Raw genomic sequence first — 56922 nt, forward strand, 5'->3', positions numbered from 1 at the left:
CGGCCAACGGCTGCGCCACCATCGCGGCGGCAGCTCCGAGAAGGGTGAACAGGCTCAGGACACCGGCCTTGCGGTCGTCACCCGCGAGGTCCTGGACCTGGAGCGCGAGCAGCACACCCGGCACGGCGCCGTACACGATCGAGATGCCGAACTGGGAGGTGCTGATGGACACCATCAGGCGAAAGGGCGCGGTAGCCGTACGCGAACTGGCCGCGGACGCATTGCGCACCTGCTGCGGGAGGGGAGGGGGCAAGGCAGGCAAGGCGTCTCCAACGAGGTCGGGGGATACGGCGCCGGGAGGCGTGTTGTCGAGGTGCGGGGCGGCATCCGGCCGCGTTCCGAAGGGGTTGACCGCCGTCTGATCGACGGGGAAGTCAGTGGTGAGCCGGTCCATGGGCAGGGTGAGAGGAAGGCGCATCTGCGGGCAGCCGTGGAACGCAGCCGACGGTGAGCAGCTCCTGGGTCACGTGCGGCGCGACGGTGATACGGCGAGAGCGCATCGCCGTATCACCGTCGCGCCGTACGTTGCCGCCGCCGCTGCACGACCACGCACTCACGTCGGTACGCACCCACGCCATCCCCAGATCCCGTACATATGCGCCAGAACCCGCACATACACGTCAGATGCCATACATACGCATCAGTTCCCGTACATACGCATCCGAGCAGGTATTTCGACTACAGCGTATCCATAATGAGTCAGGCAGGTAAATGGGCGCGTAAGCACCGCTTCTGCCAAGCCGGCGGCACCCCACAGGCGGGGGCGGTCGTGATCGCCGACGAGCCGGCACGCCACGCCGCCACCTCACCGGGCACAACGCGAAGGGCCCCACCGCGAACGGTAGGGCCCTTCAACGTTCTCCGACCGACTAGCCGCTGGCGCCGCCTGTGCCGCTAGGCCACCTGCACCGCCTGTGCCGCTAGGCCACCTGCACCGCCTGTGCCGCTAGGCCACCTGCACCGCTAGGCCGCCCGCGCTGCTACTCCCAGCCGAGGACCTTGAAGTCCTTGCTGACGAAGACGTGGTGCGGCCAGTTGACGCCGACGTTGTGGACCTCGTACTCGCCGCCGCTCAGTTCCACCACGCGGTTCATGACGCCTCCGGGGACGACGGCCTGCGCGGCCTTGACCGCCTTGTCGGCGGTGGTCCCGGCGAGGATGGTTCCCTCTCCCTCGGTGTAGGCCGGGATCTCGCCGACCGACTTGTCAGGTGACGGCGCCCCCTGTTCGAAGGCGATCACCCCGGCCGCCGTGGCGGCCGCGACGCCGCCGTCCCCCTTGGGCTGCACGATGACCTGCGTGGCGGTGATGGTCGAGCTGTCGACCGTCCCCAGGACGAGGACGCTCTCACCCTCCTTGACCGCCTTCGCGGTGGTGCGGTCGGTGCCCTTCGTGTACGTCGTGGTGGACGCCACGTCGGCGGTCACCACCACGCCGGTCGCCGTCGTGAAGGTGAAGCCCGTAGTGGTCTTGGTGTCGACGATGCCGGTCGAGCCTCCCTCGGAGGGATCAGCCACGGGCCCGCCCTCCGCGGGCACGGTGGGCGTCGCCGCGACGTCGAGGGGCGACACGGAAGCCGCCGAGGCGGACGTGCCGCCGGCGAGTCCAGCCACCGCACAGGTCAGTCCGGCGGCCAGGATCAGTCCACCGGTCTTCTTCGACAGCAGCCGCCGCGCGTGCGGTCGGCGGGCTTTGACGGCCAGGGTCGCCGGGGCGGGCTCGGCGGACGACTGGCTGGTGGGGTCGAAGTCGTTCATGACGACGCTCCTCTTTCGCTTGTGGGGGGTAACTGCGTTGAGACTGCACCCCGTTCATACGAGAAGGCTGTGGGCGCCCTTAAGAACTCCTTGCAATGATCAGCGGCGCCCGTCACCCACTCGTTGCCCAGATTTAATGCGTGACGTCTTGGCACCCCAGGATCTACGCGCGTAACTTGAGCCGACTCCCCACACCAGCCACTCCATGTGCCGCCCGCCGGTGGCGCGTTGCCGTTCGTGATGTACGAGGAGACAGTCGGCGTGTCCAGAACTCCGCACAGCAGACCCCGTTGGCGCCATCTCGCCTACCCGCTCCTCTCGACGGGAGTGACCGGGGCGTTCGTTCTGACCGCGGTGCCCGCGGCCTCCGCGGTGCCCTCCACCGGCGCGTTGATCGCCGAGGTGTACGGCGGCGGGGGCAACTCGGGTGCGACGCTCACCCGGGACTTCGTCGAACTCGGCAACGCCGGTTCGGCGTCGCAGGACCTGTCGGGCTACAGCGTCCAGTACCTGTCCGGTACGCCCTCCGCGACCTCCCAGTGGGGAGTGACCGCGCTCAGCGGCTCCGTCGCACCCGGCAAGCGCTTCCTGATAGCCGAGTCGGCTGGCACCGGCGGGACGACCGCGCTGCCCACCCCCGACACGACCGGCACGATCGCGATGAGCGCGACCAGCGGCACGATCGCCCTGGTCTCCGGCACCACGGCGCTCACCTGCAGGACCGCCGCGGACTGCGCGGCCGACAGCCGGATCGTCGACCTGGTGGGCTACGGCACCGCGGTCGTACGGGAGGGCAGCGGCCCGGCGGCCGGCGCCTCCAACACCGCCTCCGTCGCACGTGCCGCGGCCCTGGCGGACACCGACGACAACGCCGCCGACCTCACCGCGGGCGCGCCCACTCCGTTCAACTCGGCCGGTGAGACGGCCGGTTCGGGTGGCGACGATGGTGGTGGCGGTGACGACGGTGGCGGTGACGACGGCTCGACCGAGCCCGGCACCGTCCGCGTCCACGACATCCAGGGGACGACCCGGCTGTCCCCGCTGGCCGGGCAGACCGTCACCCGGGTACCGGGCATCGTCACCGGGGTACGTACGACGGGCTCGAAGGGCTACTGGCTCCAGGACCCAGCGGCCGACACCGACGCCCGCACCAGCGAGGGCGTCTTCGTATACACCGGCTCGGCCACCCCGGCCGTGCAGGTCGGCGACAGCGTGCTGGCGAGCGGCAAGGTCAGTGAGTACTACCCGAGCAGCACCAGCCAGTCGGTGACCGAGATCACCACTCCCACCACCAAGGTGCTCGCCGGCGGCAACGCGCTGCCGCCGGCCGTCACCCTGGACGCCTCCACCGTCCCCGACGCCTACACGCCCACCGCCGCGGGCGGCAGCATCGACTCCCTCCCCCTCGAACCGGCCACGTACGCACTGGACTTCTACGAGTCCCTGGAAGGTGAGCGCGTCGCGGCCACCGACACCCGCGTGGTCGGTGCGACGACCGCGTACGACGAGGTGTGGGTGACGGTGAAGCCGGGCGAGAGCCCGACCGCGCACGGCGGCACGCTGTACTCCTCCTACGACCAGCCCAACACCGGCCGTATCAAGGTGATGTCGATCGACGACACCGCGACGTTCCCCGTGGCGAACGTCGGTGATGTGCTCTCGGGCACCACGGCCGGTCCGCTCGACTACTCCACGTACGGCGGCTACAACCTCCAGGCCACCCAGCTCGGCACTCTCACCGCGAAGGGTCTGAAGCCCGAGACCACGCGGAAGCAGAAGAGCAAGGAGCTGGCGGTCGCCACGTACAACGTGGAGAACCTGGACGCGGTCGACGAGCAGGCGAAGTTCGACCAGCTGGCCGGCGGTGTCGCGGTCAGTCTCAACTCCCCCGACATCGTCGCCCTGGAGGAGATCCAGGACGACAACGGAGCCACGAACGACGGCACCGTCACCAGCGAGGCGACGCTGACCCGGTTCACCGACGCGATCGTCGCGGCGGGCGGCCCCCGGTACTCCTGGCGCTATGTCGCGCCGGAGAACAACCAGGACGGCGGCGAGCCCGGCGGCAACATCCGGCAGGTCTTCCTCTTCAACGCCGAGCGGGTCTCCTTCACCGACCGCCCGGGCGGCGACGCCACCACCGCGACCAGCGTGGTGAGGACCCGCAAGGGCGCGCAGCTCACCTACTCGCCGGGGCGGATCGACCCCGCGAGCGATGCGTGGGACGCGAGCCGCAAGCCGCTGGTGGGCGAGTTCACCTTCCGGGGCGAGCAGGTCTTCGTGATCGCCAACCACTTCCTCTCCAAGGGCGGCGACGAGCCGCTGCACGGCAGCGACCAGCCGCCCGCCCGCAGCTCGGAGACACAGCGCAACGCCCAGGCGGCCGAGGTCAACACCTTCGTCAAGAGCCTGCTCGCCGCCGACAAGAACGCCAAGGTGGTGGTGCTGGGTGACCTGAACGACTTCGAGTTCTCGCAGACCGTCACCACGCTCACCGCCGGCCGGGTGCTCACCCCGCTGATCAAGACGCTCCCCAAGTCGCAGCGCTACACCTACGTGTACGACGGCAACTCGCAGACCCTGGACCACATCCTGACCAGCCCGGCCGTCACCGCGTTCGACTACGACGTCGTGCACATCAACGCCGAGTTCGCCGACCAGGCGAGCGATCACGACCCGCAGATCGTCCGTATCGACATCGGCAAGTGCGGATAGCGTTAACCGTTCACATATGGGCGCCTGGAGTGCCCAGCCATCTCTCGCCGTGCCATCCCCTCGTCCGTCCGGGACCGGCACGGCGAGAGCCGTTTCACAGGTCGCGCTAAGATTCCAGCCTTTGGGGTGAGCTGGAAACCAACGGGGGATTTGCACGAAATGCGCGTCACGTTTCTGATCCACAACGGCTACGGCGTCGGCGGCACCATTCGCACCACGTGCAACCTCTCGGGCGCGCTCGCCGAGTTGGGGCACGACGTGGAGGTGGTGTCAGTATTCCGGCACCTCCCAGCTCCCCGCTTCTCCTACGACAAACGCGTGCGCCTCCGCCACCTCGTCGACTCCGACAAGAAGAGCTCCGGCTACGAGGGCGACGATCCCGAATTCGCGCTTCCTTCCGCCGATTTCCCGCGCGGCGATCACCGGTACCGCGAGTACAGCGCCCTGACGGACCGGCGAATCGCCGAGTTCCTGGCCGGCCTGGACACCGACGTCATCGTCGGCACCCGCCCCGGGCTCAACGTCCAGATCGCCCGCCAGGCCCCGGCCACCGTCATCAGAGTCGGGCAGGAACACCTGTCCCTCGAAGCCCACTCGCAGCGGCTCGATCTCACTCTGCGCCGCGTCTACCGCAGGCTCGACGCGCTCACCACCACCACCCGCGCCGACGCGGAGGCGTACCGCCGTCGGATGTGGCTGCCGGGCGTGCGGGTGTCCGCCCTCCCCAACAGCGTCCCCGATCCGGGCATCGCCCCCTCCGACTGCTCCGCCCAGCAGATCATCGCGGTCGGCCGGACCGCCCCGGTGAAGCGCTATCCGGACCTGATCAGGGCCTTCGCCCAGGTCGCGGAACAGCGCCCGGACTGGGAACTGCGGATCTGCGGCGTCGGACCCCAGTCCCGTGAACTCAAGTCACTGGTGGGCGAGTTGGAGCTCGCCGACAAGATCAGCTTCCTGGGCAACGTCACCCCCGTCGAACCGGTGATGGCCAAGGCGTCGATCCTGGTGATGTCCTCGCGGATGGAGTCCTTCGGGATGTCCCTCGTCGAGGCCATGCGGGTCGGGCTGCCCGTGGTGAGCACCGACTGCCCGCACGGCCCCCGCGAGATCATCACCCACGGTGTGGACGGCCTGCTGGTACCGCCGGGTGACATCGACGCCCTGGCCGGAGCGCTCCTGGAGCTGATCGACGACGAGCCCCGGCGCCGGCGCATGGGCCAGGCCGGGCTGCTGAAGGGCGCCCGCTACGACCCCGAGCCGATCGCCGAACAGTGCGTGGCCCTCTTCCAGGAACTCCTGGACGCACGCAGCACCGGCGTCGGCGTCGGCACCGGCACCGGCACCGGCACCGGCACCGGTATCAACATCGGCACCACCGCACCTCCGCAACCCCCCACCGTCTTCCTGCGCGCGACCGCACACACCGCCGCCGCACTCATGGGCGTGACCGCCACGAAGGCACGCCGGATACCGGGCGCCCTGAAGCGACGGCTGCGTGCCCGTCTGGGAAAGCCGCCCAAGGGCCAGTAGGCCGTGCCGGCCCTTCCGGGAACCTCGGTGTGACTCGGAGGATCACTCTCACCGGCGTGCGATAGGTTCCCCGCCATGACCGACCCCCGACCGCTCGTCTGGCCGCCCGCCCCGATCAGGACCGAGCGGCTCGTGCTCCGGGAGTCCGAGGCCCGGGACCGCGCGGCGGTCATCGAGCTGCTCACCTCACCGGAGGTGAACGTCTACCTCGGTGGCCCTCGGCCGCGTGCCGAGCTCGAACGCACGGTGCCCGAAATACCCGGTCGGCGTCCCGGCTTCTTCGTGGTCGAGCTCGACGGAGCGGCGATCGGCACGATCCAGCTCGACCCGCACGCCCCCGAGCCTCCGGGCCATCACCGTCTGAAGGCCGGGGAGACCGAGCTCGGCTACCTGTTCCTGCCACAGCAATGGGGACGCGGGTACGCCACCGAGGCGTGCACAGCGGCACTCGACTGGTTCGCCGACGCACTTCCCGGTGAGCCCGTGGTGCTCTACACCCAGACCGCCAACGTCCCCTCGATACACCTCGCGGCGAAGCTCGGGTTCACCGAACTGGAGCGATTCGAGGCGTACGACGCCGAGCAGTGGTTCGGCGTACGGCCGTCGGCCACGCAGCCCGGTTGAGCCAAGTCGCATCAGGACCGGCGCCAGGACAGGTCCCAGGACCTTTCCGGCGGCAGGTCCTAGCCGATCGTCACCGTCTTCTGCACCGTGACCTGGTCGATGTCCGATGTCCGCACGGTGGCCTTCATCGTCCAGGTGCCTGCCAGTGGGAGGGTCAGGCCGTCGGTGGCCCAATAGCCGCCCTTGTCCGTGAGTTCGGCGTCGATCGGTCCGACGTCCTGCTTCGGCAGGGTGAAGGTGAGGCGGAGTTCGGGGACGGTCGCGAGCCCGCCGTCGGGACCGAAGACCACGGCCTGGACGGAGTTCTCGCCCACCCGGCCGGGCGCCAGATCGATCTGGACCTTGCCGCGCCCGCCGGGGGTACCGACGTCGAAGGGGATCAGCGTCGTCGAGCCGGTGGGCTGGTCGGCGGCCACGGTCGCGGCCGCCGTCTCGGTGGCCGCCCGCCCCGGCTGGGTACCGGTCAGCACGGTGGTGATCACCAGCACGACGATCCCGACGGCGACCTCGGCGAACACGGAACGCCGCAGCGCCCGCCGGTACACATCGGACTCACCCCCGGCCCGACCGATTCGTACGTCGCCGGAGGCCACCCCCGCCCCACCAGCCTGTACGTCGCCTGAGGCCACCCCCGTTCCATCGGCCTGTACGTCGCTGGAGGTCACGTCAGCCCGTACGCCCGCCGAGCCGCCCGGAGCCCCGACCACCTCCGGCACCCGTGCCCTCTCGGTCACCGGCACGGACACGGACACGGACACCGGCTCCGGAACCGCCAGCCGCCCCGTCCAGCGCCGCGAATAACCCGCCCCCGCCAGCAGAAGCAGCACCGCACACAGCTTGACGAGGAGGATGCGGCCGTACGACGTCGAGGTCAGGGCGTCCCAGGAGCCGAGGCCGCGCCAGGACTGGTAGACGCCGGTGGCGGTGAGGACGGCGACCGAGGTGAGGGCGAGCCGGGAGAAGCGGCTGACGACAGCCGCGGGGACGGGTTCGGCCGGGCGGTGGAGCGCGACGAGCAGGGCGGTCAGGCCGCCGAGCCAGACCGCCATGGCGAGCAGGTGCAGTACGGAGGAGACCATCGCCACCGGGACCTGGATCCCGGCGGACGCGTGCTCGGCGGCGGCCCAGGTGACCGCCAGCCCGAGGGCGAGCAGGCCGCCCAGTGCCCACACAACGCGCCCCCGCTCCCGTACTCGTACGGGGTAGAAGGCCACCGCCCCCAGCAGTACAAGCCGTGCCACCAGTGCCACCCCGGGCCTGCTCGTCAGCGTGTCGCGCAGTACCGCCGGATCGAAGGCCGCCCCGAGTCCGCTGCCCCGCTCGTACGGGCCGCGCAGGAGCACCAGGGCGAGGGTGGAGACGAACAGGGTCCACCAGCCGGCCACCAGCAGCCGGCGCACGCTGCCCGGGAACCCGCAGGCCAGCACGAAGACGGCGGCGCCGATGAGCACGGCGAGGCCGCCGTAGGCGACGTAGCGGGTGATGTCGTAGAGGTTGCTCGCGACGGTGTCCTCGGCGGAGGCGGTGGGCAGGACGGCGGCGGTCGCGGAGGGTTTGCCGATGGAGAAGGTGAAGGCGCCCGAGACCGGGTGGCTGTCCGCCGAGACGACCCGCCAGGCCACGGTGAAGGTGCCGGTGCCCATGTCGTCCGGGAGGGTCACCAGGGCGGTGTCGGAGCGGTCGCCCGCGTGTGCGGGCTTGCCCGTGTCGACGCGGGCGTTGTCCGGAGTGATGACGCGGAAGGAGTCGTCGAGCAGGCCGACGGACTCGGTGAACGTCAGCGTGATCTGGGTGGGGGCCTCCTTCAGCACGCTGCCGTCCTGCGGATCGGTGCCCTTCAGCGCGGCGTGCGCGGACGCGCCGCCCACACCGCCGAAGAGCACCAGGACCAGCACGGTGCCCAGCAGCGCCAGTCCCCGGACGATGTGCCGTCGCGCTCGCTGTCCGCTCACGTACCGTCTCCGTATCCGCATGTCCTAGCCGCGACCCGCATTCCCCCGGTCCCGGATATGTACGGACGACAGCGGCATCCTGCTCACCCCCGCGGCGCGGAACCCTCCGTGAGGGCCTCCTCCGCGAAGGCCCTCTCCCGTGTGAGGAAGGCGAGCCGGGCCGGCTTCTCCGGCAGGTGGACATCGGGCAGGTCGATCTCCGGCAGCACGATCTCCGGACCCGGGACGAAGCCCTTCCTGGTCAGCATGGAGATCGCCTTCGTGTTGCGCGCGTCGGGCTCGACCACGACCCGCTGCCGGTCGAGGCCGACCAGCGCATACGTGATGAACGCGGCCAGCAGCCGGGCCGACCAGCCGTGCCGCCCGCCGCCGGGTCCCGCGGGCCCGATCAGCAGGTGGATCCCGATGTCCCCGTCCTGGACGTCGTAGCACTCGCTGACCCGGTCCGCGGCGGGCTCGTACGTCTGGAAGAGCGCGGCCGGTTCGCCGTCCTTGACCGCGAGGAAGGCGTGGTGGGTGTCGAGCGAGTCCAAGTGCAGGTAGATCTCCAGCACCTGCTCCTTGCTGAGCCCGTTCATGCCCCAGAACCCGGCTCGCTCCTCGCTCACCCAGCCGTGGACGACGTCCAGGTCGGCGTGCGGGTCGAGGGGCAGGACACGGACGGTCCCGAAGCCGTCGACGAGCTCTTCGTGGACGGCTTCGCGGCCCCCGGCGTACGGCTCAGTCCGCATGGTTCTCCTTGGTCAGTGTGTTCCAGTCGGTGGTCACCGGGGCCAGATCTCCCCTGAGCCACAAGGGGAGTTGGTCACGGTGGTGGGCGGCCCCCGGGACACCGTCGGCGCCGAACGGCACCACCCAGAGGCTCTGGTCCCGGTCGGCGAGATCCCATACGTAACGGGCGGCCGGACCGCGCACGCTCAGATCGGTCAGCCCCGGGACCGTCGAGGTGCAGAGCACACAGTCGTGGTCGCCGGAGAGCCCCGGTTCGTCGTACGACGTCTCCGCGACCGCCCGCCAGGGAGCGAGGCGGTGGGTCTCGCCCCAGGTGCGCGGGGTCCAGGTGGCGGCCACCTCCTCGACCGCCGCACGCACCACCGCGGCGCGATCGATGCCGTACAACTCCTCGGCCCTCAGCAGGCTTTCGAGGGCGAAGGCGACGCGTGGGGTGAGGGCGAGCCAGGGAAGGAAGATCTCCGGGTACGGGGGCGGGTCGGCCAGCACGGCAAGAGCGGGGTGCGCCGCGAGCCGTCGTACGACCGCACTGCGGACCGCCGCGAACGCCGCGGCGCCGACACTCCCGGCGTCCATGTGCCGGTCCCAGCGCAGGAGTTGGTCCCGCAGGGCGAGGGCCGGCGGGCTCAGCCCCTCGCGGAGAGCGGCGAGATGGTCGAGCAGGGCCCCGGACGAGGCGAGATGCGTGTCCATGTGAACGGCGGCCATGTCTCCGGCAGCCCATTTCGCCCGGGATCCGAGGAGTTGAGCGATACGCGCGGCGCGATGCGGAGCGGCGAACTCGACACCGAAGGGAGTGGCCGGCCCGCGCTGATTGGCCATGACGGCGATCTCGCCGGCACCGGCGTGGGGCATCTCGTCGTGCCAGCCCCGCCACTCACGCCCCGGCTCCCACGCGTCCACGATCCTCGTCCGGTTGTCCGCGCTCCGAACCGGAACCCGTCCCGCGACCCGGTGCAGCAGCCCGCCCTCGGTGTCGGCGGCCTGCACGACGTTCACGGGCTCGGCCCAGAGGTCGAACGCCCGGTCCACATCGGCGACTTGACGGGCCCGCAGCAGCGGAAGCAGCGCACTGAAGCCAAGGTCCTCGGTGACGCGGGGCGGATAGCGGAGGCTGATGGACTCCTCCGCACCGGTCCCCCCGGTGATCACGGGCCCCCGCTCCGTCTCGATCACCTCGACCTCGACGGCCGGCCCCCCGGCCACCTCCACGCTCTCCACATGCCGCGGCGCGGGCCGCCACTCGCCATCCGGGCCAAGGGCCTCGACGTCCGCCGACCCCGCAGGCCCGACCCTCCGCAGCCGCTCCCGGTAGAGGTCCTGGTAGTCGGCCATCGCGTTGGTGATCGCCCAGGCGACGTGGCCCGTGTGAGCGAAGTGGGCGATGCCCGGCACGCCGGGGACGGCGAGGCCGACGACGTCGAACTCGGGGCAGGCCAGCTGGATCTGCTGGTAGACGCCGGGATCCTCGATGAAGCGATGCGGGTCGCCGCCGATGACCGCGTGCCCGGTGACGGTCCGCGCGCCGCTCACCAGCCACCCGTTACTGCCGGAGGTACCGGGCCCGTCGATGGCGAAGAGCTCCACGGCCTCCGCGCCGAGCTGCCGCACGACCTCCTCGCGCCACAGTTTGGCGGGGAATCCGGCGAAGAGGATGTGCGTGCCGAGCCAGACCCCGAGCGGCGCCCATGGCTCCCAGCGCCCGGGCACGAGCCCGGTCTCCGCGAACTCACCAGCCCGCCGGCCACCCTCAACGAGCCCCTCATTGACCCCTTCCACATACGAGATCACCCACGCGGCGGTCTCGGGATCCCGTCTCTCCAGGGCGGCGAAACAGCGCCTGGCGGTGTCGTCGAGCCGCGCCTGCCGAGCGAACCGGTCCCACCCGAGAGCCTCGGCGCCGAGGAACCCGGCGGAGGTGCCCTGGAAGCGGTGCCGCTCGACCTCCAGCTGCCAGGCGCGGTCCACGGCGGTGACCCGGCCCTGTGCACGGGCGAGTTCCAGAGCGCTGTCGGCGCGCAGGTGAGGGATTCCCCAGGCGTCACGGTAGATCTCGACAGTCACGGTTCATCCCTACTCTTCTCAGGTTAGGCTAACCTAACCGGCTTCGGGGAGAGATCGTACGTGAGGGGTGGAGAAGGCATGGATCAGGGGCACGGCCCGGCACCTCCCCGCCGGGCGGGTGCAGGCGCCGGGCGGGTGCAGGTGGCGGGCGGGTACAGGCGCCGGGCTACTGGCGCACGCCGGGCTACTGACGCGCGGCCTGACGCCGTACCCGCCATCATCGGTCCATGGACGTCACCCTCCACCTGGCCCAGCAGCCCGAAGCCGACGAACTCCTCGGCCGCAGTCCCCTGGCAGCCCTCGTCGGCATGCTTCTTGACCAGCAGGTTCCGATGGAATGGGCGTTCGCGGGCCCGTACACGATCGCCCAGCGCATGAACGCCCAGGACCTCGACGCGCACGAGATCGCCGCGTACGACCCGGAGGCCTTCGCCGCCCTCCTCTCCACGAAGCCTGCCGTACACCGCTACCCCGGCTCCATGGCCAAGCGCATCCAGCAGCTCTGCCAGTACCTCGTCGAGCACTACGCCGCGGACGCGAGCGCCATCTGGAAAGACGCCACCACTGGCGACGAACTCCTCCGGCGCCTCAAGGAGCTCCCCGGCTTCGGCCCCCAGAAGGCCCAGATCTTCCTGGCCCTCCTGGGCAAACAACTGGGCGTACGCCCCAAGGGCTGGCGCGAGTCCGCGGGCCCCTACGGCGCTCCCGATTCCTTCCGCTCAGTAGCCGACATCACAGGCCCCGACTCCCTGACAAAGGTCCGAGCCCACAAACAGGAAATGAAGGCAGCAGCAAAATCCGCAAAGGCAGCCGGCCAATAGCCCGAACGCCCCACGGCCCGCAGCCCGAAGACCGCCGAAGCCCCGAAGGCCGCCGAGCCGGGGTTGGAAGGTGTTAGTGCCGCCACCCGCAGCCGAATGGCGGCGGAAGGGGGCGTGCCGGTACGTCCAGATGCCCGTCGCGTACGCCCGCGTCACCGGACCCCCGCACCCTTGCCCGACGCCTGATCCGGCGGCGACGGGCGGGACGTACCGGCACGCCCCCGACCCACCCACTCACTCACCAGCACGGGCCGCCACGCACCCGCACCCGCACGGGCACCGGCACCGGCACCAGCCGGCAGGCACACGCACACGCACACGCACACCACGTCCTCCACTCGGTCCACCCCGGTGGCAAGGCCCCCCGAACCGTCCCCAGCATGAGACATGACCGAGGAAAGAGACGCACCCCCCGCCCCGCTGGACGGCGGCCCCCTGAACCTCCTCACCCGCAGCGCCTGGCAAGCGGTCCTGGCCGCCGGAATCGCCGCGCTCGCACTGGGCGTCATGGTGCTGGTCTGGCCGGGCGCATCTCTCCTCGCCGCAGGCGTCCTCTTCGGCCTCTACCTGCTCGTCAGCGGCGTACTGCAACTGGCCGCCGCCTTCGGCACACACGCGGCGACATCCCTGCGGGTGATGGCCTTCATCAGCGGCGCCCTTTCCATCCTGCTGGGCCTGTTCTGCTTCCGCGGCGCGATGCAGTCGATCCTGCTGCTGGCCCTGTGGATCGGCATCGGCTGGCTGTTCCGCGGCATCACCCAGACCCTCGCCGCCGCCTCCGACCCGGACGTACCGGCCCGCGGCTGGCAGGTCTTCCTGGGGATCGTCAGCCTCCTCGCCGGAATCGTCCTGATCGTGTCGCCCTTCGAGTCGGTCGCCGTCCTCACCCTCGTGGGCGGCTGCTGGCTCCTCGCGGTGGGCATCACGGAGATCTTCACGGCGTTCCGGATCCGCACGCTGGCCCGCCATGTCCCACGCGCCCTCTGACAAGGCAGCGCTTCGTCGTCAGTGCCGCACCCGCCCGGTACGCCAAGAGGGCGGATCTCGCACCGACCCGATGAACGACCGGCCCCCGACGGGGACATGACGTGACATGAACCCAAGGGTGCTCGTCCTGCTGGTGGTCGCGATACTCGCGACGACCCCGCACCCCGCCGCGCTCGCGGCGCCCCTCGGCGCGATCACCAGCGAGGCCCCCGCGGCCCCCGCCGCGCCCGCCGCCGAACCCGACGTACACGACACGGCCCTGCGCCCACCCGCCCGCCAGGGCCACCGCCCCGTCACCCCCCTGCGCCCCGCACCCCACCCCAGGGCGGCGCACCCGGAGCCGACCCTCCACCGCCGCCCCCACCCCGTACCCGCGCCACCACCCCTCTCCCCCACCCTGCGCGCACTGCGCTGCGTGGTCCTGCGCTGCTGAGAGTCCCGGCCTCCGAACCCGTGACCCACTCACTCACTCATCAGCGAACGCAAGGACAACCCCCATGCCCAAGGACCCCTACGCGGTCCTGCGCGCCCTGCTGCGCGCGGACGCCGTACGCAACGCACCGAAGCCCCAGCCCCGCCCGCTCCCGGACGGACAGCAGTACAAGACACCCCCGAAGAAGACCGAAGCCGGCTAGCACCGAGGTGGCCGCCCCCTCCCCGAAGGGGGCGGCCACCCCAGGCCCGTCCGTCGGGACACCCCCGTCCGTCGTGACGCCAGTCCGTCGTGACGCCCGTCCGTCGTGACGCCCGTCCGTCGTGACGCCCCCGCCAGCAGCCCTACCGCTTCCGCCGGGCCGTCCCGAACAGCGACCGGGTGATCTCCCGCCCGATCTGCGTCCCCACCGACCGCGCAAGCGACTTGAACATCCCACTGCCGACAACCTGCTCGACCACAGAGGCATCCTCCCTGGACGCCCGGGGCGCCTTGGCCCGTCCCTTCCCGGGGGCCGTCGCCGCTTCGGACGCCGCCGCCTCGCGCGCCGCCCCCGCGGCCTCCGCACGCGCAGCCTCCGCACGCGCAGCCTCCGCACGCGCAGCCTCCGCACGCGCTGCCTCCGCCGCCGTGAGCTTCTCGTACGCGGACTCACGGTCCACCGCCTGCGCGTAGCGCCCGTACAACGGCGACCCCTTCACCGCCGCGTCGAGGGCGCCCGCGTCGACCGGCCCCATCAGGGACTCCGGCGCCCGCAGCCGCGTCACAGCGACCGGTGTAGGTGCGCCCTTCTCGCTGAGGACGGTGATCACGGCCTCGCCGGTGCCGAGGCCGGTGAGGACCTCCTCCAGGTCGTACGGCGAGTTCGGGAAGGTCTTCACCGTGGCCTTCAGCGCCTTCTGGTCGTCGGGCGTGAAGGCGCGCAGGGCGTGCTGGACGCGGTTGCCGAGCTGGCCGAGGACATCGGCAGGTACGTCCTTCGGTGTCTGCGTCACGAAGAAGACGCCGACCCCTTTCGAGCGAATGAGACGGACGGTCTGTGTGATGGAGTCCAGGAAGGCCTTCGACGCGTCGTTGAAGAGCAGATGGGCCTCGTCGAAGAAGAAGACGAGCTTCGGCTTGTCGGCGTCGCCGACCTCCGGAAGGTCGTGAAAAAGATCGGCGAGCAGCCACATCAGAAAGGTCGAGAAGAGCTGCGGCTTGTCCTGGACCGCAGGCAGCTCCAGCACGGACACGACACCCCGCCCGTCCCCCGCCACCCGCAACAGCTCGCTCGTGTCGAACTCCGGCTCCCCGAAGAAGGGACTCATGCCCTGTGCCTCGAAGGCGGTGAGGGAGCGCAGGATCACGCCCGCCGTCGCGGTCGAGAGCCCGCCGATCCCCTTCAGCTCCGCCTTGCCCTCGTCCGAGGTCAGGAAGGTGGCGACCGCGCGCAGGTCCTTCAGATCGACCAGTTCCAGGCCCTTCTGGTCGGCGTAGTGGAAGATCAGGCCGAGCGACTGCTCCTGGGTCCGGTTGAGCTGGAGCACCTTGGAGAGCAGTACCGGTCCGAAGCTCGTGATCGTGGCCCGTACGGGAATGCCGTTCCCCATGCCGCCGAGGGCGTAGAACTCGGCGGGGAAACCGGTCGCGGTCCACTCCTGCCGCACATCGGCGGCGCGCCCCTGGACCTTGTCGTTCGAAGCGCCCGGCGCCGAGATCCCCGAGACGTCGCCCTTGATGTCGGCGAGGAAGACGGGCACACCCTGCGCCGACAGCTGCTCGGCGACCAGCTGGAGGGTCTTGGTCTTGCCGGTGCCGGTGGCGCCGGCGACCAGCCCGTGCCGGTTCAGCATCGGCAGCGGGATGCGGATCTGCACGTCGGGCAGGCACCGCGCGTCCCAGAGCAGCGCGCCCAGATCGAGGGCGGGCCCCGAGAAGGCGTACCCGGCGGCGATCTCCACGGCTTCCTTGGGGAGAGCGGCGGCGCTGCCGATCACCTCGGGAGCGCCTCCGGCCGTCGCCGGATCACCACCACTCACCTCCTGAGCACCACCACCCGTCGCGGGAGCGCTCCCCGTCGTCTGAGCGGCAGCCGCCGCGGATGCGGTCCCAGCAGTGGCCGGAGGTACGGTCTCGCTGTCACTCATATCAGGCCCTTGCTTCCGCTTTGCCCTGATTTACGGCGTCTTTTCCAGAGTCGCACTCGGTCGCCGAGGCTGCGCCCGGAACGTCTTGACCGGTAGGCTTTCCGTGTGATCTTCAAGCGCATCGGAAACGGCCGGCCGTACCCCGACCACGGCCGGGAAAGCACCCGGCAGTGGGCGGATGTCGCGCCGCGCCCGGTCCGCCTCGATCAGCTGGTGACGACCAAGGGCCAGCTCGACCTGGAAACGCTGCTCGCCGAGGACTCCACGTTCTACGGCGACCTCTTCGCGCACGTCGTGAAGTGGCAGGGCGATCTGTACCTGGAGGACGGCCTGCACCGCGCCGTCCGAGCGGCGCTCCAGCAGCGCCAGGTACTGCACGCACGCGTGCTGGAACTGGACTGACCGACGCGTGTTGACCCTTTTGGGTTGGACTGCGCGCGGGAGAATGATCATCTAGTAGTTATCGTCGCCGCGGAGCACTACGCTGCGCCCATGAGCATGCTCACTCCCCCTGGCATGGGCGGCCAGTACCGGATCACGGGGGACAAGTACCCGCGGATGCGCCGACCCCGCGGGCGGCGCAGGCTCGCGTTCCTGGTCGTCGTCTCCGTCGCCGCGATAGGGCTGATCGGCTGGGGAACCCTCCAGCTCATCGACGTCTTCACGGGCGGCGGTGACAAGGCCGCGGCGGCCGGCCCCAAGGCGGACTGCGCGTCGAAGGCGAGCCCCTCGGCCAGCGCCTCCGCGACCTCCGCCACCTCCGCCGCCGCCAAGGCACTGCCCAAGCCGGGCCAGATCACCGTGAACGTCTTCAACGCGACGCCCCGCAGCGGGCTCGCCAAGGAGACCGCGGACGAGCTGAAGAAACGTGGCTTCCGGATCGGCGACGTGGGCAACGCGGCGGACGCCTACGACAAGAAGGTCCAGGGCGCGGGGATACTGCTCGGCGCGAAGGGTGCGGCCCAGGCCGCTCTGCCCGTGCTGAACACCCAGCTCTCCGGCGCCCAGTTGAAGACCGACGGCCGCGCGAAGGCCGATCAGGTCGACCTGATCATCGGCACCGCCTTCAAGAACCTGACAGCGAAGGAGGACGCCGACAAGGCGCTGGCCGTCCTGGCCCAGCCCCGGCCGACGCCCTCCGCCACGAAGAACAGCTGCTGAAGGACGTACGGACAGTAGGTACGTACAGGCAGTAGGTACGTACGTGCCTACTCGGCAGCCCCGTACATCCGGTCGCCCGCGTCCCCGAGTCCCGGCACGATGTAGCCGTGCTCGTTGAGCCGCTCGTCGACCGACGCCGTCACGACGGTCACCGGCGTGCCCGCCAGCTCGCGCTCCATGAGCTCGACGCCCTCGGGGGCGGCCAGGAGCACCACGGCGGTGACGTCGTCGGCGCCGCGCTTGATCAGCTCGTGGATCGCCGCGACGAGGGTGCCGCCGGTGGCCAGCATCGGGTCGAGGACGTACACCTGGCGCCCGGAGAGATCGTCCGGCATGCGGGTCGCGTACGTGGACGCCTGGAGCGTCTCCTCGTCGCGCACCATGCCCAGGAAGCCCACCTCGGCGGTCGGCAGCAGCCGCACCATGCCGTCGAGCATGCCGAGGCCCGCCCGCAGGATCGGCACGACGAGAGGGCGCGGGTAGGAGAGCTTGACGCCGGTGGTCGGGGAGACCGGGGTCACGATGTCGACCTGCTCCGTGCGCACGTCCCGCGTGGCCTCGTAGGCGAGCAGGGTGACCAGCTCGTCGGCGAGCCGCCGGAAGGTCGCGGAGTCGGTGCGAAGGTCGCGCAGAGCGGTGAGCTTATGGGCGACCAAGGGATGGTCGACGACGTGGAGACGCATGTCCACAACAGTAGCCGGGCCCCGGGCGCCCGCCACTGCCCCACCGGATACGGTCCCGCTCCTCCCTTGACCCGTCCGCTGGCATCAAACCGCCCATCAGGGGGAAAGTGGCAGGGACGGACCTGGGGTGGTGAGCCTGTGCGAGACCGGGACGAGGAGTTCCCCGAGCGGCTGGAGACGGATGCCGAGCGCCGACGGCGCCGCGCCCAGTTCCTCCGCGACCTGGCCGAGGCACGCGAGCTGCGCGACCGCGTCCAGCCCCGCCGCGCCAAGACCGCACGCATGCGCCACGCCATGCGTATGCGCACGTTCCGCTGGTGATCACGCGGTCGTGCCGGTAGCCACGCGCCGCGTGCACAGCGTCCGCCGACAGTCCCGCGAGGTGCTTGCGCGCCCTTCACCGGCAGCCGCACCATGTGCTTGAGCGCCCTTCACCGGCAACCACGCCGTGCGGGTGCGCGACATCCGCCGGCGACCCGTCCGCGCGCCGCCCACGCCGTGAGGGCGGGGAGGTGCGTACGTGGTGCCGACGGCCGCGTACGATCCGCTGTTAGCGATCAAAAGAGGCAGACACAGCAGGCCGAAGACGTCCCCTGAGGGCTCTGTTTCTGCCACGATTCCGAGTGGGTGGGGCTCGGAGAAACGCGCCCCGCCCACAGCCTCCGCCGGGGGGATCCCCAACCGGCACGCCTATGACAGTGGGAGAGTCACGGTGTACTTCGCCGCACTGCTCGCGCGCACCGAAGACGGGTGGGAAGCGAGCGACACAGAGCTGGACGATGTGGAGACCCTGTCGGATCTGACCGATCTGGCCCGTGAGGCCTCGGAGGAGGCCGACACGGTACTCGTTCTCATCGAGCAGGAGGACGCCTGGTTCGGCGTTCTCCGCCTGGATGGCGAGGAGGACCCTCGTATCTACGTCTCGGACGCCGCCGCGGCTGCCCGCAGCTCGTACGGCGAGATCCTGCTCACGGACGAACTGCTCGGAAGGGAGCCCGGCGACGACGATGTCGCCGACCTCGACTCCCTGGACCTGGACGGCACGGAGGACGGTGAGCCCGACAACGAAGTCGACTCCGACCAGGAGGACGAGGAAACCGGCGCTTCCGGCGAGGCCGTGTCGCACAGCCCCGTCGGGGACCGCGACATCCTCGCGGATCTCGGCGTCAGCGAGAAGGAACTGCTCGCCCTGGACGAAGGCGACGCGCTCAGCACGATCGCCGACTCGCTGGGAGCGGCGGAGGTCCTGGAGACCGTCCGTTAGGTTCCTCGGCCGGACAGGTCCTAGGTTCCCCTGGTGAGCACTGCCAAGGAGACCCCGCAACTCGATCCGGTACGCGACCGCTGGCGGGCCGCGATGCGGCTCGCCCTGGACGAGGCCCAGCTTGCCGTCCGGGGCGGGGATGTTCCCGTCGGCGCCGTCGTACTGTCCACGGACGGTACGACGGTGCTCGCGACCGGGCACAACGAGCGCGAGGCGACCGGCGATCCGACGGCGCACGCCGAGGTCCTCGCGCTCCGCAGGGCCGCCGCCGAACTGGGCGAGTGGCGGCTTGTCGGCTGCACACTTGTCGTCACCCTGGAGCCCTGTGTCATGTGCGCGGGCGCGCTGGTGCAGTCCCGGGTGGACCGGGTCGTCTACGGCGCCCGCGACGAGAAGGCCGGTGCGGCCGGCTCCTGCTGGGACCTCGTACGTGACCGTCGGCTCAACCACCGCCCCGAGGTGATCGAGGGCGTCCTCGCCGACGAGTGCGCGCACATACTCACCGACTTCTTCCGCGACCGCTGACCGCACCGGCCGAGCCCACTATCCGTCCCCCGATCCGCTCTCCGATCCGCTCTTCGGTCCGCTCTCCGACAGGTGCCCGATGCGTCCCTGATGCGTCCCCGATGATCCCCAGGAGTGCGGGAAACGGATTTCTGAGCACGCCCCACCTTGGGGTAAGGTCTCTCTCGGTAGCGTGTCCGAGCGGCCGAAGGAGCTCGCCTCGAAAGCGAGTGTGGCGCAAGTCACCGAGGGTTCAAATCCCTCCGCTACCGCTTGAGAAGGGTCCCGTCGGAAGGCGGGGCCCTTCGTGCGTTCGCAGCCTGCAAAAGGCCGCGACCAGCGGGCCGTTGGGCCGAAAAGAGGGTGTGAAGGTTACACTCGCCGCCGTCAACAGGGCCCCACCGGGCGCAGCAGTCACAGGGGAGGCCGCGATGGCGGTGAATTCGAAGAAGATCGCCGTCTATGTGCTCGTGGTCTTCGCGCTCTACGTGATCATCACGGATCCGGAGACGGCGGCCGGCTACGTCCAGATAGGGTTCGAAGGCATATCGAACGCCGCTCAGGGCGTCGGCGACTTCATGACGTGGATCGCCAACGGGGCTTAGGACTGAGCCGAGAACCGCACCACCAGGGAGTGCCCGTGATCCGCCATCTGGTCCTCTTCAAGCTCAACGAGGGTGTCAAGCGCGACGACGCGAATGTCGTCGCGGGCGCCGCCGCGTTCCGTGCGCTCGGCGAGCAGATCCCGGAACTGCGCTTCTGGGAGTGCGACTGGAACATCACCGAACGACCCATCGCGTACGACTTCGCGATCAACTCCGCCGTCGACGACATCGACGCGCTGAAGCGGTACTTGGAGCACCCGGCGCACCAGGCGGGCGTCGCGCTGTGGCGTGAGTTCGCGACGTGGGTGATCGCCGACTATCCGTTCTGAGCCGCCCGGCTCGTCCTTCCGAGGCGCACCACCCGGAGCTCCTCGCCGCAACCGGCGAGGGGCTCTTTTGCGTCTCGGGTCCCAACTCTCCCTAAATCTCGTTCAACACGGCGTTATGGGGTGCTTGCACACAGTGCACATGTCTTGTGATGCTATGACCGCTTTTGACGGATGAGTTGATGGATCTGACGGATGATAGAGGTGGAGTTGACCGTGCCGGCCAGTACTGCGCCTCAAGCACCGCCGCAAGCACCACTGCAGGCCTCGCCGCAGACACCCCTGCAGACATCCCTGCAGGCCTCCCCGCAGGCAGCCCCGCAGGCTTCACCGCAGACACCGCCCCAGATCTCGGCCCAGGCACCACAGTCGCCGCACGAGCCGCAGACCTCACACGCACCGCCTGCACCGCACGGGCCGCAGGCGCCGCACACACCGCAGGCGCCGCCGCAGGACGTCGTGATCGTGCAGGACCCGCCCCAGGACGCCGCCCCGGAGCGACGCCGCGGCGCCGACACCCGGGCCCTCACGCAGGTGCTCTTCGGTCAGCTCAAGGAGCTCCAGCCGGGCACCCCGGAGCACGACCGCGTACGCGGCGCGCTCATCGAGGCCAACATCCCGCTCGTCCGGTACGCCGCCGCCCGCTTCCGCAGCCGCAACGAGCCGATGGAGGACGTCGTCCAGGTCGGCACGATCGGCCTGATCAACGCGATCGACCGCTTCGACCCGGACCGGGGCGTGCAGTTCCCGACCTTCGCGATGCCGACCGTCGTCGGCGAGATCAAGCGGTACTTCCGCGACAACGTCCGTACCGTCCACGTACCGCGTCGGCTGCACGAGCTGTGGGTGCAGGTGAACAGCGCCACGGAAGACCTCACGACGGCCTTCGGGCGCTCGCCCACCACCGCGGAGATCGCCGAGCGGCTGCGGATCACCGAGGAGGAGGTGCTGTCCTGCATCGAGGCCGGACGCTCGTACCACGCGACCTCCCTCGAAGCCGCCCAGGAGGGCGACGGGCTGCCCGGACTGCTCGACCGGCTCGGCTACGAGGATCCGGCCCTCGACGGGGTCGAACACCGCGACCTCGTACGCCATCTCCTCGTACAACTGCCCGAGCGCGAACAGCGGATCCTCCTCCTGCGCTACTACAGCAATTTGACGCAGTCACAGATCAGCGCGGAACTGGGCGTGTCCCAGATGCATGTGTCAAGACTTCTCGCCCGTAGCTTCGCGCGCCTCAGATCCGCAAACAGGATCGAGGCGTAACCGGTAAGAGCGAATCGCTCACCGGCGTCTTTTCCGGTCCTTCAGCGCTGAAAAACCGTCAGACCCCCTCTACCCAGGGCCTATTCACCCCCTCCGTGTCGACATATCACTTCAGCGTGTTGCCGACATGTGACATTCTGCGGCTACCGCGTTTGCCGCGGCCCCGCCTCCGGTATTCAGGTGGAGGCTGCGTTCCTCCGACGGGAGCGTCCGCCGCGACCGTCCGCGACCCAAAGGGGGTGGCATGTCCGCAGAACAGGGCAGCTCGAAGGTGCTCACGCTCACGAAGAGCGAACCCGCGCCCGACGCGCTTCACCATGTCGATGTTCCAGCCCTTCCGGCCCCCGATGCCGCTCCGGCCGCCCAAGCCGTCCCGGCACCGGCGACCTCAGGGGCCATCGACACCCGCACCCTGTCCCGCTCCCTGTTCCTGCGGCTCGCCGCACTGGGTGAGAACAGCCCCGAGCGTGCCTACGTCCGGGACACCCTCATCGAGCTCAACCTCCCGCTCGTCCGGTACGCGGCGGCACGCTTCCGCTCCCGTAACGAGCCGATGGAGGACATCGTCCAGGTCGGCACGATCGGCCTGATCAAGGCGATCGACCGCTTCGACTGCGAACGCGGCGTGGAGTTCCCGACGTTCGCGATGCCGACGGTCGTCGGCGAGATCAAGCGGTTCTTCCGCGACACGTCCTGGTCGGTGCGCGTCCCGCGCCGCCTCCAGGAGCTGCGGCTCGCCCTCACCAAGACCAGCGACGAGCTCTCCCAGAAGCTCGACCGCTCGCCCACCGTCGCCGAACTCGCCGTCGCGCTCGGCGTGTCCGAGGAGGACGTGGTCGACGGCCTCGCGGTCGGCAACGCGTACACGGCGTCGTCCCTCGACTCGCCCGCCCCCGAGGACGACGGCGGCGAGGGCTCCCTCGCGGACCGCCTCGGTTACGAGGACACCGCTCTGGAGGGCGTCGAGTACCGCGAGTCCCTCAAGCCGCTGCTCGCCAAACTGCCGCCCCGCGAGCGCCGGATCATCATGCTCCGCTTCTTCGCGAACATGACCCAGTCGCAGATCGGCGAGGAGGTCGGCATCTCGCAGATGCACGTCTCCCGGCTCCTGACCCGGACGCTCTCGCAGCTCCGGGAAGGGCTGATCTCGGACTGAACCGCCCGCGGGGCCGGTGTATCGGCGGCACGACCAGCCGGCCCTGGGGGTTCACATCTGACGGTTCGTCAGCCACGCTGACGCGATGCCGCGCCGACAGTCGATCCGGGTGAATTCGTGGTCGCCGAGGGGCTCTTGTGGGCGCCTCGGCGGCTGTGGTGCGTCCAGGGTCTGGGGTCCAGGGCCTGGGGCCTGGGGCCTGGGGAGCACACTCGGCGCCGGGGACGGCTGGGCTGCGGGGCGGTTGCGTCGCCGTGCAGCATCCCGCGTCCGGGCCTGCGGTGACATCCACGGGGGACGTGCAGTTGATTCCCCTGGGCCCTCCGGAGGAGGCCTCGGCGTCCGAGGGCGCCAAGAGGGCGGCAGGGAGCGGGACTTCGGGCGGGGCGGAGACCCCGGACGACGGAAGCGGCGTACTCGTGCCGGGGACTGCGGCTGCGGCTGCGGCTGCGCCAGTCGCTCCCGGAGACGGACGTACGACATCGCCGGGCGATGCGGAATCCGGCCGTACGGGCGGGAGTTGTGGCTCGCAGACACCGGCCCGCTCACCCCCTGCGACTCCCACGGAGCCCAAGCCGGACGCGCTCACCCTTCGGCATCCCGGAGCGCGAGAGGCCGACTCGGCATCCCGGAGCGCGAGAGGCCGATCAGACGTGTCCGTGGACGGACGCGGCGGGGCGCCTGCTCCCCCGCGCACCCCGTCCCCGTACATCGCCGTGCGAGGTGGATGTCGCCCGGCGGCGCGCGACCCCCGACGCCACGAGCGGCAGGGGCACCCGCCGCGTCGGCGACCGGAACGGCGTTCTACTTGAGGGCGAGCCAGGCCACCGCGGCCACGACCGCGACGGCGAGGACGACTCCGATGATCAGGCCGATGCGGGGGCCCGCCGGAGCGGCCACCGCCTGCTGCTGCCGGCCCTGGGGGGCCTCGTCGACGAATGCGCGGAACATCTGGGTGCTTCCCGCGGGGTCGTGGTTGCCCTCGGGGCCCTGGGTGTTTGCCATGGCCCAGGACACTAGCGAACGCGGGACGGTTGCCCAAGTGCGGGGGTTCCGCCCTCGGCCCTCCGCGGCCCCCGCGCCGGTCGGAATAGCACGCTCTGAGCCCACTCCCACCTGCGAGTTTACGTTCGCCAATGCGTGCCTTTGCCAAGGCTTTAGGTCGCGATCCTCCGATTTAGTTTGCCTGTAACAACCAACCTCTTTATCGTTGCCCAAGGCAACGAATCAAGGAGGGGCGATGGCCGAGCAGACGCAGTACGAGGAGTTGGCTCGTCAGCTCAGCGCCATCGGTGCCGTCAAGCGGGACCTGGCGCGCATCCTGCCGCCCGACTGCCCCGCGGGTTCCGCCGCCGTACTGACGCTGCTCGGCCGGTACGGCGAGATGCGCATGAGCCGGCTCGCCGAGCTGCTGGCCGTGGACATGTCGGTGACCAGCCGCCATGTCGCGCACGTCGCGGACCGGGGCTGGATCGGACGGTCCCCCGACCCGGCCGACAGACGCTCGCGCATCCTGCGCCTCACCCCCGCCGGACACGAACGGCTCGACGAGCTGTCCCGGCGCACCTCGCGCCTTCTCGCCGACCGGCTGAGCGGCTGGTCCGACGACGAGGTCGGGCTCCTCATCCACCTCATGGGCCGGCTGCGCGAGAGCTTCGGCGACTGCCGCGCCGCCATCCCTCACCGGCTCCCGGCGGAACACGAGCCGACGGCGCCGGACCCGGCCACCCGTACACCCGCATGAGTACGAAAGTACGCAACAGAAGGAAGCCCATGGCTACAACCACACCGTCCGGTGTGCGGGCGCACGCCAAGCACGGGGGCGGGTCCTCCGGATCCGCCGCCGGCGCTCCGATGACACACCGGCAGATCATGGAGGCGCTCTCCGGGCTGTTGCTCGGACTGTTCGTCGCGATCCTGTCGTCCACGATCGTCACCAACGCGCTCCCCGAGATCATCGGCGACCTGGGGGGTGGCCAGTCCGCCTACACCTGGGTCGTCACGGCCTCGCTGCTGGCCATGACCGCGACGACGCCCCTGTGGGGCAAGCTCTCCGACCTGTACAGCAAGAAGACGCTCGTACAGATAGCGCTCATCGTCTACGTGCTCGGCTCGGCCGCCGCCGGACTGTCGCAGAACCCCGGGATGCTGATCGCCTGCCGTGTGGTGCAGGGCATCGGCGTAGGCGGTCTGTCCGCCCTCGCCCAGATCATCATGGCCGCGATGATCTCCCCGCGCGAGCGCGGGCGTTACTCCGGCTATCTCGGCGCCACCTTTGCGGTCGCGACCGTCGGCGGTCCGCTGCTCGGCGGTGTCATCACCGACACGTCGTGGCTCGGCTGGCGCTGGTGCTTCTACGTCGGTGTGCCGTTCGCCGTCGTCGCGCTGATCGTGCTGCAGAAGACCCTGCACCTGCCCGTCGTGAAGCGCGAGGTGAAGGTCGACTGGGGCGGCGCGTTCTTCATCTCCGCCGCCGTCTCGCTGCTGCTGATCTGGGTCACCTTCGGCGGCAACAAGTACGACTGGGTGTCCTGGCAGACGTACGCGATGGTCGGCGGATCGGTCCTGCTCGGGCTGCTGTTCGTGCTCGTCGAGTCGAGGGCGAGCGAGCCGATCATCCCGCTGCGGCTGTTCCGCAACCGCACCATCACCCTCTCCTCCATCGCCTCGCTCTTCGTGGGCGTCGCGATGTTCACCGGCACGGTCTTCTTCAGCCAGTACTTCCAGCTGGCCCGGGACAAGTCGCCGACGATGTCCGGCGTCATGACCATCCCGATGATCGCCGGTCTGTTCCTCTCCTCCACCGTCTCCGGCCAGGTCATCACCAAGACCGGCAGGTGGAAGTACTGGCTGGTCAGCGGTGGCGTCCTGGTCACCGCCGGGCTGGGCCTGCTGGGCACCATCCGGTACGACACGGTCTACTGGCACATCGCGGTCTTCATGGCGCTCATGGGTCTCGGGGTCGGCATGATGATGCAGAACCTGGTGCTCTCCACGCAGAACCAGGTGGCCCCCGCGGACCTCGGCTCGGCCAGTTCCACGGTGACGTTCTTCCGTTCCCTCGGCGGCGCGATCGGCGTCTCCGCACTGGGTGCGGTGATGGCCACCCGGATCACCGACTACATCAAGGACGGCCTGGCCGGCCTCGACCCCAAGTACGCCTCGCTGGCGGCCGGTTCCAGCTCCGAGAGCACCATCCCGGACGTCGACAAGCTGCCCGCGCCGCTGCGCACGATCGTGGAGAGCGCGTACGGCCACGGCATCGCCGACGTCTTCCTGATCGCCGCGGCAATGGCGCTGCTCGCCTTCCTGGTGACGCTGTTCATCAAGGAGGTCCCGCTGCGGACCTCGGGCGGCCTGGCGCAGGCCGCGGAGGCTTCGTCCGCCGAACAGAAGGTCCCGAGCTGGGCCGAGGCGCGGCCGGAAGCAGCCCCCGAAGACCCGCAGCGGCCCACGACCTCCGCCCCGCCGGAGAGGGAGACCACCCCCATGGCCACCACACCCATCGGAATTCCGGTACACGGGTACGTCCGCGGCGCCGAGAGCGCGCCCGTGCCGCAGGCCGCGGTCACGCTGATCTCGTCGGCAGGACGGCAGTTGGGCCGCTCGGTCGCGCAGGCCGACGGCTCCTACGCCGTGGACGCGCCCGGCGTGGGCAGTTACGTCCTGATCGCCTCCGCCGACGGTTTCCAGCCGCAGGCCTCGACGGTCCTGGTGAGCGACGGGCCGGTCACCTACGACATCCTGCTGAGCGGCACGAGCGGTCTGAGCGGTGTCGTACGGGCCTTTGAAACCGGAACCGCGGTCAAGGACGCCATGGTCATCGTGACCGACGTGCGCGGTGACGTACTGGCCACCGGAACCACCGGTGAGCAGGGCGAGTTCACCTTCGCCGAGCTGATCCCGGGCGCCGTGACCGTCGCGGTCAACGCCGCCGGACACCGGCCCGTGGCCCTGCCGGTCGAGGTCACAGGCACCGGTCCCACCCGGGTCGAGGTCGAACTCGCCCCCGGCGCCCTGGTCCAGGGTGTCGTACGGGCACAGGGCAGCCCGCTCGGCGATGCCCGGGTCACGCTGGTGGACGCGGCAGGCAACGTGGTCGGCACCGCCAGAACCGGCACGGACGGGGCGTACGCCTTCACCGACCTGGACAGCGGCGAGTACACGGTCATCGCGACGGGCTACCCGCCGGTGGCCACCGCGCTCACCGTCAACGGCCGCGGCGTCGACGCACACGACATCGAACTCGCCCACCCCGGCGAGTAGTTGGACCCCGGCCCGTGGGGCGCGCGCTCTGAGCGGAGGCGCGCCTCCACGGGCCGGCCCTCTTCGACCGACTTGCAGTGATCTTCAAGGAGACAACGGGATGGGACTGACCGCAAGGATCCGTACGCGGGACGGATGGGCCGTGTCGCACGCGGTCGTCACGCTGACCGACATGACCGGCGCCCAGGTGCTGCGCGCCGAGGCGGACACCGAGGGAACCGTGCGCGACGCGACGCCCCTCACCCCCGGCGCGTACACGGTGATCGTCACAGCGGTCGGTTACGCGCCCGCGGCCTCCAGCGCCCTCGTCACGGCGAGCGGCCGGGCCGAGGTCGGCAACGTGACCCTCGCCCGCCAGGGCGGCACCGAACTGCCGCCCCCGGGCCTCTGGACCGTCGACCCGGCACACTCGTCCGTCGGTGCCGTGGCCCAGCACCTGGGCATCTCCAGCGTGCACGGCCGTTTCACCGACTTCGCGGCCCGGATCGAGATCGCCCCGGACGAGCCCGCCAAGTCCCGTGTCGAGGCGGTGATCAAGGCTGCTTCCATCGACACCGGCAACGCGATGCGCGACGAACACCTGAAGTCCCCGGACTTCCTGGACGTCCTCACGTACCCCGAGATCACCTACCACTCGACGGGCCTCACCCTCGCGGGCTCCGACCGCTGGACCGTCCACGGCGAACTGACCATGCACGGTGTCGTACGCCCTGTCGACCTGGACCTGGCCTACCTGGGCACCGGCGCCGACCCCTGGGGCGGCACCCGCGCGGCCTTCCGCGCCACGGCCGACCTGCACCGCGAGGACTTCGCGATGAACTACAACCAGATCCTCCAGGCGGGCATCGCGGCCATCGGCACCACGCTGAAGGTGGAACTGGACATCCAGGCCCTACAAGGCGAATCTTTCCCCCAGACATAGGAACAACAGGGACAGCCACACCGCTGCCCCAGGCCCTAGGCTGCGAGCCATGGCACCGAACACCGCGACGAACACCTCCGTATCCCGCGAAGAACTTCTGGACTTCGTACGTCCCCGCCACCGCGCCATCCTGCTCACCCGCCGCAGCGACGGCAGCCCCCAGGGCTCTCCGCTGACCTGCGGGGTCGACGACTCCGGCCGCATCGTCGTCTCGACCTACCCCGAGCGCGCCAAGGCCCGCAACGCCAAGCGGGACGAGCGGGTCAGCCTGATCATCCTGAGCGACGAGTGGGACGGCCCGTGGGTCCAGATCGACGGGACGGCCGAAGTCCTCGACGTACCCGACTCCGTCGAGCCCCTCGTCGAGTACTACCGCAACATCGCCGGCGAGCACCCTGACTGGGACGAGTACCGCGAGGCGATGCTCAAGCAGGGCAAGTCGATCATCCGGGTCACGCCGGAGAGGTGGGGGCCGGTCGCGACGGGCGGCTTCCCGGCACGACTGGCCCCGCAGGACTGACGCCCGCCGGAATGAGAGCTGCACCCGCCCACGGGCGATAGGGGCCGTGCCCCCACAGCCCGTAGGCGGCCCCGCAGGCTCAGCCGCCCCGCGCGACCATCGCCTCGATCCCCGCGATCAGCGTCTCCATCGCGAACTTGAAGTCCCGCTCCCGCAGTTCCTCGACCGGGTCACCACCACGCGCCTCCAGAAGATCCGCGGAATGCTCGAAGTGCTCCGCGAACTGCGGCTGTTCGCCGATCGTGCTCATGGCCTGGCGGTAGTACTCGTCCTGGCTCATCCCCGCCGAGGCGCAGCGCTGCACGAAGTGACCCTCGATCGTGCCGAAGCCGTACACGAACTGGAAGACCGCCGAGAGCGCGCCCATCTGCCCGTGCGGCGGCAGCCCCGTCCTGCGGACCACCTCCTGCACGCGGAGCGTGAAGGCCGTGGAGTGCGGGCCGATGTTCAGGAAGGTGCCGATGAGCGGGGACACCCAGGGGTGGCGCACCAGCAGGGCACGATAGCCACCGGCGAGGGCGCGCAGCTGATCGCGCCAGTCCTCGCCCGACCCCGGGTCGGGCAGCTCGAGTTCACCGAAGACCGCGTCGAGGGCCAGTTCGAGCAGGTCGTCCTTGGTGTCGACGTACCAGTACACGGACATCGCCGTGACGTTCAGTTCGGCGGCCAGCCGGCGCATGGAGAACTTCGCCATTCCCTCCGCGTCAAGCAGCCGCACCGTGACCTCGGTGATCCGGTCCCGGTCGAGCCCCGACGGCTGGCCGCCGCCACGGTGGGCCGCACCGCCCCGGGGAGCCCTGCCCGCCAGCCAGACACTGGTCCGCGCCGGACGCTCGGCCCGGTCGGCTGCCCTCACCATGTCGCACCTTCCTGCAACTCGGCACATCGGGAAGCGGCAGAGCGGAAGGGAGCCGCCCGATCCACCCCTTCCGATGCTATGCGCGCCCGGTGCACACGCGGTTACGCGCACACGCGGTTACGCATACACCCTGCTACGCATACACCCTGCTACCGGATACACCTTGCTACCGGATACCCGGACACCGCCACCGCCACCGCCACCGCCACGGACAACGACACCGGCAACGACACCGACACCGACACCGACACCATTACCGCGGAGCCTTAGACAGGTTGACCAGGCGGGAGCGCGCAGCCTGCACTCGGCGTACGGAAAAGGCGGTGGCCCGGAGCGAATGCCCCGGGCCACCGCCCTGTGAAGAAGCCGTCGGATACGACTCGGCAAAAAGCCGTCAGCCGGTGCTCGTCGGCTGCGTCAGGTCGTAGAAGGTGGCCGTACCGACCGTCACCTTCGTGTAGTTGGCCTCGACCCACGTGGTGATCTGGGACGAGGTGCCCTCACTGGTGCCGCCGCCCATGGCGCCACCACCACCACCTGTCGAACTCGCGATGAAGTAGTGGATCTTGCCGTCGGCCACGTACTGCTGGAACTGGGCCAGCGTCGGCGACGGGTCGGTCCCGTTGAAGCCGCCGATCGCCATCACCGGGTCGCCGGTAGCGAGCTGGTAGTTGGCGGAGTTCTGGGCACCGATGGCTGCGGCCGCCCAGGTGTAGTCGTCGGCGTTCTTCTGCAGCAGGTCCTTGGCCTCGTCGGTGACGGTCGCACCGTTGAGCAGACCGGCCGCGCCGCCACCGCCACCGCCCATGCCGCCCCCGGCCGCCCGGCCGCCCTGGCCGTTCTGCTGGGTGTTGCCGTTCGCGCCACCGCCGGGGAAGCCGCCACCGGTACCACCGGTCGGAGGCTGGCCGGTGGTACCGCCCTGCTGATTCTGGCCGGGCGCGCCACCGGCGAGGCCGCCGCGCATGCCACCGCCACCGCCGGCCGCGCCACCGCCGCCACCGCCGCCGAACCCGCCCCTGCTCGCGCCCGCCGGACCGGCCGTCACGATGGACCCGGTGTGCCCGGTGTTCACCGTGCTCAGCGTGTACGCGGTCGGACCCGCGATCGCGGCCACGAAGCTCAACGCAGCGGCTGCGAGGGCCAGTTGGCGGCCCAGCTTGGCCACGAAGATCAGGCCGAGCGCGCCGACCAGACCACCGACGAGGACCAGCCACTTGAGCCAGGGCAGGTAGTCGGGGGTGCGGTTGAGGAGGACGTACCCCCAGGCCGCGGTCGCGGTGACCGAGGCGGCGAGGGTGAGCGAGGCCCAGATCTTGGTGCGCTCCGCCCACAGCGCCGTCGCGCCCATGCCGACCAGGGCGGCGATGTAGGGGGCCAGGGCGATCGTGTAGTACTGGTGGAAGATGCCGGCCATATAGCTGAAGATCAGCATGGTGATCAGCAGCGCGCCGCCCCAGGCGAGGAACGAACTGCGCGTCAGATCTGTCCGCTTGGCCTTGCGGGTGAGAACGAGACCGGCGACGAAAAGGATCAGCGCGGCCGGCAGCAGCCACGAGATCTGGCTGCCGATCTCGTCGTTGAACATCCGGTTCCAGCCGGTCTCGCCCCACCGCGCGGTGCCACCGGTGCCGCCGCCGACGCTGCCGGTCTCCTCGCCGTTGATACGGCCAAGTCCGTTGTAGCCGAAGGTCAGTTCAAGGAAGGAGTTGTTCTGCGAGCCGCCGATGTACGGGCGCGAGGACGCCGGCCACAGCTCGACGATCGCGACCCACCAGCCGCCGGAGACGAGCAGCGCGAGCGTCGACCAGCCCAGCTGCACGAACCGCTGCTTCAGCTTCACCGGCCCGCAGACCGCGTACAGGATGGCGAGCGGCGGCAGGATCAGGAAGGCCTGCAGGGTCTTCGACAGGAAGGCGAAGCCGACCGCGACACCCGCCCAGACCAGCCACTTCGTACGGCCGTCCTCCAGGGCGCGGATCACGCAGTAGACCGTGACGGTCATCAGCAGCGCGAGGATCGCGTCCGGGTTGTTGAACCGGAACATCAGCGCGGCGACAGGGGTGAGCGCGAGCACCGCGCCCGCGATCAGACCCGCTGCCGGGCTGAAGCGGCGGCGCAGGGCCGCGTACAGGACGCCGACCGTGGCGACGCCCATGAGCACCTCGGGAACGAGGATCGCCCAGGAGTTGAGGCCGAAGATCCGTACCGACAGCTCCATCGGCCACAGCGAGGCCGGCGGCTTGTCGACGGTGATGGCGTTGGAGGCGTCCAGCGAGCCGAAGAAGAAGGCCTTCCAGCTCTCGCTGCCGGCCTGGACGGCCGCGGAGTAGAAGGAGTTGGCGTAGCCGGAGGCGCTCAGGTTGTACAGGTACAGGACCGCGGTGACGACCAGCAGGCCGAGGAACGCGGGGCGCGCCCAGCTCGGGTCCTCGGGCCGGCCGCGCCAGACGCGGCGCGCGAAGGGCTGCTTGGGCTCACCGGAGTCGGGGGAGGCGGTGGGCACGACCGGCTCGTGTACAGCCGTCGAAGCCGTCGGCCCGGCAGCGGGATCCGCGGTACCCGCGGGGGAATTCACGGTTCCGGTGGCGGGATTCACGGTACCGGCGGCGGAATCCGCGGTACCGGTGGGGGGATTCACGGTACCGGCGGCGGAATCCGCGGTACCGGTGGGGGGATTCGCTCCCCCCTGATGGCCCGTATCGGACTGCGTGGTCATCGTGCGTTCCTCGGATTCGGATCGTCGTCATACGGGCGTGCCGCTTCCAACTGCATGGTCGCGTCCCCGTAGGTGCGGTCCGCGGCTTCGCCGGCGCGGAACTGGTCTGTGTCGTACGGAGATTGGGTCAGCGGCGAGTGCTCGCGGCCCTGGTGCCCCTGATAGCTCGGGTAGTGCTGCGGAGCCGCCGTCGAGTAGGTCGGGGAGGCCAAGTGGTTCCCCGCCACGACCGGGGAGGGCGTCTCGTCGCGCCGGTCGGGGAAGACCCAGGCCCGGAAGAGCAGGAAGCGCAGGACCGTCGCCGCGAGGTTGGCGGCGATGAGCACCGCCAGTTCCGTGGAGTGTCCCGGGTCGGTCGTCGCCGCGTTCAGGGCGGCGAGCGAACCACTGGTGAGGGCGAGACCGATACCGAACACGACCAGGCCCTGGGCCTGGTGGCGGACGGCGCCGCCCCGGCCGCGCACGCCGAAGGTCAGACGCCGGTTGGCGGCCGTGTTGGCGACGGCCGAGACCAGCAGGGCGAGCGCGTTGGCGACCTGCGAGCCCGAGAACAACCGGAAGCCGCTGTAGAGCAGCAGGTAGAAGAGCGTGGACAGGGCGCCGACCACGCAGAAGCCGACGAGCTGGCGGGCGAGGCCCTTGGGTACGTCGGTCAGCTCGCGGTCGCGCGGGTCGTCCCCGAAGGGCCGGGCGAGCCGGTCGAGCGGCAGCGAACCGGTGGCGAGGGCGCGGCCGACGCGCCAGACGCCCTTCAAGTCGTCCGTCGCGGTCTTGACGATGTGCACGGTCGAGTCCGGGTCGTCGACCCAGTCGACCGGCACCTCGTGGATGCGAAGCCCGGCCCGTTCGGCGAGCACCAGCATCTCGGTGTCGAAGAACCAGCCGGTGTCCTCGACCAGCGGCAGCAGCACCTGGGCGACATCACGCCGGATCGCCTTGAAGCCGCACTGGGCGTCGGAGAAGCGCGCTTGCAGCGAACCGCGCAGGATGAGGTTGTAGGTACGGCTGATGAACTCCCGCTTGGCACCGCGCACCACGCGCGAACTCCGCGCGAGACGCGAGCCGATCGCGAGATCCGAGTGGCCCGAGATCAGCGGGGCCACCAGCGGCAGCAGGGCGTTGAGGTCGGTGGACAGGTCGACGTCCATGTACGCGAGGATCGGCGCGTCGGAGGCGGACCACACCGTGCGCAGCGCCCGGCCCCGGCCCTTCTGCTCCAGTCGGAAGGCCCTGACTTCCGGCAGTTCCGCGTCCAGCCGTGCGGCGACCTGCGGGGTCGTGTCGGTCGACGCGTTGTCCGCGATGGTGATGCGGAACTCGTAAGGGAAGGTGCGCTTGAGGTGCTCGTGCAGTCTCATGACACACGGCTGAAGGTCCTTCTCCTCGTTGTAGACGGGGATCACTACGTCCAGGACAGGCGTACCGGCGGACCCGGCCGGGAGGTGCTCCCGCGCCGGCAGATTGCCGGGAGAAGAGTCGGTTCGCATGCCAACTACTTTCCTCACGCGCCCTGTTGCGCCCATGTGGTGGCACTGTGCTGAACCTGTGAGAACGTTTGCGAATTTGTTACGGACGTTTCCACGGGCACCGCGGGCAGATGCAGGGTGAACACCGTACGTCCGGGAACACTGTCGACGGTCACCGCGCCCCCGTGCGCGGACGCCACGGCCTGCACGATGGCCAGACCGAGACCGGTCGAGCCGGAGGAGCGGGAGCGCGAGGTATCGCCGCGCGCGAAGCGCTCGAAGACGTGCGGAAGCAGGTCCGGCGGAATGCCCTGGCCGTCGTCCTGGACGTCCACGCAGATCCACGGTCCCTGCTGGCGGACACGTGCCGTCACCGTCGTACCCGGCGGTGTGTGCGTGCGTGCATTTGCGAACAGATTGACCATCACCTGTTGCAGCCGAGCCGCGTCCGCGAGGACGAGCGCGGGCTCGTCCGGCAACTCCAGGCGCCAGTTGTGATCACGCCCGGCCGCCCGGGCGTCGCTCACGGAGTCGATGACGAGCGGTACGAGGTCGGTCTGCTCGTACTGCAGGGGCCGCCCGGCGTCGAGCCGCGCGAGCAGCAGCAGGTCCTCGACAAGGAGCGTCATACGCCCGGCTTCGGATTCAATCCGGCCCAGCGCGTGCCGGGTGTCGGGCCCGGTCTCCTCGCGGCCGCGTCTGGTCAGCTCGGCATAACCGCGGATGGACGCCAGTGGCGTACGCAGCTCATGGCTCGCGTCCGCGACGAACTGCCGTACCCGCGTCTCACTCTGCTGTCTCGCGTGCAGGGCGCCGTGGATGTGGTCGAGCATCCGGTTGAGGGCCGCGCCGACCTGGCCGACCTCGGTGTGCGGGTCGGCCTCGGACTCGGGGACACGCTCGTACAGGGCGACTTCGCCGCTGTGCAGGGGGAGTTCGGAGACGCGGGTGGCGGTGGCGGCGACCCGGCGCAGCGGGCGCAGGGCCACGCCCACGAGCACACTGCCCGCGATACCGGCGGCGATCAGACCGGCGCCGGTGACGCACACCTCGACGATGATGAGGGTGCTGATGGTGCTGGTGACGGACTTGGTGGGGATGGCGATGTAGAAGTCGCCCTTGACACCCGACTGGTACTTGACCCGGTACTCGCCGAGGCCGGGGATCTCCACGCTGTGCACGCCGGTCTTGGACACGGAGCCGAGGGCGGCCGTCTGCGCCTCGGTGAGCTGCGGTATGTCCATCTCCTGGAAGGTGCCGCTGGTGTCGGTCTTCTCCTTGGAGATGACCGCGTCGGTGATCGCGCCGTTCTGCACGACGGCGGCGATGGTGTTCTCCTGACTCGGCCCCCGGGTGAGGAACTCGAAGGTGTTGGTCTGCGAGTTGTCCTGTGAGTTGTCCTGTGAGGTGGAGTTGCCGTTGGCCCCGGGGAGCTGGTTGTTCGGGGTGTTGGCGGCCGGGTTCCCGCCCCCCGGCTTCAGCGGGCCTCCGGTCGCACGCATCGCGGCTTCGCCGAGCTGGCTGTCCAGCTGCTCGTACAGATGATTCTGCAGTGCGATGGTCGTCACCGTGCCGATCACCGCACAGACCACGGCGATGAGCGCCACCGCCGAGACGACGAGCCGCGTCCGCAGGGTGCGCGGCTGTCGTCCTCGCCTCTTCTGCGCTCGCGGCCGTCGTCGTCCGCTCATGACGCCGCGGGCTTGATCAGATAACCGGCTCCGCGCCGCGTGTGGATCATCGGCTCACGACCGGCGTCGATCTTGCGGCGCAGGTAGGAGATGTACAGCTCGACGACGTTGGCCTGGCCGCCGAAGTCGTACGACCACACACGGTCGAGTATCTGCGCCTTGCTGAGCACCCGGCGTGGGTTGCGCATGAGGAAGCGCAGCAGCTCGAACTCGGTCGCGGTGAGGTGGATGCCCTCACCGCTCCGCGACACCTCGTGGCTGTCCTCGTCCAGGGTGAGGTCCCCGACGACGAGCACGGAGTCGCTACGGCGGTCGGCGGCGCCGGAGCGGCGGATCAGCCCGCGCAGCCGGGCCACGACCTCTTCGAGGCTGAAGGGCTTGGTGACGTAGTCGTCGCCGCCGGCGGTGAGCCCGGCGATACGGTCCTCGACGGCGTCCTTTGCGGTAAGGAACAGAACGGGCACGTCGGGCAGCTCACGGCGCAACCGCCCCAGGACGGTCAGCCCGTCCATGTCGGGCAGCATCATGTCGAGGACGACGGCGTCGGGCCGGAAGTCGCGAGCGGTCTGAATCGCTCCCGTCCCGTCGCCCGCGCTGCGGATCTGCCAGCCTTCATAACGAAGGGCCATGGACAACAGCTCGGTGATCGACAGCTCGTCGTCCACCACAAGCACTCGGACGGGGCTCCCGTCCGGCCTCAGCAGTTCGGTGCGCCCCTGGGGCGAGGTCGTGGTCATAGCCGACACATTGCTCGGCGCCGCTGAGAGCATCCTTTCCGGAACCTGTGATTTTCCTGAGAAACGCACAGGCGCCTCTCAGGGAACACCTGGCAAGGCCTTAGCACTCAGGGTGACGGATTGATCCCGTAGGGGCGCGAGCCGTAGGGGGCACGTGATCCCGGGAGGGTGAGGGGCGCGGGGCGTGCACATCATCCCGGAAGGGCGCGGGGGCGCGGCGTGCGCGTCATCCCGGGAGGGTGCGGGGGCGCGGCGGGCGCGTCATCCCGGGAGGGCGCGGGGGCGCGGCGTGCGCGTCATCACGAGCACCTTCCGGACGGGATCCGGACGGGATCCGGACGGGATCCGGACGGGATCCGGACGGGATCCGGACGGGATCCGAACGGGATCGAAGCCTTGACCATTTCGTCCCTTCAAAAGAGCCCGTCCTGGACGACGGCATCCTTTGGATCCTTCAACTCCCGTACAGGGACAGTGATTCGGGGGGCGGTGGGAGGGGTGCCGACGTCGGCGGCGGGGGCGGCAGGCGTGGCCGGTGCCGCAGGCACGGTGGGCGCCGCAGGCACGCTGGGCGCCGCGGTCAGGTCCCACCCCGCCATGAGCCGCGTGTCGAGGACGACGACCCCGCGCTCGGTGGCCAGATGCAGATCGGGCCCGGCAGCGGCGACCAGTTCCCCCCTCACCACACCCCCCGCGACCAGTTCACCGACGACACCCCAGGCCGGTGCCAACCCGCCGAGTCCGAAGGCACCGGCGTGATCGACCGCCTCGAACGGCATCCGCCTCAAGGACTCCGGCCACCCTCCGAGGCCCACCGCCCGCGCGTGCAGCTCACGGACCTCGGCCGCCCGGACCTCCGCGTCCGGCAGCACACTCCGGACGGCCCGCTTGGCGTCGTAGGCAATCCGGTCCGGTACGCCGAGGACCGTACGCAGCAGCTCTTCGCTCCGCCGGGCAGCCATCAACGGCCCCCGCCCCAGCCAGCTGAAGACAACGGCTCCCTGCTCCAGGAGCCGAGCCGACCCGCGCTCGACGGCAGTGATCCCGACCTTGACCATCCCGGGCCCGAACCAGGCCAGATAGACGGAGTAGGGCCGAAGATCGTCCGCGATGGTGTCGGCGGCGACGGAGTGGGCCCGCTCCAGCCGCCCGCACTCCTCGCACCGGGCTCCGACACTGCGCCCGGCCACCGCGGCTTTCACCGGACACGCGTTCCCCCGCGCCCCCACACACCTCCGCAGGCCCCCGTCCACCACACCGAACGCAACCTGCCGCCCCCAGGTCAACGCACTGCTCCGCCCCCCGTCCCACCCGAGCACGGGGACACCCCCGGCCCACCGCAGCCCCGTACATCTCCACGCCTGTGCCATCACCAAAAGCGTAGAGGCCACCACTGACAACGCCGCCCCGGTGCGAAAGCGGAAGCCAGCGGCCCGGATCTCCCGGAGCAGCCGGCAATCACAACTGCAGCGCCGCTCCGGCCAAGAACCCTGCCGGGCCAGGCTACTTTGCACCCGATGGGGTCCACCGAGGAAGGGCGAGATGGAGAACGGGCTGCGATGGATAGCGAACGTGTATGACGTCGGCTACGCCTTCACGCTGTGCGAGGGAATTACGCCGCAGGAATTGCTGGTCCGGATGGGCGCGGAACCCTCGCACGTCCACGAACTGACCGCCGACGCGGTCGCCGAGCTGCAGTTCTGGCCGCAGGACGGCCACCTGAGCGATCTGGAGTTCCTCGACTGGGAGGACGAGGATCTCGTGGTCCGGCTGGAAGACGCAGGGTTTCTGTCGCACCCCCAGGTGATCGTCCGGGCCGGAGCCGTCCCCGGCTGGGCCTACGCCATCGAGAGCTTCTCGAGCCGCGGCACGAACTTCCTGGGGCCGTTGTCACGCGGCACACGGGCTTACGCCGTGTTCCGCAGCGGCGCGGGCATGCAGCAAATCGGCTACGCCCGTGCGGGCGAGGTGCTGGCCTCCTACGAACCGCGGGATTCGTGCCAGGACCACGCCGCGACGGAAGCCGAGGTGCCCGGCTTCACCTACACCGGCGACGAGCTACCTGACATCGCCTTCCTCCGCTTCCTGGAACACGAACTCGGCATCTCCATCCCCTGGGAGGAAACACTGGCCCCCCTGCCAACCGCCGCTTTCGCACACAACCACCCCTGAACACAGGGCGGTCACGGAGTGGATGCACCCCGGGCTACCGCCCGTCGTACGGGGCCTGGCGACGCCACACACGTCGCCACTCCCACTGCAGAAACAGGCAGCCCACAAGAACCAGCGCCCAACCCGACCGACTGACGTGAGGCAAGTCGACAAAGTTCGAGATCACAGCGGCCACCCAGCCACAGGTCATCAACATGAGCGCCACCATGTGACCAGTCCGCCCGAAGAACCTCGATACGCCCGGCACACCATCCCCCGTCACCCATCCCTCCGCTCCTCTGCCGTACGCCCCGAAAACGCAAAAGGCCCCGGATCTCTCCGGGGCCTCTCACCTGTGTGCACTCGGCAGGATTCGAACCTGCAACCTTCTGATCCGTAGTCAGATGCTCTATCCGTTAAGCTACGAGTGCTTGTTTTGTTTTGTCCCGTTTCCTGGGCTTTCGGCCCGCTCGCGGCGACAGGAAGAACATTACATGACTGCCGCCGCCATGTGAAATCCGTTTGCCGTACCCCTTGTGAGCTGCGCAGACCCGCTCTGGCCTGGGGTAACGCCGAAGCCCCGGACCAGAGGGGCCGGGGCTTCGGATCTTGGTGCGGAGGCGGAGGGATTTGAACCCTCGATGGGCTTGAAGGCCCAAACCGCATTAGCAGTGCGGCGCCATAGACCGGACTAGGCGACGCCTCCCGCACAACCGCTCGCGCGAGCGCGAGTGGTGCGTGCAGATGATGACACAGCCGAGCGGGCTGTCACCAATCGCGTCCCACGGTACTAGGCAGGCGGGCCGCAGAGCAAAGCCCAAACGTGGCGGGAGCGGGCGAAGCTGCAGACAGGACGGACACCCGGGGGCCGGAGGCGCGGACAGCCCGGAGCGAGGGGAGGGACGAGAAGCCGGCCCGGCACGGGAGTGACCGGAACTCCGCGCAACTGTGCGGGGTGCGCGGCGTTAGTCAGGTCATGTTGCGTCGTCTCGTCCTCACTGCCGCCGCGTCCGCCGCCGCGCTCTCCTCAGTACCCGCCGGGCCGGCCACCGCTCTGCCCGCCGGGTCGGTCACCTCCGCCGAGTCCCTCAAGTCCCTCGGGCCGGCCATCGCCTACGTCGAACCGCTCCTCAGTCCCGCCCCGAGCCCGGCCTCGGCAACCGCCCCGAATCCGGCCCTGATGCCCCCGCCCGCCCGCGACGAGGACTCCCGGGACCGGCTGACGGTGACCGTCAGCGACGCGGGAAGCGGTGCGGACGGGACGTACGAACTGCGGTGTCATCCCGACGGTGGCAGTCACCCCGATGTGAGCGGGGCGTGCAGTGCGCTCGACCGAGGGGCTCGCTGGGGCAAGGATCCGTTCGCCCCGGTGTCGCCGGGAGCCATGTGCACGATGCAGTACGGCGGTCCGGCCACCGCGCATGTCACCGGGACCTGGGCGGGGCGGCCCGTCGACACCAGGTTCGACCGCGGGGACGGCTGCCAGATCTCGCGGTGGAACTCGCTCACACCTCTCCTTCCCGAACTTCGCTCATAGCCGGGCAGAGGCAGAGCGGAGACAGAACAGAGGGAGGCCAGGGTGAGGGCACGGCGGATTCCCCGTGGCATCACGGTTCCGCGTCCCCGTGGCATCACGGTTCCGCGTCCCCGTCGCAGCACGGTTCCGCGTCGTTGCGACGCCACGGTTCCTCATGGGGCGAAGAGGGTGAAATGTGCGATCACGGCTTCTGCGCCGCTTCTGCGTGGTTTCTACGCCGGTTCTGCGTGCGACCTCCCTCTCATCCGGCGTCGCGAGCGCAACCTCTGCCCGTAGACTCCCTCGCGTGACACGCTGCGGGACGGTTGGCAAGATGGCACCCGCGGACGGCAAGGTGCGGTAACAGGGAGGAAGCGCTCGTGAGCAGCAGGCCATCCCGAGGCGCTGCTCGCCTCGCAGCCATACTGGACGCGCTGCCTGATGCGTTGGTGCTGGTCAACGCCAATGGGACCGTCGTCAACGCGAACACCATCGCTCTGGAGGCCTTCGAGGCCCCGGGCACGGCTCTGGTGGGGCGCGGACTGCTCGATCTGCTGCCTGCGTTCGACTCCCGACTCATCCCCGGCAGCATGCGCCGGCCCGAGTCGATCGACCCCAGCGGCCGGACCAAGCCGACCCGGATGATCGCGCGGCGTACCGACGGCAGTGAGTTCCCTGTCGAAGTCACCAGTGCGAATCTTGAGAACGGACAGCAGGCCTACGACAGCTACGGCCCCGCCAACGACGAGCTGCTCATGCTGGTCGTACGGGATCTGTCGGGCGCCGTCGACACCGAGGCGGAACTCGCGCGTTCGCAACGGCAGACCGAGATGATCCTGCGGGCCGCGGCCGAGGGTGTCGTGGGGACGGACACGGACGGGCGGGTCGTTCTCGTCAACCCGGCGGCCGCTCAGATACTCGGATACCGGGCCAGTGATCTCGGCGGCCAGGCACTGCACGACCTCATCCTTCACTCGCGCGCCGACGGCGAACCCTTCGCGTACGAGGAGTCGCCGCTCGCCGACACCCTGCGCTCCGGGCGGAAACACCGGGTTCGCGGGCAGGTGCTGTGGTCCAAGTCCGGGGACAAGGTGTCGGTCGACCTCACGACCGCGCCCGTGCGCGACGGGGACCAGCTCGTCGGCGCCGTGATGACGTTCACCGATCGGCGGCCGTACGACACCCTCGCCGAGGAGAAGACCAAGGCTGAGGAGCTCCACGAGCAGGAGCTCGCGCGAGCCGCCGAGGACCATGACAAGGAACTCGCCGAGCTGCGCGAGCAGCACGCCGCCGAGCTGGCCGAACTGCGCGAGCAGCACGAGGAGGAACTCGCCGCGGGTGACGAGCGGTACGCGTCGCTCGGGGAGCGCGAGAAGGACCGGTACGAGGCCCTCGCCGCCCGGCACGAGCAGCTGCTCGCCGTGCTCTCGCTGTCCCTGCGCGGACCTCTGGACCAGCTGCGGGGCGAACTGTCCAAGCTCGCCGCGGACGACGCCGGGCAGTTGTGGCCCGAGGCCAACCAGGTGCTCCACCACCTCGCCGCCGGCTATTCGCGGATCACGACACTGGTCGACAACGTGCTCGGCTATCAGCGGCTCGACTCCGGCGCCGAGGAGATCTCCCGTACGAACGTCATGCTCGACGCGGTCGTGGCGGCCGGTGTGGAAGGGGCCGTCGAACTGATCGGGCCCGGACGCGTGCAGTTCGCCGTACACGCGCCGCCCATCGAGGCCGAGGTCGACCCGCAACGGCTGGCCAACGCCCTCGCGCATCTCATCGCCGACGTCGCCGGAGTCGACGCCACCGGCAACGCGCCCGTGTCCGCGGGCGGTTACATGGACAACACCGTCGTCGTGGCGGCGGCGCAGCGCGGTGAGGTCGTGCGCATCGAGGTGCGCGGGCCGTACGCCGGGGGAGACCCGGTGCACGGGCCGATCGTGCGCGGGACGGTGCGCGCACACGGTGGCGTGCTGCAGACGCACGAGGTGCCGGGCATGAGCGGCAGCTCGTTCGTGTTGGAGGTGCCGATCGGCGGTGGGGCCGGAGCGGTTCCGGCCGCCGTCGGGACCGGCTCCGGGGTCGGCTCCGAGATCGCACTTCCCGAGCAGGCCTCCCGGGAGGGCGGTGGTAGGCGGCGGGCGCGGCGGTCCTCCGTGGACGCCTTCCTGGACAGCGAGGTGGCGGGGGAGTCCGATCCGGACTCCGGCGCCGACCCTGCCACTGACGGCGGCTCGACCGCTCCCACCGGGCGTCGGCGGCGGCGCATGGCGGAGGAGCAGGCGGCCGGGTCGGCCGGCGCGGTGTCCGTTCCCACCCAGACGGCGGGCGTCGAGAGCTCCGGCGATGGCGGGGCCTCCGGTGGTACCGGGCGGCGGCGTGGACGGCCGAGCCCGGTCGACAACTCGGCCGGCGATGTGGCTGGGGTTCTTGCGGGGGGCGCCTCCGAAGGCGCGGTCGTCATGGCGGGCGAGCACGGGGCGGGGACCGCGGCGGCGGGTACGGGACTGGGCGGGACGGTGCCTCCGCAGGGCGTGCCCGTGTCCGCACAGGGCGTGCCCGTGTCCGCACAGGGCGTGCCCGTGTCCGCGCAGGGCGTGCCGGTGCCTTCGGGACGGCGCGCACGACAGGGCCGCGAACAGGCCGCGTTGCCGCCTGCGTTGCCTGCGGCCCCGAGTACGGCCGGTACGCAGAATGCGGTCGGCGCCCAGGGCGCGGCCGACGTTGGTGCCGCCGCGGACGGGGCGCCCGGGCGGCGTCGGCGTGCGCTGGCCGCCTCGGCCGAGCAGTCCGCCACGCAGGAGGCGGGCGCCCGCACGGTGTTCGCGCTGCCGCCCGCGGACGCGGACCGCTCCCCGGAGTACGTCGAGGCTCAGCAGCAGGCTCAGCGGCAACTCCTCCAGCAGGCCGACGCTGTCGGTGCTGTCGGTGCTGTCGGCGCTCCTCAGGGCCGGGCCGATGACGGCCGCCACGACGCGATGCGTCACGATCCGGCCGACGACCACACTCCGCCCCAGCCGCACCCCGTTTCCAGCCCTACAGGACGACGCCGTGCGGCACGGCCCCCGGCGCAGCAGGGTGCGGCGGGGACACCTGCACAAGGAGTTCCGCCGCAGGGAGTTCCGGGGACAGCCGCCGCCGGGCGGCCCGGACCCGCGGCGCAGGCCGCTGCGCCGGCCCAGCCTTCCGCCGCGCAGGCGCCGTGGCCCGGGAACGCAGAGACTCCCGCAGGCAGCGCACCCACCCCCCAGCCCTGGCCGAACGCGAGCGCCCACGACACACCGGGCGCCGACTCCCCGGCACAGCCCGCAGCGGCGTCGGTGCAGCCCGGCACAGCGGCTCAAGCCGCGACACCCGCACCCTCCGTGCCCAACGCCCCCGCCCGGCCGCGCGTTGCCCAGCCACTGCCCGCCGAGGCCCCGGCTCCGGCCCCGATCGATCCCAACTCGACGCAGGGCCGCGCGATCAGTGTCCGGGCACTCGGCCAGGGCGTGCCGTTCGGCCGCCAGTCCGCCCCGAACCAGCCCCAGGCACCGCAAGCACAGGCGCCGCAGGCGCAGGCCCAGCCGCAGTCGCAGTCGCAGTCCCCGACGCCTCCCCCGCATCAGACCAACGGCAATGGCGGTCGTCGTCGCAAGCTGGGCACACCCCCCGAGCCTGCCGCCGAGCGCCCGGAGACGGCAGCCCTTTCCCACCCGCAGGGTGGGCAGGCGCCCGGGTCACGGCTGGCCGGAGCCACTGAGGGCGCCGGGCGGTCGTACGCCATAGGAGCCCCGGACGAGAACGCCGACGAGGGCCCCGAGCCGCTCGACGGTCCCGGTGGTGCCGTCGAAGTCGCCGACCAGCCACGGCTACAGCCCCTGGACGACGAGTTGCCGCCGGAACCGCTGGACAACCCGCGGCGCCTGCTCGTGTGGCCCGCACCCGACGTGAGGACCCAGCAGGCACTGAGCGACCGCGGCTACCGACCCGTGATCGTGCACTCGCGCGAGGAGGTCGACGCGCAGATCGCCGCCTTCCCGGCCGCACTCTTCGTCGACCCGCTGACCGGACCGATCACTCGGACGGCACTCCAGTCACTGCGCCAGGCCGCTGTCGCCGCCGAGGTGCCCGTCCTGGTGACAGCGGGACTCGGACAGGCGACGCGCGAGGCGGCGTACGGCGCCGATCCCGCCGTACTCCTGAAGGCCCTGGCGCCCCGGGACTCCGAGCAGCACCCGCCGCGTGTGCTGCTCATCGAGGAGCACGCGGAGATCTCGCTCGCGCTGACGTCGACGCTGGAGCGACGCGGGATGCAGGTCGCGCGGGCCTCGACCGACGCGGACGCGGTGACACTGGCCTCGCAGATGCGGCCGAACCTGGTGGTGATGGACCTGATGCAGGTACGTCGACGCCAGGCAGGGATCGTCGACTGGCTGCGCGCGAACGGGCAGTTGAACCGCACACCGCTCGTCGTCTACACCGCCTCCGTCGACCAGGCCGAACTTCCGCGGCTGGCCTCGGGGGAGTCCGTTCTGTTCCTGGCAGAGCGCTCGACCACTGCCGAGGTGCAGGAGCGGATCGTGGATCTGCTGGCTCGGATCGGCACGAACTGACCGGTACGCGGATCGGCCCGGTCAGCGGGTCGATACGCGGATCGATACGAATCGACCGATCGCGCAGGTGCGGGCATCGGGGCCCGGACCGACTTTGCACATAAGGGGCTTGGGGCGTTGTTTCACGTGAAACAACGCCCCAAGACACATACAGGAACTGCTAGATCTGCGTCACGTCCAGCTCACCCGCGGCGTACTGCCGACGCAGCACCTTCTTGTCGAACTTGCCGACGCTCGTCTTCGGGACCGACTCGATGATCGTCCAGCGCTCGGGGAGCTGCCACTTGGCGATCTTCCCTTCGCCGGCGAGGAAGGTACGAAGGACGTTGAAGTCGCCGGTGGCGCCTTCCTTGAGGACGACGGTGGCAAGGGGGCGCTCGCCCCACTTGTCGTCGGGGACGGCGACTACGGCGGCCTCGGCGACGTCCGGGTGGGACATCAGCGCGTTCTCCAGGTCGACCGACGAGATCCACTCGCCGCCCGACTTGATGACGTCCTTGGCTCGGTCGGTGAGCGTCAGGAATCCGTCGGAGCTGATCGTGCCGACGTCGCCGGTCTTGAGCCAGCCGTCCTCGCTGAACTTGTCGGCGGGGCGCTGGGGTTCGGCGCCCGGGCCGCCGTAGTAGGCGCCCGCGATCCAGGGACCGCGGACTTCCAGTTCGCCGGCGGATTCATTGTCCCAGGGGAGCCGTTCGCCGCCCGGGCCGGTGAGGCGGGCCTCGACGCCGGCGGGGAAACGGCCCTGCGTCAGCCGGTAGGCGAACTCCTGGTCGGTACCCACGACATGGGCCGGCGCCCGGGCGATGGTGCCAAGCGGGGACGTCTCCGTCATACCCCAGGCGTGACAGACCCGCATGCCCAGCTTGTCGAAGGCCTCCATGAGCGAGGGGGGACATGCGGAGCCGCCGATGGTGACCTGAGTGAGGGAGGAAACGTCGCGGGGCTTCGCGGTCAGTTCGCCGAGCAGGCCCTGCCAGATGGTGGGGACGGCCGCGGCATGCGTGGGCCTCTCACTCTCGATCATCTCGGCGAGCGGCGCGGGCTGGAGGAACCGGTCCGGCATCAGCAGGTTGATGCCGGTCATGAAGGTCGCGTGCGGCAGACCCCAGGCGTTGACGTGGAACTGCGGGACGACGACGAGGGTGGTGTCCCGGTCGGTGAGACCCATCGACTGAGCCATGTTGACCTGCATGGAGTGCAGGTAGATGGAACGGTGCGAGTAGACGACGCCCTTGGGGTCGCCGGTCGTGCCGGAGGTGTAACACATGGCCGCAGCCGTGCGCTCGTCCAGCTCGGGCCAGTCGTAGGTGGTCGGCCTGCCCGCGATCAGTTCCTCGTACTCGTGCACCCGTGCCGTCGCTCCGTCGAGCAGCGAACGGTCGCCGGGCCCCGAGACCACGACGTGCTCGACCGTCGGCAGATGGGGGAGGAGCGGCGCAAGCAGCGGAAGCAGCGAGCCGTTGGCGATGATCACGCGGTCGGCGGCATGGTTGACGATGTAGGCGAGCTGCTCCGCGGGGAGCCGGAGGTTGAGGGTGTGCAGGACCGCACCCATGGAGGGGATCGCGAAGTACGCCTCCACATGCTCGGCGTTGTTCCACATCAGCGTCCCCGTCGGATGCCCTTCCTCCACTCCGAGGTCATGCAGGGCGTGCGCGAGCTGTGCGGCTCGGGCGCCGATCTCGGCGTAGGAACGGCGCTGCGGCTCTCCCTCCCCGGTCCAGGTGATCACCTGTGATGTTCCGTGGATCAGCGACCCATGGGTCAGGATCCTCGAAATCAGCAGCGGTACGTCCTGCATCGTGCTCAGCACGGCGTTCCTCCCGGGGGGCGACATTGCCTACGCAGTGGCAAGGGTTGGGCTGATTCTGCTCACATACCGCGTGGTATGTCACTACTAGCCGGGATGATCGATCAGCTCGTGGTGATCTTGCGGGGGAGGCGGCGCGGGGCCGGGAGGCCGATGTTGGGACGCGGGGGGCGGGAGGCAGGGGGCCGGGGGCCGGGGAGCCCTGGAATCAGGAACGGATGGGGGGTGCGGATGCGGGGCCTCGGGAGCCCGGGAGGCCGAGAAGGACGGTCGGGAACCCGAAAGGCGGAAGGGCGAGAAGACCGGTGGGAACCCGAAAGGTGGAAGGGCGGGAGGGCCGGAGTCGGAGGGCCGGAGTCGGAGGGCGAGAGGGCCGGAGTCGGAGGGCGAGAGCTTGGGAAGCCGGGGTGGGTTCCGGATGCCCGGTGGCGGTCACCCCGTCCGGGAAGCGGGCCCGGTGGCGGTCACCCCGTCCGGGAAGCGGGCCCGGTGGCGGTCACCCCGTCCGGGAAGCGGGCGCTACCGTACGGGCTCCAGCTCGGGGTCCTCGCGCAGCTTGCCCAGCGCACGCGACACCGCCGACTTCACCGTCCCGACGGAGACACCAAGCACCTCTGCCGTCTGCACCTCGCTCAGGTCCTCGTAGTACCGCAGGACGACCATCGCCCGCTGCCGCGCCGGAAGCTTCATGATCGCCCGCCACATCGCGTCGTGCAGGGCCTGCTGCTCGGCGGGGTCCCCGGCGGGCGCCCCATCCGGCTCCGGCAACTCGTCGCACGCGAACTCGTCGACCTTGCGCTTGCGCCACTGCGACGTCCGCGTGTTCAGCAGCGCCCGGCGTACGTACCCGTCGAGTGCCCGGTGGTCCTCGATCCGCTCCCAAGCGACGTACGTCTTGGTGAGCGCGGTCTGCAACAGGTCCTCGGCATCGCACGGGTTCGCGGTCAGCGACCGGGCGGTACGCAACAGCACCGGCTGGCGGGCCTTCACGTACGACGCGAACGACGGATAGGGCGCGTACGGAAGGGACAGCGTCGCGGCGTTCGAAGCGCTGGTGCAGACGGGTGTGGTCATGGCTCCACGCTAGGATCGCCCCCTACTATCGCGGATCGGCCGCAGGTCCCGAAGCCATGTCCGCCTCAGGTTGTAGGAGGGGGGCTCCCCCCACCTCCTGAAGGTGGACGAGCAAGTCCTGCCCCCTGAGGGTTCACCCCTGAGGACGAGTACGACGGTAGTACGCGGGCCCCGATCCCCCGGTCCCCGCAGGTCACCTCCGGCCTCGCCTGAACGGGCTGGGAACCCGCGCCACCATCCGCGTCGACCCCCAGGATCAACCCCGACGTGGGAACCCCCGTACCGGCGGTGACGAGCGTGTGGCGGGCGCCCGCTATCTGGTTCACGGCCGTTCCTCGCAGTTGTCGCACCGCCTCCGCCACACCGTTCATCCCGTGCAGATACGCCTCCCCCAGTTGTCCGCCGTGGGTATTGAGCGGCAGCCGCTCCTCGGCGACGAAGTCCGCTCCCTGACCGGGCGCGCAGAATCCGAACTCCTCCAGCTGCATCAGCACGAACGGCGTGAAGTGGTCATAGAGAATCCCCACGTCGATGTCGGCCGGAGTCAGCCCTGCCGTCCGCCACAGCTGGCGTGCCACCACGCCCATCTCCGGCAGCCCGGTCAGACCGTCCCGGTAGAAGCTGGTCATCTGCTCCTGAGCACGGCCCGCCCCCTGAGCGGCAGCCTTGATCACCGCGGGGGGATGGGGCAGATCGCGGGCCCTCTCGAGCGAGGTGACCACCAGTGCCTGACCACCGTCCGTCTCCTGGCAGCAGTCCAGCAGCCGCAGCGGCTCCGCGATCCACCGTGAGGCGGCGTGCTCGGCGAGCGTGATCGGCCTGCCGTAAAAGTAGGCCGCCGGGTTCGTCGCCGCATACTTCCTGTCCACCACAGCGACCTGGCCGAACACCTCGGGCTTCAGCCCGTATGTGTGCAGATACCGCTGGGCCGCCATCGCCACCCAGGACGTGGGCGTGAGCAGCCCGAACGGCAGGGACCAGCCGAGCGCCGCCCCCTCCGCCGACGGCTCCCGCTGCTGCACTCCGGAACCGAATCTGCGTCCCGACCGCTCGTTGAACGCCCGGTAGCAGACCACGACCTCGGCCACCCCGGCCGCCACCGCGAGGGCCGCCTGCTGGACGGTCGCGCAGGCCGCCCCGCCGCCGTAGTGGACGCGCGAGAAGAAGGACAGCTCCCCTATTCCGGCCGCCTGGGCGACGGTGATCTCCGGGCTGGTGTCCATCGTGAACGTGACCATCCCGTCCACGTCCCCGGGCGTCAGCCCCGCGTCGTCGAGCGCGGCCCGCACCGCCTCGACAGCCAGCCGCAGCTCACTGCGCCCCGAGTCCTTGGAGAACTCGGTGGCCCCTATCCCGACGATCGCCGCCCGCCCGCCGAGGGTGTCCCGCGTCCGTACGCTCATGAGACACCCCCGAGTGGAAGAGTGACCGTCACCGTGCCGGTCACATGTCTGCCGATGCCGTTCACCCCGACGACCCGGACCGTCGCGGTGTCACCCGCGAGCTCCTCCACCGAACCGGTCAACACCATGGTGTCGCCCGGGTAGTTGGGTGCCCCGAGCCGGATGGCCACCTTGCGCAGGACCGCGCCCGGTCCGAAGTGGTCCGTGATGTACCTTCCGACCAGGCCGTTGGTGGTCAGGATGTTCATGAAGATGTCGGGGGAACCCTTCTGCCGCGCCAGCTCCGCGTCGTGGTGCACGTCCTGGTAGTCCCGTGACGCGATGGCCCCGGCCACGATCAGCGTGCGCGTGACGTCGATCTCCAGCGGCGGCAGCGTGTCCCCCACCTTCGCGTCACCGGCCCACGCGGCACCGGCGCTCAGGTTGCCGGCGCTCATGTCACCGGCGCTCAGGTTGCCGGCCTTCATCGCATCGGCCGTCACGTCGCCGGCCGTCGCCCATCCGGCTTCCGCCTCCCCGGGCCTCGCACCTCCGCCCTTCCTACCCCCGGCCCTCATGTCACCTCCTCGCCGTCCACGCCGGTCTCGCCACCCGCTGCGGCCTCGTCGGCCCTGAAGACCGGCAGCTCCAACTCATCGTCGTACCGCTGGAATTCGAGCCGCACTGCCATACCGATCCGCACCTTGTCGTACGGCACCCCCACCACGTTGCTCACCATCCGCACGCCCTCCGGGAGTTCGATCAGGCCGACCGCATAGGGAGGGTCGAAGGCAGGGAAGGGAGGATGGTGCATGACGACGTACGAGTAGACCGTGCCGTCCCCTCTTGCTTCGACCGTGTCCCACTCCAGGCAGCCGCATGTGTTGCACCCCGGCAGCCAGGGGAACCGCAGCACGCCGCAGCCGCCGCACCGCTGGATCAGCAGCTCATGCCGGCCCACGCCCTCCCAGAAACCCGCGTTGTCCCGGTTGATCACCGGGCGCGGGCGTCGCACCTTCGTTTCCTGCTGCTTCCGGCGCCCGGCCGGTGCGTACTTGAGAATCCGGAAGCGGTGCGTGCCCGCCGGCTCGCCGCCCGCCCGGACATCCATCCGTGTCGTGACGAAGTAACCCCTCCCCAGCTTCGTCGATTTGGGCTCCGAGACCGACTCGATCACCGCGTCGAAGGTGATCTCGTCCCCGGGCCGCAGTGGTCGCAGATACTCCTGCTCGCAGTCGGTGGCAACCACGGAGGTGTAACCGGCGCCGTCGAGGAGCCCCAGCAGTTCGTCGTACGCCTGCGAACGCCCTGTGTGCCCGGCGAGGCCGCCCATGGTCCACGCCTGGAGCATGGTGGGGGGCGCGACGGCGTCCGGCCCCTCGTACGCCGGATTCGCGTCGCCCATGGCCTCGCACCAGTGCCTGATCATCGGCGCGTTGACCGGATCCCGGCCCGCGCCGGCGACGGCAGCCGCCCGGCCCTCGTACGCCTTGAGCCGCCCGGACAGCCCGCTCGCCCCGCCTACCCCCCGTGCCCCGTCCGTCCCGTCTCCCCCGCTTGCACCGCCTGTCCTGTCTACCCCGGTCGCCCCCTCCGCCCCATCCACCCCGCCCGCTTCGTCGCTCACCGCCGCCCCCTCCACACCCCGAGCCGCATCGTCGCCACGATCTCCCGCCGCACCTCGCTCACCCGCCCCCGAACGCGTTGATCTGCGCCATCCTGTTCATCCGCTCTGGCTCGGCGTCCCGGAACACTCCCGATGCACCGGAGCGGACCAGGACATCCGGCCCGACAACTTGCTGACATATTTGGTACACCGCCACCGCCGATTCGGTTCCCACCACTTTCACGCCGCTCACGACGCCCGGTGTCGGCCGACCGGCCCCGACATCCCCGCCAACGCCGATTGAGCAGACACGACGACGCCAGCCGGGACATGTGCCTCAGCCAGTTGGAGCCGCGCCCACGCCCCCCAGACCCCGCACGAGCAAGGCTTTCTGACTGTCCGTCAGACAATGTGGACTGTCAAGGTCACCGAACCCGTATCAGGAGTCCTTTCCGGACCCCACGCACCGCCCTTTGACGTCCCCGAACACGGACAGATTCACGGACCCAATACGCGCGCGAACCCAAACGCGCGCACGGGCACAGGCACGGGTACGGACGCGGGCACGGGCCCGATCGCGGGCACGCGCACGCGCACGCGCGGAAACGCAAAAACGTCTGCGTGACGGCACCGAAGCACCGCCACGCAGACGCGTCAGAACCCCACAGAACACAACCCCGCACGGGAGTTTCCGGGCCGATGAGGGCGCATCGGCCTGCGATCTACCAGAGGTTGGTGAAGTTGACGACGGTGTTCGACTGGTCGATTGCCGTGAACGCGGAACCGTTCACCTGGGCCGTGTTGTTCTGGTTGGAGGCGCCGGAGCCGACCGCCTGCTGCTGCGTTGTGGACGAGTTGCCGTGGTTGTTGCCACCGACACCGCTGCCGCTGATCGTCGCCACCGCCGCGTTCGATCCGTCGTCCGCGAAGGCGCCGTTGTCCGCCGCGGCGACACCCGTGAAGAGGGTGGCCGCGAGGGGCAGGGCCGCGACGGCGGCGAAGACGCGGGCGGTACGGATGCTTGCCATGTGAATTCCTCCAGAAGAACCGGATGTACGCACCGGTGTGAACCGGGAAGTACGGCTTGTCCCAAGGCAGTTGGCCGACCACCTCGGTGATGTGCACGACGTCGCGAATCCAGAGTTGCCCACCGAATCCCCGGCGAACCACCCCGGAAGCACCGATTCCCCCTGAAGCGTGAGGACAAGTCGATAAACCCCTTTCGCGACCTTTCACCTGCCGGTTCTGACTCAAAGTCGCAGGCCAAGGCCACTGGGCCGACTCGGGCGCCAGGAACCGCACGAGAGGAAGCGTTCCGGCACATTTTCAGCCAACCTCTCCCGTACTGCCCGAAACAGCTACCGCCGCTCCCCGCCCGCCGAACCCCCTTCCCTTTTTCGAACACTCGTACGAACATGGAGGCATGGCCACCACCACCATCGACCGGCAGGCCACGACCATGGCCCTGGCCCACGCACTGTCCGCCGCCGAGCGCGGCCTCGCGGTCATTCCGCTGTCCCGTACGAAGCTCCCTGCCCTCCGATCCCCCCACCGCACCGACCCCGCCGGCCTGCCCGTCTGCCACGGCGAATGCGGCCGCTTCGGGCACGGCGTGTACGACGCCTCGACCGACCCACGCCGCATTCGCACGCTCTTCACTGCCGCCCCCTGGGCCACCGGCTACGGCATCGCCTGTGGCCTGCCGCCGTACCACCTGATCGGCATCGACCTGGACACCAAGTCCGGTACGGAGTCGTCGGCCGCCCTGCGCGAACTGGCCCTGCGCCACCTGTTCACCATCCCGGAGACAGTGGTCGTCCTCACGCCGAGCGGCGGCCGCCATCTGTGGCTGAGCGGTCCGCCGGACGTGGCCGTCCCCAACTCTGCGAGCCGACTGGCCCCCGGCATTGACGTCCGCGGCGCCGGCGGCTACCTCGTCGGCCCCGGTTCCCGTACCGAACAGGGCATCTACAGCACTGCCCCCGGCACCGCCCAGCTTGCTCCCGCGCCCTGCCCGCCTGCCCTGCTACGGCTGCTTCTGCCACCACCACGGCACGCGAAGCCGACTTCATCCTCGACACCGGCGGACGTCCACGGGCAGGGCCAGGGCCTGATCCAGTTCGTCCTGGCGGCCCACGCGGGCCAGCGCAACACCCGCCTCTTCTGGGCTGCCTGCCGCGCCCACGAGAACGGCATCGGCCCGGACCTGACCCCCGCCCTGATCGACGCGGCCGTCCACACCGGCCTCACACTCCGCGAGGCCCGCTCGACGGTGGCCTCGGCGGCGCGGATGACGGGTAACCGGGCCTGAAGAGCAACACAGGAGGGGGAGCAGCACAGAAGGGGATGCCCCTGCGAACGGGGCATCCCCTTCTGTGCTGCTCCCTCTCTGAACCTGCGCGGTGGGTGTGGGATTTGAACCCGCAGGTCAGGTGAGATCTCCACGCCCTCGCAGGCCGGAGGGGGAAAGCCACGACGTCTCAGTCGTAGCCGTGCTTGCCGTGCCCGCTAGGTGCCCTAGCCGCACGATCATGCCGCTCATCCACCCGACACAGCAGGAACAACCACTGCGGCGACAGCCGAGAGCAGACCTCCCACAGCCAGGGCGCCATTGAACTTCTCTTTGGCGGTTGGAAACACAGAGCGACTCACGTTCCCGACCTTGCTGCGCAGGACGATCATCTTGAGTTTCTGCCACCTGTGCTGACGTTTCGTACACCCCATCAACACGCCATAGGCGTTGTTACGGCAGTAGGTCTGGCCATCTCGGTTCACCGCGCCACACCAGACCGGCACCCGGAAGGCAGCGTAGGCCGAGACGCCGAGTGACAAAGCCACGATCACAGACAGCGCCCATTGCTGGCTCCAAGCAACGATCAAGGCCGCAGCCACCATGTATCCCCAGTACAGACGCACCACTTTCCCCATGAACACGCAGAGTATCTGTGCATATGCACAGCGCATAGACGTGAATTGGACATGCGTCCACGGCTCATGCGTCTCGGATGAGCCGTCCCCGTCTTGCCCTCCAAGCCATGCGTCGGCCGCCTCCGCCACTTGGTCGTCGCGACCGGCGACCGGCCGAGCGTAATCCTGGGTGGTGACGCTCGCGTTCGAGTGGCCGAGCCGGTGAGCCGCAGTGGTCGGCCGGAGACTGGACAGCTCCTGATCAACGAGTGCTGGAACGATCAGCGAGTTGATCAGGGACCGTACGTCGCTTGGGCCTTGTGCTTGAGCTGAGGCGACACCGCAGCCAGCCAGTGAGTGAGCCGCCCAGTCTCGTACGGTCGTCTGTACTTGGGTTAGCTGGGTAAGGGTCGCAACTGCCTGCCATGATCAGGCCGTGCTGGAGTCTTCGATATTCGCAAGGTTGAGCAGAGTCCTCGACTGGTTGGGGCTGATCCCGGCTACCTTCCTGCTCGCGATCGGCATCAGGGATTACCGTGACGGCGGATCCGTGGGGTGGCCCATCGGCGGAGCAGTCCTGCCGATCGGTCGGGGAATCACGGGGAACAGCGGTCCTCACGGGCAGCGGACACAGTGAGAGCCCCTGACCGTTTTCACTGGTCAGAGGCTCTCATCCTGCGGTGGGTGTGGGATTTGAACCCACGGTGACATCGCTGCCACGACGGTTTTCAAGACCGCACGGTTCCCCAGGGTAGAACGGGCTTTGACCTGCATCAACGGCTCCCAGAGTCGCAACGCCCGGTCCATGTTGGCCAGAGGATGGCCACAGAAAGTCGCACGGGCTTCAGCTCAAGCCGCGAACGGGAGCCGTGCGGGAGTGGGAGCGCGGTCCGTAAATCCGTAATCCTCGGGTCGTGCCTGACGCTGATGGCGAGAGGAACGCGACGGTTACCAGCGCAGGGCAATTCCCCTCCCCGTGCCGCGACTTGGACCCCGGTCGATGACGCCGAGCTCTTCCATCCTGTCGAGTTGGTACGCGACCGACCCCGTGCTCGACAGTCCCACGCTTCGGCAGATCTCCCGCATCGAGGGAGTCTCCCCGCGGTCGGCTACCCAGTCCCTGATGCACTTCAGGATGCGTTCCTGCTGTTCCGTGAGGCGGCCCTCTGCCTCCTCCAGCTCCCGGACCTGTCGACGCAGGTTGACCCTCGCCCCGGGCGACCGGCCGGCCTTCGTCTCCCAAAACGATTGGGAGGCAAGCCGGGCAGAGAGCTGCTGCAACCGACGACGCAGCGTGGCCGTGTGCAACGGTCGACGCTCTAGCGCCGCGTAGGTGCGGTTCCAGTCGCGTTGAGCCTGGATCAGATCGAGCGGGAACGTCGTGTGCGCCATAGCCAAAATTCAATCATGTGTTCGATTTCTGGCGCGAGAGTCACCTGGCACCTGTGACGTTCGATGTCCTGTGATGGCGAACTTTGCGCACATGCCATCCAACCTTGGCCGCCGAGAGTCGGTGTCCTCGTTAAGGGGGCGAGTCTGCAACCGCACCGCCCTGTACAGACATGTACCGGGTATGAAGTTCCCCCACCCGCTCCGCCGTATCCACAATGCACGGGCACACCGCCGCGCCGCATGGGATGCTCTGACGCTCCTGGATCAGCGACGGACCAGGGTCCGTCAGAAGACCAGAGCCCGCCGGTGGGGCATGGTCTCGCTCATCGTGGTGGGTGCTCTTGCCTTACTCGCCGGGCTGCCATGGCTGGTGTGGCGAGGGCCCTACGTGTTCGACGGGCAGTACCTTGACCGCAGTGAGCTGGCGAAGGGGTCTGCTGCCCTGGTCACCGGCCTGCGCACCGCGATAGTGGCTTGTGTCGCTGCCCTCGGCGCCGGTATCGCCCTGCTGTACACAGCTCGCACGTATCGGCTCACCCGGCGCGGCCAGATCACCGAGCGCTTCACCAAAGCTCTGGAACGCCTCGGCTCTGAGCAGCGGTACGTACGCATCGGCGGCATCCTCGCCCTGGAACAGATCGTCCAGGATGCACCCGAGCAAGCTGCCACTGACGCCGCCCGCGTCCTGGGCCACTTCATCCGCGACCGCGCCCCAAAGGCTGTACCCACCACCCCGGCCCCAGACCCCGACGAGGGCGCACCCACCTCTGCATCCCCGGCCCCCGAGGAACTCCCCCAAGAGCCGGACGCCGACGTCCAAGCAGCCCTGACCGCCCTCACCCGCGCGGAATCCCGCACCCACGTTGACCGCCGCGAAGTACTCGACTTCCACGAACTCCACCTCGCTGGTGCACAACTACTCCAAGCCGACCTCACTGGCGCCAACCTGGGCGGGGCAACGCTCACCGGGGCCGACCTGGGCGGGGCAACGCTCACCGGGGCCGACCTGAGCTGGGCGACGCTCACCAAGGCCAACCTGCGCTGGGCGACGCTCACCAAGGCCAACCTGCGCACGGCGACGCTCACCGGGGCCAACCTGTGCTGGGCGACGCTCACCGAGGCCGACCTGCGCACGGCGACGCTCACCAAGGCCTACCTGAGCGGGGCGACGCTCACCAAGGCCAACCTGGACGGGGCGACGCTCACCGGCGCCAACCTGCGCGACGTAGACCTGTCAGATGTTCGAGGGTTTACTCAGCCACTTACAGAAGGGCAAACCGACGAGAGGACCATTCTTCCGCCCGAGCGCCAGCAACCAGCAACCAGCAACGCCATGACTGACCATGCGTGAGCCATGCCGACGGTCATCTCTACGAGCGCCAGCGTCCATCCATCGGCAGATTTACAGTCTGCCCAAGATCGCGCGCCTGTGGGCCATCTGACCTGCGACTTTGTGTGCCATCAGGAGGAGGGCGCTGGATCTCGTCCGCGCGTCTTCCTGATCTTGAAAATCTCCGCTCGGGTCAGAACTTGACACACAGTCAGGCCGATGTGCGAGAGGCGCCACATCGGTGGCATCATGCGGGGCCACGCTCTAAAGCCGGGGGACGGGTGGCTTGGCTGATTTCTTTGGTGCTCGCGGTCGGGGTTTCGGGGGCACAGACCTGGCTAAAGCTGGTTTCGCGAGAACCTCCGCCAGGAAAGAAACATGCGCTCACCATGGACGACGCGGTGTTCTGGATCGACTGGACCGTGACCGCCGTGGTTGCCCTTTCCGGCTCACTCATCGCCGCCAGCCTGGACCACAAACCGATTGCCTTGAGCACGGTTACCGTAGCGCTGGGTGCCATCCTCGTTGGCATGACCATCATGCCGTTCGGGGTTCGCATGATCTGCTACGACGGATCCGGCGGCATCAAGGGGTGGGTGCATGTCGTCTGCGCGAACGCCTTCGGGCTGATCGTGCTGATGTCAGCCGTCGCTGCGGGGGTCGTGCACTTCTGGCCGATCTATACCGGCCAGGCGATCCCGATCGACCAGTGGCGGTCGCGTATGTGGTTGGACACTTGGGTCTAGCTGGGCTGACTGCTTCGCTGCGGGATGAGAGCCACCGCAGGATCGCGGTCATCATTGGTCATCAGTGGTCGTCGTTGGCCACCCTCGGACGGCCCGCAGACGGCCCAGCAGTAGGCACGTGACCTGCTGCGATGCGGGTCCGGCGAGAGCGGAAACGGCGACGGCCCGCACTGGAAAGTGCGGGCCGTCGCCGTACGTGCGGATCAGCTGATGGACGGGCTGTAGCGCAGGTGCGTTCCGACTTGCGCATAAAGCCTACGAGATGGGCGCAAAGTCGGTAGAACGAGGGGCATGGGTGAACCTACGTGGGCGACCTGCCAAGCCGATCCGCTCTGTTCTGGCGTGCAAGTCTCGCCCTACGACCGATGCATCGCTCATCTGGCGGGGAACGAGCAATCCGGCCTCCTGGATGGGATCGCTGTCGGAGAGAGCGTCGACTTCCGAGGGGTGACGTTCAACGCTGCACTCACTCAAAAACTGCAGAAAGTAATCGCGCGGTGCACAGCCTTCGGAATTTCCCTCTTCAC

At 69.7% G+C, this 56922-nt stretch carries 48 protein-coding genes, 3 tRNA genes and 2 pseudogenes (2 of these 53 running past the window's edge); 28 read left to right on the forward strand and 25 right to left on the reverse strand.

The window, feature by feature from the left end:
* Positions 1-418 carry the start of an MFS transporter gene (locus ACFYPC_RS19475; RefSeq protein ID WP_388677525.1) on the reverse strand. Its footprint begins 1022 nt before the window's first position, so 418 of the gene's 1440 nt are visible here — the first part of the coding sequence; the start codon lies at positions 416-418; its stop codon lies beyond the left edge, outside the window.
* 562 nt (positions 419-980) lie between these two features.
* Positions 981-1757, reverse strand: a complete 777-nt coding sequence (locus ACFYPC_RS19480; protein ID WP_388677528.1) for a hypothetical protein — start codon at positions 1755-1757, stop codon at positions 981-983.
* Positions 1758-2084: 327 nt separating this feature from the next.
* On the opposite strand from ACFYPC_RS19480, the gene ACFYPC_RS19485 reads away from it, so the two are divergent.
* The 3 genes from ACFYPC_RS19485 to ACFYPC_RS19495 all read left to right on the forward strand — a co-directional run bounded on the left by ACFYPC_RS19485 (position 2085) and on the right by ACFYPC_RS19495 (position 6626).
* Positions 2085-4472, forward strand: a complete 2388-nt coding sequence (locus tag ACFYPC_RS19485; protein WP_388678074.1) for an endonuclease/exonuclease/phosphatase family protein — start codon at positions 2085-2087, stop codon at positions 4470-4472.
* 159 nt (positions 4473-4631) lie between these two features.
* Entirely contained in the window at positions 4632-6002 is a 1371-nt protein-coding gene (locus ACFYPC_RS19490) for a glycosyltransferase family 4 protein (RefSeq protein ID WP_388677531.1), read from the forward strand.
* 75 nt (positions 6003-6077) lie between these two features.
* A complete protein-coding gene (locus ACFYPC_RS19495; RefSeq protein WP_388677534.1) occupies positions 6078-6626 on the forward strand; it encodes a GNAT family N-acetyltransferase in 549 nt (182 codons plus the stop codon).
* Between the two features lie 59 nt (positions 6627-6685).
* Here the strand turns inward: ACFYPC_RS19495 and ACFYPC_RS19500 are convergent, their stop codons facing one another.
* From ACFYPC_RS19500 to ACFYPC_RS19510, 3 genes are all read right to left on the reverse strand, one after another.
* The gene (locus ACFYPC_RS19500) at positions 6686-8599 is read right to left on the reverse strand and encodes a copper resistance CopC/CopD family protein (RefSeq protein WP_388677537.1); all 1914 of its coding nucleotides are present in this window, start codon (positions 8597-8599) and stop codon (positions 6686-6688) included.
* Between the two features lie 62 nt (positions 8600-8661).
* The gene (locus ACFYPC_RS19505) at positions 8662-9309 is read right to left on the reverse strand and encodes a GNAT family N-acetyltransferase (RefSeq protein ID WP_388677540.1); all 648 of its coding nucleotides are present in this window, start codon (positions 9307-9309) and stop codon (positions 8662-8664) included.
* Positions 9299-11374 carry a penicillin acylase family protein gene (locus ACFYPC_RS19510; RefSeq protein ID WP_388677543.1) on the reverse strand — a complete coding sequence of 692 codons (2076 nt, stop codon included), beginning with the start codon at positions 11372-11374 and terminating at the stop codon, positions 9299-9301. Before ACFYPC_RS19510 ends, ACFYPC_RS19505 begins: the two co-directional genes overlap by 11 nt.
* Positions 11375-11601: 227 nt before the next feature.
* On the opposite strand from ACFYPC_RS19510, the gene ACFYPC_RS19515 reads away from it, so the two are divergent.
* From ACFYPC_RS19515 to ACFYPC_RS19530, 4 genes are all read left to right on the forward strand, one after another.
* Positions 11602-12195, forward strand: a complete 594-nt coding sequence (locus ACFYPC_RS19515; protein WP_388677546.1) for an HhH-GPD-type base excision DNA repair protein — start codon at positions 11602-11604, stop codon at positions 12193-12195.
* 387 nt (positions 12196-12582) lie between these two features.
* Positions 12583-13182, forward strand: coding sequence for an HdeD family acid-resistance protein (locus ACFYPC_RS19520; RefSeq protein WP_388677549.1), 600 nt, complete (start codon positions 12583-12585; stop codon positions 13180-13182).
* A 106-nt stretch (positions 13183-13288) separates the two neighbouring features.
* Positions 13289-13615, forward strand: coding sequence for a hypothetical protein (locus tag ACFYPC_RS19525; protein WP_388677552.1), 327 nt, complete (start codon positions 13289-13291; stop codon positions 13613-13615).
* Between the two features lie 64 nt (positions 13616-13679).
* A complete protein-coding gene (locus ACFYPC_RS19530) occupies positions 13680-13817 on the forward strand; it encodes a hypothetical protein (RefSeq protein WP_388677554.1) in 138 nt (45 codons plus the stop codon).
* A gap of 142 nt (positions 13818-13959) precedes the next feature.
* On the opposite strand, the gene ACFYPC_RS19535 is transcribed toward ACFYPC_RS19530, so the two are convergent.
* The gene (locus ACFYPC_RS19535) at positions 13960-15744 is read right to left on the reverse strand and encodes a helicase HerA-like domain-containing protein (RefSeq protein WP_388677557.1); all 1785 of its coding nucleotides are present in this window, start codon (positions 15742-15744) and stop codon (positions 13960-13962) included.
* A 105-nt stretch (positions 15745-15849) separates the two neighbouring features.
* On the opposite strand from ACFYPC_RS19535, the gene ACFYPC_RS19540 reads away from it, so the two are divergent.
* Both ACFYPC_RS19540 and ACFYPC_RS19545 read left to right on the forward strand, forming a co-directional pair.
* Entirely contained in the window at positions 15850-16146 is a 297-nt protein-coding gene (locus ACFYPC_RS19540) for a type II toxin-antitoxin system VapB family antitoxin (protein WP_003999914.1), read from the forward strand.
* A 114-nt stretch (positions 16147-16260) separates the two neighbouring features.
* A complete protein-coding gene (locus ACFYPC_RS19545; protein WP_388678077.1) occupies positions 16261-16905 on the forward strand; it encodes a LytR C-terminal domain-containing protein in 645 nt (214 codons plus the stop codon).
* Positions 16906-16952: 47 nt separating this feature from the next.
* Here the strand turns inward: ACFYPC_RS19545 and upp are convergent, their stop codons facing one another.
* Positions 16953-17588 (reverse strand): uracil phosphoribosyltransferase, encoded by a 636-nt coding sequence (gene upp, locus ACFYPC_RS19550; protein WP_388677560.1) that lies wholly within the window; start codon positions 17586-17588, stop codon positions 16953-16955.
* A gap of 138 nt (positions 17589-17726) precedes the next feature.
* On the opposite strand from upp, the gene ACFYPC_RS19555 reads away from it, so the two are divergent.
* From ACFYPC_RS19555 to ACFYPC_RS19590, 8 genes are all read left to right on the forward strand, one after another.
* On the forward strand, positions 17727-17909 hold the full coding sequence (locus ACFYPC_RS19555; protein WP_385730814.1) for a hypothetical protein: 183 nt from the start codon (positions 17727-17729) through the stop codon (positions 17907-17909).
* Between the two features lie 391 nt (positions 17910-18300).
* Positions 18301-18852 carry a hypothetical protein gene (locus ACFYPC_RS19560; RefSeq protein WP_388677563.1) on the forward strand — a complete coding sequence of 184 codons (552 nt, stop codon included), beginning with the start codon at positions 18301-18303 and terminating at the stop codon, positions 18850-18852.
* Positions 18853-18945: 93 nt separating this feature from the next.
* Complete coding sequence (gene tadA / locus ACFYPC_RS19565) at positions 18946-19377, forward strand: tRNA adenosine(34) deaminase TadA (RefSeq protein WP_388678080.1); 432 nt, start codon at positions 18946-18948, stop codon at positions 19375-19377.
* Between the two features lie 166 nt (positions 19378-19543).
* Positions 19544-19628 (forward strand) — tRNA-Ser (locus ACFYPC_RS19570).
* A gap of 159 nt (positions 19629-19787) precedes the next feature.
* Positions 19788-19961: a hypothetical protein gene (locus ACFYPC_RS19575; RefSeq protein WP_388677566.1), complete on the forward strand. Its 174-nt coding sequence runs from the start codon at positions 19788-19790 to the stop codon at positions 19959-19961.
* A 35-nt stretch (positions 19962-19996) separates the two neighbouring features.
* Positions 19997-20290, forward strand: coding sequence for a Dabb family protein (locus ACFYPC_RS19580; RefSeq protein WP_388677569.1), 294 nt, complete (start codon positions 19997-19999; stop codon positions 20288-20290).
* A gap of 345 nt (positions 20291-20635) precedes the next feature.
* On the forward strand, positions 20636-21553 hold the full coding sequence (locus tag ACFYPC_RS19585; protein ID WP_388678083.1) for a SigB/SigF/SigG family RNA polymerase sigma factor: 918 nt from the start codon (positions 20636-20638) through the stop codon (positions 21551-21553).
* A gap of 244 nt (positions 21554-21797) precedes the next feature.
* On the forward strand, positions 21798-22709 hold the full coding sequence (locus ACFYPC_RS19590) for an RNA polymerase sigma factor SigF (RefSeq protein ID WP_388677572.1): 912 nt from the start codon (positions 21798-21800) through the stop codon (positions 22707-22709).
* An 804-nt stretch (positions 22710-23513) separates the two neighbouring features.
* Here ACFYPC_RS19590 and ACFYPC_RS19595 read toward each other — a convergent pair.
* Positions 23514-23714 carry a hypothetical protein gene (locus tag ACFYPC_RS19595; RefSeq protein ID WP_388677575.1) on the reverse strand — a complete coding sequence of 67 codons (201 nt, stop codon included), beginning with the start codon at positions 23712-23714 and terminating at the stop codon, positions 23514-23516.
* A gap of 235 nt (positions 23715-23949) precedes the next feature.
* On the opposite strand from ACFYPC_RS19595, the gene ACFYPC_RS19600 reads away from it, so the two are divergent.
* The 4 genes from ACFYPC_RS19600 (at position 23950) to ACFYPC_RS19615 (ending at position 28417) form a co-directional block, all read left to right on the forward strand.
* Positions 23950-24453: a MarR family winged helix-turn-helix transcriptional regulator gene (locus ACFYPC_RS19600; protein ID WP_388677578.1), complete on the forward strand. Its 504-nt coding sequence runs from the start codon at positions 23950-23952 to the stop codon at positions 24451-24453.
* A 29-nt stretch (positions 24454-24482) separates the two neighbouring features.
* Complete coding sequence (locus ACFYPC_RS19605; protein ID WP_388677581.1) at positions 24483-26975, forward strand: MFS transporter; 2493 nt, start codon at positions 24483-24485, stop codon at positions 26973-26975.
* A 100-nt stretch (positions 26976-27075) separates the two neighbouring features.
* Positions 27076-27897 carry a YceI family protein gene (locus ACFYPC_RS19610; protein ID WP_388677584.1) on the forward strand — a complete coding sequence of 274 codons (822 nt, stop codon included), beginning with the start codon at positions 27076-27078 and terminating at the stop codon, positions 27895-27897.
* Positions 27898-27946: 49 nt separating this feature from the next.
* Positions 27947-28417: a PPOX class F420-dependent oxidoreductase gene (locus ACFYPC_RS19615; RefSeq protein ID WP_388677587.1), complete on the forward strand. Its 471-nt coding sequence runs from the start codon at positions 27947-27949 to the stop codon at positions 28415-28417.
* A gap of 79 nt (positions 28418-28496) precedes the next feature.
* Here the strand turns inward: ACFYPC_RS19615 and ACFYPC_RS19620 are convergent, their stop codons facing one another.
* From ACFYPC_RS19620 to ACFYPC_RS19645, 6 genes are all read right to left on the reverse strand, one after another.
* The gene (locus ACFYPC_RS19620; protein WP_388677590.1) at positions 28497-29276 is read right to left on the reverse strand and encodes a TetR/AcrR family transcriptional regulator; all 780 of its coding nucleotides are present in this window, start codon (positions 29274-29276) and stop codon (positions 28497-28499) included.
* Between the two features lie 394 nt (positions 29277-29670).
* The gene (locus ACFYPC_RS19625; RefSeq protein WP_388677592.1) at positions 29671-31995 is read right to left on the reverse strand and encodes a glycosyltransferase family 39 protein; all 2325 of its coding nucleotides are present in this window, start codon (positions 31993-31995) and stop codon (positions 29671-29673) included.
* The gene (locus ACFYPC_RS19630; protein ID WP_388677595.1) at positions 31992-33482 is read right to left on the reverse strand and encodes a glycosyltransferase; all 1491 of its coding nucleotides are present in this window, start codon (positions 33480-33482) and stop codon (positions 31992-31994) included. Before ACFYPC_RS19630 ends, ACFYPC_RS19625 begins: the two co-directional genes overlap by 4 nt.
* 14 nt (positions 33483-33496) lie before the next feature.
* Positions 33497-35152 (reverse strand): ATP-binding protein, encoded by a 1656-nt coding sequence (locus ACFYPC_RS19635; protein ID WP_388677599.1) that lies wholly within the window; start codon positions 35150-35152, stop codon positions 33497-33499.
* Entirely contained in the window at positions 35149-35889 is a 741-nt protein-coding gene (locus tag ACFYPC_RS19640) for a response regulator transcription factor (RefSeq protein ID WP_266458853.1), read from the reverse strand. The genes ACFYPC_RS19635 and ACFYPC_RS19640 overlap by 4 nt, the downstream gene beginning before the upstream one ends.
* Before the next feature lie 413 nt (positions 35890-36302).
* On the reverse strand, positions 36303-37259 hold the full coding sequence (locus tag ACFYPC_RS19645) for a DUF2797 domain-containing protein (RefSeq protein WP_388677602.1): 957 nt from the start codon (positions 37257-37259) through the stop codon (positions 36303-36305).
* A 172-nt stretch (positions 37260-37431) separates the two neighbouring features.
* On the opposite strand from ACFYPC_RS19645, the gene ACFYPC_RS19650 reads away from it, so the two are divergent.
* The gene (locus tag ACFYPC_RS19650) at positions 37432-38061 is read left to right on the forward strand and encodes a DUF6461 domain-containing protein (RefSeq protein WP_388677605.1); all 630 of its coding nucleotides are present in this window, start codon (positions 37432-37434) and stop codon (positions 38059-38061) included.
* Positions 38062-38398: 337 nt separating this feature from the next.
* Here the strand turns inward: ACFYPC_RS19650 and ACFYPC_RS19655 are convergent.
* Positions 38399-38471 (reverse strand) — tRNA-Arg (locus tag ACFYPC_RS19655).
* Positions 38472-38655: 184 nt separating this feature from the next.
* Positions 38656-38746 (reverse strand) — tRNA-Ser (locus ACFYPC_RS19660).
* 270 nt (positions 38747-39016) lie between these two features.
* Here ACFYPC_RS19660 and ACFYPC_RS19665 point away from each other — a divergent pair.
* Entirely contained in the window at positions 39017-39577 is a 561-nt protein-coding gene (locus tag ACFYPC_RS19665) for an SSI family serine proteinase inhibitor (protein WP_388677607.1), read from the forward strand.
* A 359-nt stretch (positions 39578-39936) separates the two neighbouring features.
* Entirely contained in the window at positions 39937-44148 is a 4212-nt protein-coding gene (locus ACFYPC_RS19670; RefSeq protein ID WP_388677610.1) for a PAS domain-containing protein, read from the forward strand.
* 160 nt (positions 44149-44308) lie between these two features.
* Here the strand turns inward: ACFYPC_RS19670 and ACFYPC_RS19675 are convergent, their stop codons facing one another.
* The 7 genes and pseudogenes from ACFYPC_RS19675 to ACFYPC_RS19705 form a co-directional block, all read right to left on the reverse strand.
* Positions 44309-45985, reverse strand: a complete 1677-nt coding sequence (locus ACFYPC_RS19675) for a long-chain fatty acid--CoA ligase (protein ID WP_388677613.1) — start codon at positions 45983-45985, stop codon at positions 44309-44311.
* Between the two features lie 492 nt (positions 45986-46477).
* On the reverse strand, positions 46478-47032 hold the full coding sequence (locus ACFYPC_RS19680) for a SigE family RNA polymerase sigma factor (protein ID WP_388677615.1): 555 nt from the start codon (positions 47030-47032) through the stop codon (positions 46478-46480).
* Positions 47033-47274: 242 nt separating this feature from the next.
* Positions 47275-48435: pseudogene (locus ACFYPC_RS19685) on the reverse strand (lipid-transfer protein); the annotation flags it as partial.
* Complete coding sequence (locus ACFYPC_RS19690) at positions 48432-48872, reverse strand: MaoC family dehydratase (RefSeq protein WP_388678086.1); 441 nt, start codon at positions 48870-48872, stop codon at positions 48432-48434. The pseudogene ACFYPC_RS19685 and the gene ACFYPC_RS19690, both read right to left, overlap by 4 nt.
* A 116-nt stretch (positions 48873-48988) precedes the next feature.
* On the reverse strand, positions 48989-49921 hold the full coding sequence (locus ACFYPC_RS19695; RefSeq protein ID WP_388678088.1) for a bifunctional MaoC family dehydratase N-terminal/OB-fold nucleic acid binding domain-containing protein: 933 nt from the start codon (positions 49919-49921) through the stop codon (positions 48989-48991).
* A gap of 116 nt (positions 49922-50037) precedes the next feature.
* Positions 50038-50380 (reverse strand): annotated as a pseudogene (locus ACFYPC_RS19700) (acyl-CoA dehydrogenase family protein); the annotation flags it as partial.
* Positions 50381-50742: 362 nt separating this feature from the next.
* The gene (locus tag ACFYPC_RS19705; protein WP_365440626.1) at positions 50743-51048 is read right to left on the reverse strand and encodes a hypothetical protein; all 306 of its coding nucleotides are present in this window, start codon (positions 51046-51048) and stop codon (positions 50743-50745) included.
* Between the two features lie 395 nt (positions 51049-51443).
* Between ACFYPC_RS19705 and ACFYPC_RS19710 the strand changes: the two genes are divergently transcribed.
* On the forward strand, positions 51444-52331 hold the full coding sequence (locus tag ACFYPC_RS19710) for a bifunctional DNA primase/polymerase (RefSeq protein ID WP_388677618.1): 888 nt from the start codon (positions 51444-51446) through the stop codon (positions 52329-52331).
* A 227-nt stretch (positions 52332-52558) separates the two neighbouring features.
* Here ACFYPC_RS19710 and ACFYPC_RS19715 read toward each other — a convergent pair whose 3' ends face one another.
* Both ACFYPC_RS19715 and ACFYPC_RS19720 read right to left on the reverse strand, forming a co-directional pair.
* Complete coding sequence (locus ACFYPC_RS19715) at positions 52559-52948, reverse strand: hypothetical protein (protein WP_388677620.1); 390 nt, start codon at positions 52946-52948, stop codon at positions 52559-52561.
* A gap of 927 nt (positions 52949-53875) precedes the next feature.
* Complete coding sequence (locus ACFYPC_RS19720) at positions 53876-54319, reverse strand: LexA family protein (RefSeq protein WP_388677623.1); 444 nt, start codon at positions 54317-54319, stop codon at positions 53876-53878.
* Positions 54320-54632: 313 nt separating this feature from the next.
* On the opposite strand from ACFYPC_RS19720, the gene ACFYPC_RS19725 reads away from it, so the two are divergent.
* From ACFYPC_RS19725 to ACFYPC_RS19735, 3 genes are all read left to right on the forward strand, one after another.
* Positions 54633-55670, forward strand: coding sequence for a pentapeptide repeat-containing protein (locus ACFYPC_RS19725; RefSeq protein ID WP_388677626.1), 1038 nt, complete (start codon positions 54633-54635; stop codon positions 55668-55670).
* A 368-nt stretch (positions 55671-56038) separates the two neighbouring features.
* Positions 56039-56395 (forward strand): hypothetical protein, encoded by a 357-nt coding sequence (locus ACFYPC_RS19730; RefSeq protein ID WP_388678115.1) that lies wholly within the window; start codon positions 56039-56041, stop codon positions 56393-56395.
* 291 nt (positions 56396-56686) lie between these two features.
* Positions 56687-56922 carry the 5' end (the start) of a pentapeptide repeat-containing protein gene (locus ACFYPC_RS19735; RefSeq protein WP_388677628.1) on the forward strand. It continues 1756 nt past the right edge of the window, so 236 of the gene's 1992 nt are visible here — the first part of the coding sequence; the start codon lies at positions 56687-56689; its stop codon lies beyond the right edge, outside the window.

The organism is Streptomyces sp. NPDC005808 (assembly GCF_042871385.1).
Taxonomy (GTDB): domain Bacteria; phylum Actinomycetota; class Actinomycetes; order Streptomycetales; family Streptomycetaceae; genus Streptomyces.

Bases quoted from the DNA above. Each gene is read 5' to 3' on its own strand.
- ACFYPC_RS19480 (WP_388677528.1), bottom strand. From the start codon at position 1,757: ATGAACGACTTCGACCCCACCAGCCAGTCGTCCGCCGAGCCCGCCCCG.
- ACFYPC_RS19490 (WP_388677531.1), top strand. From the start codon at position 4,632: ATGCGCGTCACGTTTCTGATCCACAACGGCTACGGCGTCGGCGGCACC.
- ACFYPC_RS19495 (WP_388677534.1), top strand. From the start codon at position 6,078: ATGACCGACCCCCGACCGCTCGTCTGGCCGCCCGCCCCGATCAGGACC.
- ACFYPC_RS19500 (WP_388677537.1), bottom strand. From the start codon at position 8,599: ATGCGGATACGGAGACGGTACGTGAGCGGACAGCGAGCGCGACGGCAC.
- ACFYPC_RS19505 (WP_388677540.1), bottom strand. From the start codon at position 9,309: ATGCGGACTGAGCCGTACGCCGGGGGCCGCGAAGCCGTCCACGAAGAG.
- ACFYPC_RS19515 (WP_388677546.1), top strand. From the start codon at position 11,602: ATGGACGTCACCCTCCACCTGGCCCAGCAGCCCGAAGCCGACGAACTC.
- ACFYPC_RS19520 (WP_388677549.1), top strand. From the start codon at position 12,583: ATGACCGAGGAAAGAGACGCACCCCCCGCCCCGCTGGACGGCGGCCCC.
- ACFYPC_RS19525 (WP_388677552.1), top strand. From the start codon at position 13,289: ATGAACCCAAGGGTGCTCGTCCTGCTGGTGGTCGCGATACTCGCGACG.
- ACFYPC_RS19530 (WP_388677554.1), top strand. From the start codon at position 13,680: ATGCCCAAGGACCCCTACGCGGTCCTGCGCGCCCTGCTGCGCGCGGAC.
- ACFYPC_RS19535 (WP_388677557.1), bottom strand. From the start codon at position 15,744: ATGAGTGACAGCGAGACCGTACCTCCGGCCACTGCTGGGACCGCATCC.
- ACFYPC_RS19545 (WP_388678077.1), top strand. From the start codon at position 16,261: ATGGGCGGCCAGTACCGGATCACGGGGGACAAGTACCCGCGGATGCGC.
- upp (WP_388677560.1), bottom strand. From the start codon at position 17,588: ATGCGTCTCCACGTCGTCGACCATCCCTTGGTCGCCCATAAGCTCACC.
- tadA (WP_388678080.1), top strand. From the start codon at position 18,946: ATGCGGCTCGCCCTGGACGAGGCCCAGCTTGCCGTCCGGGGCGGGGAT.
- ACFYPC_RS19575 (WP_388677566.1), top strand. From the start codon at position 19,788: ATGGCGGTGAATTCGAAGAAGATCGCCGTCTATGTGCTCGTGGTCTTC.
- ACFYPC_RS19590 (WP_388677572.1), top strand. From the start codon at position 21,798: ATGTCCGCAGAACAGGGCAGCTCGAAGGTGCTCACGCTCACGAAGAGC.
- ACFYPC_RS19595 (WP_388677575.1), bottom strand. From the start codon at position 23,714: ATGGCAAACACCCAGGGCCCCGAGGGCAACCACGACCCCGCGGGAAGC.
- ACFYPC_RS19600 (WP_388677578.1), top strand. From the start codon at position 23,950: ATGGCCGAGCAGACGCAGTACGAGGAGTTGGCTCGTCAGCTCAGCGCC.
- ACFYPC_RS19605 (WP_388677581.1), top strand. From the start codon at position 24,483: ATGGCTACAACCACACCGTCCGGTGTGCGGGCGCACGCCAAGCACGGG.
- ACFYPC_RS19610 (WP_388677584.1), top strand. From the start codon at position 27,076: ATGGGACTGACCGCAAGGATCCGTACGCGGGACGGATGGGCCGTGTCG.
- ACFYPC_RS19615 (WP_388677587.1), top strand. From the start codon at position 27,947: ATGGCACCGAACACCGCGACGAACACCTCCGTATCCCGCGAAGAACTT.
- ACFYPC_RS19620 (WP_388677590.1), bottom strand. From the start codon at position 29,276: ATGGTGAGGGCAGCCGACCGGGCCGAGCGTCCGGCGCGGACCAGTGTC.
- ACFYPC_RS19625 (WP_388677592.1), bottom strand. From the start codon at position 31,995: ATGACCACGCAGTCCGATACGGGCCATCAGGGGGGAGCGAATCCCCCC.
- ACFYPC_RS19630 (WP_388677595.1), bottom strand. From the start codon at position 33,482: ATGCGAACCGACTCTTCTCCCGGCAATCTGCCGGCGCGGGAGCACCTC.
- ACFYPC_RS19635 (WP_388677599.1), bottom strand. From the start codon at position 35,152: ATGAGCGGACGACGACGGCCGCGAGCGCAGAAGAGGCGAGGACGACAG.
- ACFYPC_RS19640 (WP_266458853.1), bottom strand. From the start codon at position 35,889: ATGACCACGACCTCGCCCCAGGGGCGCACCGAACTGCTGAGGCCGGAC.
- ACFYPC_RS19645 (WP_388677602.1), bottom strand. From the start codon at position 37,259: ATGGCACAGGCGTGGAGATGTACGGGGCTGCGGTGGGCCGGGGGTGTC.
- ACFYPC_RS19650 (WP_388677605.1), top strand. From the start codon at position 37,432: ATGGAGAACGGGCTGCGATGGATAGCGAACGTGTATGACGTCGGCTAC.
- ACFYPC_RS19665 (WP_388677607.1), top strand. From the start codon at position 39,017: ATGTTGCGTCGTCTCGTCCTCACTGCCGCCGCGTCCGCCGCCGCGCTC.
- ACFYPC_RS19675 (WP_388677613.1), bottom strand. From the start codon at position 45,985: ATGTCGCCCCCCGGGAGGAACGCCGTGCTGAGCACGATGCAGGACGTA.
- ACFYPC_RS19680 (WP_388677615.1), bottom strand. From the start codon at position 47,032: ATGACCACACCCGTCTGCACCAGCGCTTCGAACGCCGCGACGCTGTCC.
- ACFYPC_RS19690 (WP_388678086.1), bottom strand. From the start codon at position 48,872: ATGAGCGCCGGCAACCTGAGCGCCGGTGCCGCGTGGGCCGGTGACGCG.
- ACFYPC_RS19705 (WP_365440626.1), bottom strand. From the start codon at position 51,048: ATGGCAAGCATCCGTACCGCCCGCGTCTTCGCCGCCGTCGCGGCCCTG.
- ACFYPC_RS19710 (WP_388677618.1), top strand. From the start codon at position 51,444: ATGGCCACCACCACCATCGACCGGCAGGCCACGACCATGGCCCTGGCC.
- ACFYPC_RS19715 (WP_388677620.1), bottom strand. From the start codon at position 52,948: ATGGGGAAAGTGGTGCGTCTGTACTGGGGATACATGGTGGCTGCGGCC.
- ACFYPC_RS19720 (WP_388677623.1), bottom strand. From the start codon at position 54,319: ATGGCGCACACGACGTTCCCGCTCGATCTGATCCAGGCTCAACGCGAC.
- ACFYPC_RS19725 (WP_388677626.1), top strand. From the start codon at position 54,633: ATGGTCTCGCTCATCGTGGTGGGTGCTCTTGCCTTACTCGCCGGGCTG.
- ACFYPC_RS19730 (WP_388678115.1), top strand. From the start codon at position 56,039: ATGGACGACGCGGTGTTCTGGATCGACTGGACCGTGACCGCCGTGGTT.